This is a genomic window from Geomesophilobacter sediminis (assembly GCF_016458275.1).
Taxonomy (GTDB): domain Bacteria; phylum Desulfobacterota; class Desulfuromonadia; order Geobacterales; family Geobacteraceae; genus Geomesophilobacter; species Geomesophilobacter sediminis.
The window spans coordinates 56222-112762 of the sequence record NZ_JAEMHM010000011.1 but is presented as its reverse complement, the minus strand read 5'-3'; the positions used below and the strand labels follow the sequence as shown (position 1 = coordinate 112762).

Annotated in this window: 49 protein-coding genes (2 of these 49 only partly in view); 26 read left to right on the top strand and 23 right to left on the bottom strand. The window is 62.3% G+C overall.

Annotation, left to right across the window (positions count from 1 at the left end):
* The 5 genes in view from hprK to ptsP are tightly spaced (at most 36 nt apart) and all read left to right on the top strand, a layout consistent with a single transcriptional unit that may run on beyond the window.
* On the top strand, positions 1–135 hold the 3' portion of the coding sequence (gene hprK, locus JFN93_RS14530) for an HPr(Ser) kinase/phosphatase (RefSeq protein ID WP_199384897.1). Its footprint begins 816 nt before the window's first position; the window shows 135 of its 951 coding nt (coding positions 817–951); its start codon lies beyond the left edge, outside the window; its stop codon occupies positions 133–135.
* A gap of 1 nt (position 136) precedes the next feature.
* Positions 137–1000 carry an RNase adapter RapZ gene (gene rapZ, locus JFN93_RS14525; RefSeq protein WP_199384818.1) on the top strand — a complete coding sequence of 288 codons (864 nt, stop codon included), beginning with the start codon at positions 137–139 and terminating at the stop codon, positions 998–1000.
* The gene (locus JFN93_RS14520) at positions 997–1392 is read left to right on the top strand and encodes a PTS sugar transporter subunit IIA (RefSeq protein WP_199384817.1); all 396 of its coding nucleotides are present in this window, start codon (positions 997–999) and stop codon (positions 1390–1392) included. Before rapZ ends, JFN93_RS14520 begins: the two co-directional genes overlap by 4 nt.
* Positions 1393–1428: 36 nt before the next feature.
* A complete protein-coding gene (locus tag JFN93_RS14515) occupies positions 1429–1695 on the top strand; it encodes an HPr family phosphocarrier protein (RefSeq protein ID WP_199384816.1) in 267 nt (88 codons plus the stop codon).
* Positions 1676–3436, top strand: coding sequence for a phosphoenolpyruvate--protein phosphotransferase (ptsP, locus tag JFN93_RS14510; RefSeq protein WP_199384815.1), 1761 nt, complete (start codon positions 1676–1678; stop codon positions 3434–3436). Before JFN93_RS14515 ends, ptsP begins: the two co-directional genes overlap by 20 nt.
* On the opposite strand, the gene JFN93_RS14505 is transcribed toward ptsP, so the two are convergent.
* A complete protein-coding gene (locus JFN93_RS14505) occupies positions 3433–4188 on the bottom strand; it encodes a phosphorylase family protein (protein WP_199384814.1) in 756 nt (251 codons plus the stop codon). The genes ptsP and JFN93_RS14505 overlap by 4 nt on opposite strands.
* A gap of 205 nt (positions 4189–4393) precedes the next feature.
* Between JFN93_RS14505 and hpnJ the strand changes: the two genes are divergently transcribed.
* The 3 genes from hpnJ to JFN93_RS14490 all read left to right on the top strand — a co-directional run bounded on the left by hpnJ (position 4394) and on the right by JFN93_RS14490 (position 7159).
* Positions 4394–5812, top strand: coding sequence for a hopanoid biosynthesis associated radical SAM protein HpnJ (hpnJ, locus tag JFN93_RS14500; RefSeq protein ID WP_199384813.1), 1419 nt, complete (start codon positions 4394–4396; stop codon positions 5810–5812).
* Between the two features lie 104 nt (positions 5813–5916).
* Positions 5917–6783, top strand: a complete 867-nt coding sequence (gene hpnK / locus JFN93_RS14495) for a hopanoid biosynthesis-associated protein HpnK (RefSeq protein WP_199384812.1) — start codon at positions 5917–5919, stop codon at positions 6781–6783.
* Positions 6776–7159 carry an EamA family transporter gene (locus tag JFN93_RS14490; protein WP_199384811.1) on the top strand — a complete coding sequence of 128 codons (384 nt, stop codon included), beginning with the start codon at positions 6776–6778 and terminating at the stop codon, positions 7157–7159. Before hpnK ends, JFN93_RS14490 begins: the two co-directional genes overlap by 8 nt.
* On the opposite strand, the gene JFN93_RS14485 is transcribed toward JFN93_RS14490, so the two are convergent.
* Entirely contained in the window at positions 7156–7773 is a 618-nt protein-coding gene (locus JFN93_RS14485; protein WP_199384810.1) for a chemotaxis protein CheD, read from the bottom strand. The two genes, JFN93_RS14490 and JFN93_RS14485, sit on opposite strands and share 4 nt — an antisense overlap.
* 117 nt (positions 7774–7890) lie before the next feature.
* Between JFN93_RS14485 and JFN93_RS14480 the strand changes: the two genes are divergently transcribed.
* A complete protein-coding gene (locus JFN93_RS14480) occupies positions 7891–8646 on the top strand; it encodes a DUF3108 domain-containing protein (protein ID WP_199384809.1) in 756 nt (251 codons plus the stop codon).
* A 92-nt stretch (positions 8647–8738) separates the two neighbouring features.
* On the opposite strand, the gene JFN93_RS14475 is transcribed toward JFN93_RS14480, so the two are convergent.
* Both JFN93_RS14475 and asnS read right to left on the bottom strand, forming a co-directional pair.
* The gene (locus JFN93_RS14475) at positions 8739–9227 is read right to left on the bottom strand and encodes a cupin domain-containing protein (RefSeq protein WP_199384808.1); all 489 of its coding nucleotides are present in this window, start codon (positions 9225–9227) and stop codon (positions 8739–8741) included.
* 124 nt (positions 9228–9351) lie between these two features.
* Positions 9352–10737 carry an asparagine--tRNA ligase gene (gene asnS, locus JFN93_RS14470; RefSeq protein WP_199384807.1) on the bottom strand — a complete coding sequence of 462 codons (1386 nt, stop codon included), beginning with the start codon at positions 10735–10737 and terminating at the stop codon, positions 9352–9354.
* 122 nt (positions 10738–10859) lie between these two features.
* Between asnS and JFN93_RS14465 the strand changes: the two genes are divergently transcribed.
* Together JFN93_RS14465 and JFN93_RS14460 are read left to right on the top strand one after the other, a co-directional pair.
* Positions 10860–11249, top strand: a complete 390-nt coding sequence (locus JFN93_RS14465) for a S41 family peptidase (protein ID WP_199384806.1) — start codon at positions 10860–10862, stop codon at positions 11247–11249.
* Positions 11250–11618 carry a glutaredoxin domain-containing protein gene (locus JFN93_RS14460; RefSeq protein ID WP_199384805.1) on the top strand — a complete coding sequence of 123 codons (369 nt, stop codon included), beginning with the start codon at positions 11250–11252 and terminating at the stop codon, positions 11616–11618. It begins immediately after the preceding gene.
* Between the two features lie 71 nt (positions 11619–11689).
* Here JFN93_RS14460 and JFN93_RS14455 read toward each other — a convergent pair whose 3' ends face one another.
* A complete protein-coding gene (locus JFN93_RS14455) occupies positions 11690–12670 on the bottom strand; it encodes an HD domain-containing phosphohydrolase (protein WP_199384804.1) in 981 nt (326 codons plus the stop codon).
* 313 nt (positions 12671–12983) lie between these two features.
* On the opposite strand from JFN93_RS14455, the gene JFN93_RS14450 reads away from it, so the two are divergent.
* The 4 genes from JFN93_RS14450 (at position 12984) to JFN93_RS14435 (ending at position 17220) form a co-directional block, all read left to right on the top strand.
* Positions 12984–13163: a MerR family transcriptional regulator gene (locus JFN93_RS14450; RefSeq protein WP_199384803.1), complete on the top strand. Its 180-nt coding sequence runs from the start codon at positions 12984–12986 to the stop codon at positions 13161–13163.
* 170 nt (positions 13164–13333) lie between these two features.
* Complete coding sequence (locus JFN93_RS14445; protein ID WP_199384802.1) at positions 13334–13834, top strand: chemotaxis protein CheX; 501 nt, start codon at positions 13334–13336, stop codon at positions 13832–13834.
* 307 nt (positions 13835–14141) lie between these two features.
* Entirely contained in the window at positions 14142–16046 is a 1905-nt protein-coding gene (locus JFN93_RS14440) for a hypothetical protein (protein ID WP_199384801.1), read from the top strand.
* Between the two features lie 19 nt (positions 16047–16065).
* On the top strand, positions 16066–17220 hold the full coding sequence (locus tag JFN93_RS14435; protein ID WP_236021737.1) for a tetratricopeptide repeat protein: 1155 nt from the start codon (positions 16066–16068) through the stop codon (positions 17218–17220).
* 213 nt (positions 17221–17433) lie between these two features.
* Here the strand turns inward: JFN93_RS14435 and JFN93_RS14430 are convergent, their stop codons facing one another.
* Complete coding sequence (locus JFN93_RS14430; RefSeq protein ID WP_199384799.1) at positions 17434–18306, bottom strand: LysR family transcriptional regulator; 873 nt, start codon at positions 18304–18306, stop codon at positions 17434–17436.
* A gap of 106 nt (positions 18307–18412) precedes the next feature.
* On the opposite strand from JFN93_RS14430, the gene JFN93_RS14425 reads away from it, so the two are divergent.
* Together JFN93_RS14425 and JFN93_RS14420 are read left to right on the top strand one after the other, a co-directional pair.
* Positions 18413–18835: a CidA/LrgA family protein gene (locus JFN93_RS14425; protein WP_199384798.1), complete on the top strand. Its 423-nt coding sequence runs from the start codon at positions 18413–18415 to the stop codon at positions 18833–18835.
* Entirely contained in the window at positions 18816–19520 is a 705-nt protein-coding gene (locus tag JFN93_RS14420) for an LrgB family protein (protein ID WP_199384797.1), read from the top strand. Before JFN93_RS14425 ends, JFN93_RS14420 begins: the two co-directional genes overlap by 20 nt.
* 250 nt (positions 19521–19770) lie before the next feature.
* Here the strand turns inward: JFN93_RS14420 and JFN93_RS14415 are convergent, their stop codons facing one another.
* Both JFN93_RS14415 and JFN93_RS14410 read right to left on the bottom strand, forming a co-directional pair.
* Positions 19771–21396 carry a fumarate hydratase gene (locus JFN93_RS14415; RefSeq protein ID WP_199384796.1) on the bottom strand — a complete coding sequence of 542 codons (1626 nt, stop codon included), beginning with the start codon at positions 21394–21396 and terminating at the stop codon, positions 19771–19773.
* Positions 21397–21827: 431 nt separating this feature from the next.
* On the bottom strand, positions 21828–22595 hold the full coding sequence (locus tag JFN93_RS14410) for a class I SAM-dependent methyltransferase (protein WP_199384795.1): 768 nt from the start codon (positions 22593–22595) through the stop codon (positions 21828–21830).
* Positions 22596–22835: 240 nt separating this feature from the next.
* On the opposite strand from JFN93_RS14410, the gene JFN93_RS14405 reads away from it, so the two are divergent.
* Complete coding sequence (locus JFN93_RS14405; RefSeq protein WP_199384794.1) at positions 22836–23663, top strand: AraC family transcriptional regulator; 828 nt, start codon at positions 22836–22838, stop codon at positions 23661–23663.
* Here JFN93_RS14405 and JFN93_RS14400 read toward each other — a convergent pair.
* The 5 genes from JFN93_RS14400 to hcp form a co-directional block, all read right to left on the bottom strand.
* Entirely contained in the window at positions 23630–24253 is a 624-nt protein-coding gene (locus JFN93_RS14400) for a hypothetical protein (protein WP_199384793.1), read from the bottom strand. The two genes, JFN93_RS14405 and JFN93_RS14400, sit on opposite strands and share 34 nt — an antisense overlap.
* A gap of 28 nt (positions 24254–24281) precedes the next feature.
* Positions 24282–26642, bottom strand: coding sequence for an Ig-like domain-containing protein (locus tag JFN93_RS14395; RefSeq protein ID WP_199384792.1), 2361 nt, complete (start codon positions 26640–26642; stop codon positions 24282–24284).
* Between the two features lie 152 nt (positions 26643–26794).
* A complete protein-coding gene (locus JFN93_RS14390) occupies positions 26795–28156 on the bottom strand; it encodes an OmpP1/FadL family transporter (RefSeq protein WP_199384791.1) in 1362 nt (453 codons plus the stop codon).
* A gap of 388 nt (positions 28157–28544) precedes the next feature.
* Entirely contained in the window at positions 28545–30395 is a 1851-nt protein-coding gene (locus tag JFN93_RS14385) for an AMP-dependent synthetase/ligase (protein WP_199384790.1), read from the bottom strand.
* A gap of 267 nt (positions 30396–30662) precedes the next feature.
* A complete protein-coding gene (gene hcp, locus JFN93_RS14380; RefSeq protein ID WP_328754029.1) occupies positions 30663–32312 on the bottom strand; it encodes a hydroxylamine reductase in 1650 nt (549 codons plus the stop codon).
* A gap of 346 nt (positions 32313–32658) precedes the next feature.
* Between hcp and JFN93_RS14375 the strand changes: the two genes are divergently transcribed.
* Positions 32659–33234 (top strand): class I SAM-dependent methyltransferase, encoded by a 576-nt coding sequence (locus JFN93_RS14375; protein WP_199384789.1) that lies wholly within the window; start codon positions 32659–32661, stop codon positions 33232–33234.
* A gap of 182 nt (positions 33235–33416) precedes the next feature.
* On the opposite strand, the gene ubiE is transcribed toward JFN93_RS14375, so the two are convergent.
* Positions 33417–34127 (bottom strand): bifunctional demethylmenaquinone methyltransferase/2-methoxy-6-polyprenyl-1,4-benzoquinol methylase UbiE, encoded by a 711-nt coding sequence (gene ubiE / locus JFN93_RS14370; RefSeq protein WP_199384788.1) that lies wholly within the window; start codon positions 34125–34127, stop codon positions 33417–33419.
* Positions 34128–34286: 159 nt separating this feature from the next.
* Between ubiE and cdaA the strand changes: the two genes are divergently transcribed.
* The 3 genes from cdaA to JFN93_RS14355 all read left to right on the top strand — a co-directional run bounded on the left by cdaA (position 34287) and on the right by JFN93_RS14355 (position 38695).
* Positions 34287–35459, top strand: a complete 1173-nt coding sequence (gene cdaA, locus JFN93_RS14365) for a diadenylate cyclase CdaA (RefSeq protein WP_199384787.1) — start codon at positions 34287–34289, stop codon at positions 35457–35459.
* A gap of 332 nt (positions 35460–35791) precedes the next feature.
* A complete protein-coding gene (locus tag JFN93_RS14360; protein WP_199384786.1) occupies positions 35792–36823 on the top strand; it encodes a C40 family peptidase in 1032 nt (343 codons plus the stop codon).
* A gap of 177 nt (positions 36824–37000) precedes the next feature.
* Positions 37001–38695: a B12-binding domain-containing radical SAM protein gene (locus tag JFN93_RS14355; RefSeq protein ID WP_199384785.1), complete on the top strand. Its 1695-nt coding sequence runs from the start codon at positions 37001–37003 to the stop codon at positions 38693–38695.
* Between the two features lie 67 nt (positions 38696–38762).
* Here the strand turns inward: JFN93_RS14355 and JFN93_RS14350 are convergent, their stop codons facing one another.
* The 3 genes from JFN93_RS14350 to JFN93_RS14340 all read right to left on the bottom strand — a co-directional run bounded on the left by JFN93_RS14350 (position 38763) and on the right by JFN93_RS14340 (position 45008).
* Positions 38763–39176, bottom strand: coding sequence for a hypothetical protein (locus JFN93_RS14350; RefSeq protein ID WP_199384784.1), 414 nt, complete (start codon positions 39174–39176; stop codon positions 38763–38765).
* A 92-nt stretch (positions 39177–39268) separates the two neighbouring features.
* Positions 39269–42463 carry a YhdP family protein gene (locus JFN93_RS14345; protein ID WP_199384783.1) on the bottom strand — a complete coding sequence of 1065 codons (3195 nt, stop codon included), beginning with the start codon at positions 42461–42463 and terminating at the stop codon, positions 39269–39271.
* A gap of 310 nt (positions 42464–42773) precedes the next feature.
* A complete protein-coding gene (locus JFN93_RS14340) occupies positions 42774–45008 on the bottom strand; it encodes a sensor histidine kinase (RefSeq protein WP_199384782.1) in 2235 nt (744 codons plus the stop codon).
* Between the two features lie 272 nt (positions 45009–45280).
* Between JFN93_RS14340 and JFN93_RS14335 the strand changes: the two genes are divergently transcribed.
* Positions 45281–46135, top strand: coding sequence for a TraB/GumN family protein (locus JFN93_RS14335; protein ID WP_199384781.1), 855 nt, complete (start codon positions 45281–45283; stop codon positions 46133–46135).
* A 71-nt stretch (positions 46136–46206) separates the two neighbouring features.
* Positions 46207–47460 carry a serpin family protein gene (locus tag JFN93_RS14330; RefSeq protein ID WP_199384780.1) on the top strand — a complete coding sequence of 418 codons (1254 nt, stop codon included), beginning with the start codon at positions 46207–46209 and terminating at the stop codon, positions 47458–47460.
* Between the two features lie 203 nt (positions 47461–47663).
* Here JFN93_RS14330 and lpxC read toward each other — a convergent pair whose 3' ends face one another.
* The 3 genes from lpxC to JFN93_RS14315 all read right to left on the bottom strand — a co-directional run bounded on the left by lpxC (position 47664) and on the right by JFN93_RS14315 (position 50746).
* Positions 47664–48572 (bottom strand): UDP-3-O-acyl-N-acetylglucosamine deacetylase, encoded by a 909-nt coding sequence (lpxC, locus tag JFN93_RS14325; RefSeq protein WP_199384779.1) that lies wholly within the window; start codon positions 48570–48572, stop codon positions 47664–47666.
* 180 nt (positions 48573–48752) lie between these two features.
* On the bottom strand, positions 48753–50429 hold the full coding sequence (locus tag JFN93_RS14320) for an ABC1 kinase family protein (RefSeq protein WP_199384778.1): 1677 nt from the start codon (positions 50427–50429) through the stop codon (positions 48753–48755).
* Positions 50423–50746: a phasin family protein gene (locus JFN93_RS14315; RefSeq protein ID WP_199384777.1), complete on the bottom strand. Its 324-nt coding sequence runs from the start codon at positions 50744–50746 to the stop codon at positions 50423–50425. The genes JFN93_RS14320 and JFN93_RS14315 overlap by 7 nt, the downstream gene beginning before the upstream one ends.
* A gap of 155 nt (positions 50747–50901) precedes the next feature.
* Between JFN93_RS14315 and JFN93_RS14310 the strand changes: the two genes are divergently transcribed.
* Both JFN93_RS14310 and msrA read left to right on the top strand, forming a co-directional pair.
* A complete protein-coding gene (locus JFN93_RS14310; protein WP_215907762.1) occupies positions 50902–52683 on the top strand; it encodes a GspE/PulE family protein in 1782 nt (593 codons plus the stop codon).
* Positions 52684–52806: 123 nt separating this feature from the next.
* Positions 52807–53343: a peptide-methionine (S)-S-oxide reductase MsrA gene (msrA, locus tag JFN93_RS14305; RefSeq protein WP_199384776.1), complete on the top strand. Its 537-nt coding sequence runs from the start codon at positions 52807–52809 to the stop codon at positions 53341–53343.
* A gap of 355 nt (positions 53344–53698) precedes the next feature.
* On the opposite strand, the gene glgC is transcribed toward msrA, so the two are convergent.
* The 3 genes from glgC to JFN93_RS14290 all read right to left on the bottom strand — a co-directional run.
* Positions 53699–54949 (bottom strand): glucose-1-phosphate adenylyltransferase, encoded by a 1251-nt coding sequence (gene glgC / locus JFN93_RS14300; protein ID WP_199384775.1) that lies wholly within the window; start codon positions 54947–54949, stop codon positions 53699–53701.
* A gap of 122 nt (positions 54950–55071) precedes the next feature.
* The gene (locus tag JFN93_RS14295; protein ID WP_328754018.1) at positions 55072–55386 is read right to left on the bottom strand and encodes a HigA family addiction module antitoxin; all 315 of its coding nucleotides are present in this window, start codon (positions 55384–55386) and stop codon (positions 55072–55074) included.
* Between the two features lie 522 nt (positions 55387–55908).
* Positions 55909–56541, bottom strand: the end of a protein-coding gene (locus JFN93_RS14290; RefSeq protein WP_199384774.1) for a B12-binding domain-containing radical SAM protein. 885 nt of this gene lie beyond the right edge of the window; only the last 633 of its 1518 coding nucleotides appear in the window; its start codon lies off the right edge, out of view; its stop codon occupies positions 55909–55911.

Below are 56541 nucleotides of genomic sequence, written 5' to 3'. Positions count from 1 at the left end.
AACCTCACCTCCATCATCGAGGTCGCGGCGCGTAACTTCCTCCTGAAGGGTATGGGTTACCATTCGGCCAAGGAATTTCACGAAAAGCTCCTGGCGCGGATGGAGATCCGCGCCATCGGAAACGAGGTGGAATAGCGTGCGCATCGTCATCATCACCGGCCTTTCCGGTTCGGGCAAATCGACCGCGGTCCGCGCCCTCGAAGACGAGGGGTTCTTCTGCCTGGACAACCTTCCGGTCTCCCTGGTCACCACCTTCATCGAGCTCGTCGAGCACTCCCGCGAGGACGTGAAGGACGTCGCCCTGGTCATGGACATCCGCAGCCGCGATTTCATGAAGGGGTACGACCAGGTCTTCGCCGCCATCGAGAAGGCGGGGCACAACGTCAAGATCCTCTACTTCGACGCGACCGACGAGGTCCTGATCCGCCGCTTTTCCGAGACCCGCCGGCGCCATCCCGCGCTGGAGGGGGCCTCGGTCCCGGAGGGGATCCGCTTCGAGCGGGACCAGCTCGCCGGGCTGCGCCGCATCGCGACCGCCATCATCGACACCTCCGAGATGAACGTGCACCAGCTGCGCGAGCTGGTGATCTCCACCGTGAAGGGGAACGAGGGGGCGCTGGAGATGCAGGTGAACCTGCAGTCCTTCGGCTACCGCTACGGGATTCCGCTGGAGAGCGACCTGGTGATGGACGTCCGCTTCCTCCCCAACCCCTACTTCGTGCCGGAGCTCCGCCCGTTCACCGGGCTGAACGAAGGGGTGCGCGATTTCGTGCTGCGCCACGAGGAGACCCGGGTCTTCTTGGAGCGCTTCCGCGACATGCTGGAGTACCTCCTTCCCGGCTACCGGCGCGAGGGGAAATCGTACCTTTCCGTCTCCATCGGCTGCACCGGCGGCAAGCACCGCTCCGTTGCCATCGCCGACGAGCTGTACCGCTATTTCAAGGCTAAGAACGTCAACATCAAAATTACCCACAGGGACATCGAGAAGGGGCTGGGATGATAGGACTACTTTTGGTCGCCCACGCGAAGGTGGCGGACGAGCTTTTGGCGGCCGCGGAAATGATCGTCGGTCCGGTGCAACTGGCCGAGACGGTCGGGATCACCCCCGACACCTCGGCAACGGACGTCATGGACGCCATCAAGGGCGCGGTGGAGCGGGTCTCCGCCGACGGCGCGATCATCATGACCGACATGTTCGGCGGCACCCCGTCCAACATGAGTCTTTCCTTCCTGGAGGAGGGAAAGGTGGAGGTCTTAACCGGGGTCAACCTCCCCATGCTGATCCGTTTCACTCAGGAACGGGAGAAGTGCGGGGTGAGCGAGCTCGCCTACCGGCTCAAGGACAGCGGCCGGGAGGGGATCTCGGTGGCCGGAGACTACCTCAGGAAGTAAGCCACAGGAGGACGGGTCGCCGACCCGTGACACTACATGCTGGAGCAGGAATTCGTCATACCTAACAAACTCGGACTGCACGCCCGGGCCTCGGCGCTTCTGGTAAAGACCGCCAGCCGGTTCGCTTCCGAGATCAAGATCGAGCGGGAAGGGGTCGAGGTGAACGGCAAGAGCATCATGGGGATCATGATGCTCGCCGCCGCCAAGGGGAGCAGCATCATGGTGCGGGTGGCCGGGGCCGACGAGGCCGAGGCTTTCGCCGCGGTGGGGGATCTGATCCGCAATGGGTTCGGAGAGGAGTGAAATAAGGACGCTGCAGGGGGTCGGAGCCTCGGCCGGGATCGCCATCGGCCGGGTCCGCATCACGGACCGGCGCCGGGTGAACGTGACCGAGTACGAGCTTTCCCCCGAGGAGATCCCTGCCGAGGTCTCCCGCTTCGCCAAGGCGGTGGAGCGGGCCAAGGCGGAGCTCTCCTTTTTGCGCGACCAGCTCATGACCACCCGCGGCCCGGAGCATCTCTGCGTGATCGACGCGCACCTGATGCTTCTGGACGACACGATGCTGATCGGGGAGACCGCCGAGTCGATCCGCAGCCTCGGGATCAACGCGGAAGGCGCCCTCAAAAGGACCCTGGAAAAGATCAAGACGTTCTTCGACGGGATCGAAGACGAGTACCTGCGCGAACGCGCCGGCGACGTCGAAACCGTCGTGGAGCGGGTTTTGCGCAACATGGTGGGGGAGAAGCAGGAGTCGCTCGCCCAGATCGAGGGTAAGGTGATCGTGGTCGCCCACGAGCTCTCCCCGGCCGACATCCTGCAGATCGACAAGAGCAAGGTGATCGGGTTCATCACCGACCTGGGGGGGAAAACCTCGCACTCGGCGATCCTCGCCCGCGCCCTCGAGGTGCCGGCGGTGGTCGGGATGGAGCGGGTCACCCGGGAGGTCGCCAACGGCGACATGGTGATCATCGACGGGGCCTCCGGGGTGGTGATCGTGAACCCGGGGCCGGAGGAGTTCCGCGATTACCTGCAGCGCAAGCAGCGCTTCGAGTATCTGGAACGGGAGCTGTTCAAGCTGCGCGACCTCCCTGCCGAGACCCCGGACGGCCACCGGATCCTCCTCAAGGGGAACGCCGAATTTCTCGAGGAGATCGACTCCATCCGCCGCCACGGTGGGGATGGGATCGGCCTGTACCGCACCGAGATGCTTTTCTTCAACCGGACCGTGCTCCCCGACGAAGAGGAGCAGTTCCGCCTCTATGCCGCCGCGGTCCGCGCCATGTCCCCCCAGCCGGTCACCATCCGCACCCTGGATGTCGGCGGCGACAAGTTCCTTCCCGATTTGGACCTGGACGACGAGATGAACCCCGCCCTGGGGATGCGCGCGATCCGCCTGTCGCTGCGCCACCCGGAGGCGTTCAAGGCCCAGCTCCGCGCCATCCTGCGGGCGAGCGCCCTGGGGAAGGTGCGGGTCTTCTTTCCCATGGTTTCCGGCGTCGCCGAGGTCCGCGCCGCCAAGGCCCTTTTGGAGGAGGCCAAGCTCGAGTTGGGCGGAAAGCACCCCTTCGACGAGAACCTGGAGGTGGGGATCATGATCGAGATTCCCTCCGCGGTGGTGATCGCCGATCTTTTGGCCGCCGAGGTCGATTTCTTCAGCGTCGGGACCAACGATCTCATCCAGTACTCGCTGGCGATTGACCGGACCAACGAGCACCTGGTCTCGCTCTACGAGCCGCTGCACCCGGCGGTCTTGCGGTCGCTCAAGATGGTGGTGAACGCCGCCCACGCGGCGGGGATCCAGGCCTGCATCTGCGGGGAGATGGCGGGGGAGCCGATGTACCTACCGATCCTCCTGGGGCTCGGCTTCGACGAGCTTTCCATGAACGCGATCTCGATCCCGCGGGTGAAGAAGATCCTGCGCCGCTGCACCAAGGCGGAGGCCACCCAGGTGGCCGCCAAGGCGCTGACCTTCGCCACCGCGGCCGAGGTGGAGTCGTACCTGAAGTCGGAGATTTCGGCGCGCTTTTCGGAGAGTTTCGACTAGAGCGCGGGGAGGGCGGTTTCCAGAAGCCGCGCGAGGTTTTCCGCGGCACGGCGCGAGTTACCCGCCAGGCGGATCAGCTGCGGGATGATCCGGGGCCTTTGGGCGACCGTGGCGAGGACCCGGGAGATCTTGATGTTGAACTCGGCGTCGGTGAACTCGTCCAGCGAGAAGCCGAGCTCCTCGTCCCCGGCATCGCTGATCCCCCGCAGCGCAATTACCGGCACCCCGGCCTCGGCCGCGACCTCAAGGATCGCGGCCGTTTCCATTTCCAAGACCGGATGCGGCTCGGCTGGCGGGAGCAGCGCCGAGACGCGCTCCTTGCTGGTGATCGCCGCGGCGGTGACGAAGGTGCCGCGGGCCATCGGCTGGCCCGCCGCCGCGGCATGGCCGGCCAGGCGGTCGGAGATTTCCCGGTCGGGTGCGGCGGCTTGCCGGAAGGCGTTCCCCTCCAGCCACACGACCCGCTGGGCCAGCACCAGGTCGCCTACGCTGATCCCCGGGCGTACCCCGCCTCCCAATCCGTAGTTCACCACCAGCCGGGGCGTCGCCTCCTGCAGCAGGACCCGCGCGGCCGCCGCGGCGCGGGCCGGTCCCATGCCCGACTCGACGAGGACGATCCGGGTCTCCCCCAGCGAAAAACGGTAGAGTTTGCACCCGCCGCAGCTTTCCTTGCGGTAGGTTCCGACCCTTTTCAAAAACGGTGCGATCTCCTCCGGCATCGCGGCGATCACGCCGATGGTTTGGTTCTTCATGTCGGTTCCTTTGCTGGTAATCATCGGACCGATCGGACCGATCCGTCGGATCTGATCGGTCCGATCCGAGTGCCGCACTGTACCAGATACCGCCTGTGCCGGGCAACGGCTAAGCGCCATCCCGCGGTTTCTCTTGACAAAATTCCGGCTCGACATTATTGTCGGGGTTTGCTTTTTTTCCAACCCTTTGCCTAAGAGGAATGCTATGAAACCGCTCTTTCTCAACCCCCCCACCTTCGAGGATTTTGACGGCGGGGCGGGGGCACGCTACCAGGCCTCGCGCGAGGTAACCTCCTTCTGGTTCCCGACCTGGCTCACCTATCCCGCCGGGATGATCGAAGGCTCCCGCGTGGTGGATGCCCCGGTGCAGCGGCTCGACCTGGACGGCTGCCTGAAGATAGCGCTCGATTTCGACCTGGTGGTCATGTACACCTCGACTCCGACCCTGGCCATCGACGTCGAAACCGCCCGCCGGATCAAAGCCCAGAAACCTGCCACGATCACCGTGTTGACCGGTCCCCACGTCACCGTACTTCCCGAGGAAAGCCTCCGTTTCGCCAAAGGCGCGGTCGACATCGTCTGCCGCGGCGAATTCGACTACGCGGTCAAAGAGATCTGCGAAGGGCGCTCCTGGGAGGAGGTCGACGGGATCGCCTTTTTGAAGGACGGCGTCTTCCACCAGACCAAGGACCGTCCGCCGCTGACCGACCTGGACAGCCTCCCGTTCTCCAGCCAGATCTACGCCCGGGACCTCCCCATCGAGGAGTACATCATCCCGCACATCAAGCATCCGTACGTCTCGATCTACACGAGCCGCGGCTGCCCGGCGCGCTGCACCTTCTGCCTCTGGCCCCAGACCTACTCGGGCCGGATCATGCGGACCCGCAGCCCGGAAAACGTCTATGAAGAGGTGAAGTGGATCAAGGAGAACCTCCCGCAGGTGAAGGAGATTTCCTTCGACGACGACACCTTCTCCGCCGACAAGAAGCACGCCGTTGCCGTCTCCCGGCTGATCAAGCCGCTCAACGTCTCCTGGGTCATCAACGCACGGGCCAACTGCGACTACGAGACCCTCAAGGAGATGCGCGAGGCTGGCCTGCATCATGTGATCGTCGGCTTCGAGTCCGGTGACGAACAGATCCTCAAGAACATCAAGAAGGGGGTCACCAAGGCGCAGGCGATCGAGTTCGTCAAGAACTGCAAAAAGCTCGGGATCACCATCCACGGCGCCTTTATCATGGGGCTTCCCGGCGAGACCCACGAGACGATCCAGAAGACCATCAAGTACGCGATCGACCTCGACCTCGAGTCCATCCAGGTCTCGCTCGCCTCGCCGTATCCGGGTACCGACTTTTACGCCCTGGCCAAGCAGGAAGGGTGGATCGCGTCCGACACCTTCCTGGACGCGGACGGCCACCAGCAGTGCGTGATCAACTATCCGGGGCTCTCCAACAAGGAGATCTTCGCCGCCGTCGAGCTCTTCTACAAGAAGTTCTACTTCCGTCCCAAGTACATCGCCCGGAGCATCTGGAAGATGATCGTCGACTCCAAGGAACGCAAGAAGCTGCTCAAGGAAGGCAAGCAGTACCTGGAGTACATGCAGAAGAGAAAGCAGGGACAGTAGTTAATGAGCAATGAGCAATGAACAATGAGCAGTGACGTCGCAGACTCTGGCGTTACTGCTCATTGCCACGTTGCTCTTTGCTGTTTTGCTACCTGAGGTTTTACATGAAGCAGCTGATCATCAACGCCGACGACTTCGGGCTCTCCTCCGGTGCCAACCGCGGGATCATCAGGGCCTGGCAGGAGGGTATCCTCACCAGCGCCTCGCTGATGCCGGGGGGAGAGGCGTTCGATGAGGCGGTGGCGCTGGCCAAGGAAAACCCGGGACTCCAGGTGGGGCTGCATCTTACCCTGGTCCAGGGGCGCGGCGTCCTGCCGCGGGAAGGGATTCCGCACCTGGTGGACGAGTCGGGCAATTTCGACAACGACCCGGTCCACTGCGGGATGCGTTATTTCTTCCTGAAGCCTTTACGCAAAAGGCTCGCCCGCGAGATCGAGGCGCAGATCGTGAAGGTCCGGGAAACCGGTCTTCCCATCAGCCACGTCGACGGCCACCTCAACATCCACATGCACCCGGTGGTCTTCGACATCCTCTCCCGGCTCATGCCGCGCTACGGCATCTCGAGCTTTCGCCTCTCCTGCGAGGACCTGAAGGCGAACCTCTCGGTGGACCGCCAGCGGGTCGTCGGGAAGGTTGCGGAATCGTTCATCTTCGGGCGGCTCGCCGACGCCTGCCGCGGGCGGCTCGACACGCTCGGCATCACCTACAGCGACGAGGTGAAGGGACTCTACAACTCGGGGCGGATGACCGAGGATTACCTGTTGGCGACGCTGGACACGGTGCGCGACGGCATGACGGAGATCTATTTTCACCCCGGCTGCCGCCCCTGCGCGACGCTGGACCGCTGGATGCCGGAGTACCGGCACGACGATGAGCTCGCGGCCCTGACCAGCCCGAAGGTCCGCGAAAAAATGGCCCGGCTCGGTATCCGGTTGAGAAACTACCGCGGAGAGGAAAAGAAATATGCTTAAGACGGTGGTGGTGATGCTGATCGCGGTGACGGCGGGGACCTTCGGGGACGTGCTCCTGGCGCGGGGGATGAAGGAACTGGGGGATCTTTCGACGATGAACCTGAAAGGGATTCTCTCGGTGGCGCTGCAGGCGCTCTCTTCCCCGAAGCTGATCTTCGGCACCTGCCTGCTGGCGGTCTTCTTCTTCCTGTGGCTGGCGGTCCTTTCCTGGGAGGACCTCTCGGTGGCGCTGCCGATGCAGGCCATCAACTACATCCTGGTCGCCTTTTTGGCCCAGTACGTCCTCGGCGAGGCGGTGAGCCCGCTGCGCTGGGCCGGGACGGTACTGGTGGCAATCGGCGTCGGCCTGATCACCAAAAGCGGGGGAGGGGCCTAGCCGTACTCCCCCTCGTCGAGCCAGAGCTCCTGCGACGGCAGGGCCAGCTCCTGGACCTCGATGCTCTTGAGCCAGCAGTTGCGGTCACGCAGCGCGAGCCTTTCGCTGGACCCCCGCTCCACTTTGCGCACGTAGACGGTGAAGTCGCCGTTTGAGAAATGGATCACCCGCCCTTTCTCCCCCCCCAATTCCTTGGCCACGATCGGAATCCGCTCCTCGGCCAGAAACTCCTCGATGAACCGGCAGTTGACCTCACCCACGCAGAAGAAGTTGCCGATGTTTCCGGTCTGCTTCAGGATGGTTGCCCCGCCGAAGACCTTGGCCATCAGCCGCTTGCGGCGCGCCCCCAAGTGGAGCATCTCGTTGATCAGAAGCTCCATCGCGTGCACGCCGTAGCGTCCCGCTTCCGAGGCGATGGTGGGGAGGTTGCGCGCGTAGCGCCGGTTACTGAGAAGGAAATGGTTCATCCCGACGATCTTCTCGACCGGGTCGTAGAGGCAGGCGGAGACGCAGGAGCCGAGCAGGGTGGAGATCGTCACCGGGCGCGGGGAGGCGTAGAACTCGCCCGGTTCCAGGGTAACGTGCTGAAATCTCCCTTTTGTTTCAATTCTCATGATTCGGTTCCGGTGGCCGGGTGCGGCAGCATTCAAGCATAGTGCCCGAGGCGAGGCCGGCGGACAAGCTTTTTTTTGGTCTTGTCATTGGTGCGGGAAAAGGGGTAATCTGTCGCCATGAAAAAAATCATACTTTCCGCCATATTACTGCTCTTGTTTGCGATCCCCGGATACGCGGTCAGCCTTCCGGAGCGCCTGGTCTACGACGTGAGCTGGACCGGGATTTCCGCCGGCAGGACCGTTCAGGAGGCGAAGGTCGTGGGGGACGAGATCCGCATCGTTTCCACCACGAAATCCCTGCCGTGGCTCAAGGTGTTCTTTCCGGTCGACGACCGGATCGAGTCGTACGTGATGCGCTCCGGGGCCGGAGGGAAGATGGGACTGCCGCGGATCTACCGCGAGCGGATGAACGAGGGGAGAACCCATACCGACAAGCAGGTCTTCTTCGATCACCGGAAGCAGACCGCGCTCACCAAAGACTACCGGGGGAAATCCGAGAAAGAGGACCCGATCGGCAACAACACCTACGACACTCTTTCCGCCATCTATTTCATGCGAGGGATCGAGATGATACCGGGGAAATCCGTTTTCATCGAGATCTTCGATTGCAAGCGGCTTTGGAGGACCGAGGTGCAGGTGCTGCGGCGCGAGGAGATCACGACTCCTCTGGGCACCTTCAAGACGGTGGTGGTGAAGCCGCTGCTCAAGTCTCCGGGGATTTTCGCCCGGACCGGTGACATCCATATCTGGGTGACCGACGACGTTCTGAGACTTCCGGTCAAGATGACCAGCAAGGTGAAGATCGGAAGCATTACCGCCACCCTGATCGGCGGCACGTACTGGCAGAACGAACAGTCGGCACTGAAACAGTGAAGCTCTGAGACAATTAAACAATACTAGTCGTTGGGGAAGAAACAACGAGCCAGGGGAAAATAGTCTTTTGTTTCACTGCTGCTGTCTTTGCGTTATCCCCTCGTAAAGCGAGTAATCACCTCTTCCGCTTCCGGACGCCCGGCTATGAGTTCGGCCCGCGGCGGGATGCGGAAATCGTCGAAGTCAAAGCCCGGTGCCACCAGGCAGCTCACCAGCGTGTATTCCCCCAGCGAACGAGCCCCTTGCAGTACCTCGGGGGGCACTACCGTCAGCGGCTCACCATCCTCCCCCGGGGCGGAAAGCGTGCGCCGCTCCAGTTCCGGCCCCAGGAGCACCAGCTCCAGCGGGGCCCCCGCCAAATGGACCCAGACCTCCTCGCTCCGCACCGTATGCAAAGCGGAGAAATCCCCCTCTTCCAAGAGAAAGTAGATCGCCGTAAGCGCCACCCGCTCGCCGGGGTATCCAGCCGGAGTCGCGAGACTGTGTTCGGAGCGGTGTACCTCCCGGTAGTACCCCCCCTCGGGATGCGGCAGCAATCGGTAGCGCTCGATCAGCGCTTGGGCGGTCAGTATCGTTTCCACGTCACTTGCTCCGTTTTTTCTGGCAGTACCAGGCGATTGAACAGCAGGGGCGCAGCATGCTGCGCCCGTTAACCCGACTTCTCTTCCAATGTTACCGGCAACCGCGGTGCCGGTTCCAGGCGCGCTAGAACTCCGCGTGCCGCGGCGTCCTGGGGAAGGGGATGACGTCCCGGATGTTCTCCATCCCGGTAAGGTACATGATCGCCCGCTCGAACCCCAGGCCGAAACCGGCGTGCGGAGTGGAGCCCCATCTGCGGGTGTCGAGATACCACCAGAGCGAGGCAGGATCAATCCCGCTCTGCTCCATCTTCGCGGTCAAAACGTCGAGGCGTTCCTCGCGCTGGCTGCCGCCGATGATCTCGCCCACCTTCGGGACCAGAAGGTCCATGGCCGCGACCGTCTTGCCATCGTCGTTTTGCCGCATGTAGAAGGCCTTGATCTCTTTGGGGTAATTGAGGATGAAGACGGGGCCCCCGACCACCTGTTCGGTCAGGTAGCGCTCGTGCTCGGACTGCAGGTCGAGCCCCCATTCCACCGGGAACTGGAAGGTCACCGGCGCCTTCTTGAGCCGCTCGATCGCCTCGGTGTACTCCATCCGGGCGAACTCCGCGTTGGCCACCGCTTCGATCCGCGCGATGAGCTCCTGGTCGATCTGGGTGTTGAAGAAGTTCATGTCCTCGGCGCAGTCGTCGAGCACGAAGCGGCAGAGCCGTTTCATGAAGGCTTCGGCAAGGTCGGCGTCGGCGGCGAGATCGGCAAAGGCCATCTCCGGTTCGATCATCCAGAACTCGGCGGCGTGGCGCGCGGTATTCGAGTTCTCGGCCCGGAAGGTGGGGCCGAAGGTGTAGATGTCGGAAAACGCCTGGGCGAAAAGTTCCCCCTCCAACTGTCCGCTCACGGTGAGCCCGGTGGCGCTGCCGAAGAAGTCCTCGGCGTAGTCGACGCATCCGTTCACCAGCGGTGGCCGGACCGGATCCAGCGTGGTTACCCGGAAAAGTTCCCCCGCACCCTCGCAGTCGTTGGCGGTGATGATCGGGGTGTGCACGTAGACGAATCCGCGCTCGGCAAAGAACCGGTGCACCTCCTGGGCGAGCGCCGAGCGGAGCCGGAAAACGGCGCCGAAGGTGTTGCTGCGCAAACGCAGGTGAGCGATGGTGCGCAGGTACTCGAAGCTGTGCCGCTTCTTCTGCATCGGGTAGCTTTCGTCGGCCGCGCCGACGATCTCGAATCCCCCTGCTTTGATTTCCAGCGCCTGCCCCGCCCCCGGCGACTCCTGGAGCACCCCGCTGATCGCCAGCGCGCTCCCGGTGCCGACCCTGGAAAACTCCTCGTAGTCCGGCAGGTCCGGCTCCGCAACGACCTGAATCCCGGAGAGGTTCGAGCCGTCGTTGAGCACAATGAAGGTGACCCCTTTACTGGATCTGACGCTTCGGACCCAACCTTTGAGGAGAAGTTCCTGTCCCGGCTTTCCCTGTGCCAGAGCCTCTTTTATCTTCACTCGTCCTGTCATGTGAGCACCCCGTTTTTGAGATCTCCCTATGTTAACACATAGTAAGAGGAGCTCAAAAGCATAGTTGACAGTGCCAATGCCTGCGTATACCTTTGCAGTTTATTAAAGGAGGTCCCGGTACTATGATGAAGTTGTGCATGGCCCTGTTGCTACTGCTGCTGTCGGTCAGCCCCGGTTTCGGTGGGAACTCCGAGATCAATTTCGGCGGGGTGGGGATTGACGGCACTCCGCGTGCCGACGGCACCATCGTGGTGAAACAGCTGGTCCTGGGTGGACCGGCGCAGCTCGCGGGGGTGCGGGTGGGGGACATCATCACCCACATCGACGGTAAACCGACCCTCGGCAGTGACTTCAATCAGATGGTGCAACGCCGCCTGCGCGGCCGGGCCGGGACGAAGGTCATGCTGAAAATCACCCGGGCCGGGGTGGCGAAGCCGATCACCCTCACCCTTACCCGCCGCCAACTTGCGTTGCCCGCCGGGCGGACCAAGGCCCGGACCAAGGAGGAATAGATGTCCTATCTTGCCACGTTTCTCGTCGCCCTTTTCCTGGCCCTGCCGGTGGCACCGGCTCTTGCCGACCAGCTCCCGCAGAGCCCGCTGAACGCTGCCCCCGAGGCGGCCATCGTCTATCCCAAGATCACTCTCTTCTCGACCTCCTGGTGCCCGCACTGCAAGCACGCCAAGGAGTACTTCACCAAAAAGAACATCCCGTTCATCAACCGGGATGTCGAGGTGGATACCGAGGCGATGCAGCTTCTGACCGGGAAGTACCAAAGCCAGGCGGTTCCGGTGATCGTAATCGGGGACGACGAGGTGATCTTGAGGGGGTTCAACGAGAAGAAATTCGAGGATGCCCTGGATAAGGTGAAGAAGAAGTAGGCGCCACCGGCTCGCACCGGGCGGCAGTCCCGGGTAGAGCGGCAGGACCGCCCTCTCCGGGGGAGGCTCCCCTAGTTCTGCGGGGGCCACCCCGTGGCGATGATGATGTCCAAAAGGGTATCGGCGATGCGTGGGGAGAGGTTCTTGCCCCGGTGGTCCTGCATGGTGATGATCAGTTCCTCGCGGGTGAGCCCGCGGCGGTAGGGGCGGTCCGTGGAAAGGGCGTCGCAGATGTCGGCGGCCGAGACGATCTGCGCCTCCAGCGAGATCTGGTCCCCCTCCAGGCCGTTGGGGTATCCCTTGCCATCATAGCGCTCATGGTGGCTGAGCACGATGTCCTGCACGATCCGGGAAAGGTTGGCCTTGCGCACCACGTCGCACCCCCACTCCGGGTGCTTCTTCACGATGGCGAACTCTTCCTCGGTGAGACGCCGCTCCGCGTTGAGGATCGCTTCGGGGACCCCGATCTTCCCGCAGTCGTGCAGCCAACTCCCGTACCGGATCTCCTGTTTTACCTCGTCGGCGATCCCCAGGCGGTCGGCAATCAGCAGGGCCAGGGTCGCCACCCGGTCACAGTGCCCCCGGGTGCAGGCGTCCTTGAGCTCGATGGTCTGCGCCAGCGAGTGCAGGATGAACTCGTCCTCCCGCTTGATCGACTGCAGGATGCGATAACGGCGAATCCCGTCTTTCACCGCCCGCAGCATCTCGGTATCCTTCCACGGCTTGAGCACGAAACGGAAGACCTCGCCGCTGTTGATCGCGGCCAGGGTGGTGTCGAGATCGGCGCGCCCGGTCATCATGATCTTCACGGTGTGCGGGGAGCGTTCCTTGAGCAGGGTAAGAAGCTCGATTCCCGACATTCCGGGCATCTGGTTGTCGGAGACGACCACCGCGACGTCATGCTCGTCGATCAGCTTGAGCGCCTCCTTCGCCGAAGAGGCGGTCATGATCTCTAGTCCGCGGTTTTCGAAGAGGCTTCTGGTGTAGCTGAGGATGCTTTTTTGGTCATCCACAAAAAGCACCGCTTCCTTGACCCTGCCCTGATCGTGCATCAGCCATCCTCCCACGAATTTCTCTTGCTGACTTATCGGCAGCTTTCTCTTTCTGCTTAGGAAAAATTTCCGCGGAATCGCCATATGTCACCGGGGCGTGAAGGGAAGTCCCCGGGGGATCCTTTCTTGACAAGGAAGTGATCAGCGGTACCATGCAACGGTGTGCCGGGGCGGCAGCCCGCCGAATGACGGAACTGCTGGAAAGGACAGGGGAAAGGGACATGGTCCCCTCCCGGTGGTACAAGGGGCTATTCCGCCCCCGGCGGAACGCTCCTATTTTTTTGCGCCGGATTTTCCGGAGAAAGGGGGGGCCATGTTACTGGAGAAGGTATGGTACACCATGGAAGAGGCGGCCAACAAATTCGGTGTGGAGCAGGAACGGCTGAAGACCTGGGTCGATGAAGGGGTGGTCCGTACCGAGCGGGAAGGCGAAGTGCTGCGTCTGAATGGCGACGACCTGGAACTCAAGCTTCAGGAGTTGACCGGGATCTGATGAGACTTGGCGTTCTCAAGAGCTTTAAGCAGGCGGAGGGAGGGTCGGGGATCTTCCGCAACGAAGATTTCCGGCCTTCTTTGCTGATTGAAGCTCAAGTTTTTGCAGCTGATGACGATGCTATAAAGGTAGTGGCAACAATTGATTCAGATATCAAGGAGGGTTTTCCTTTGGCAAGCATAACGTTTGAAGAGATCATGTTCACCATCATGTCCGCAACTCAGGACACCTTCAAGAGCTACATGGACATGGATATCTTCGCTGGGAAGGTGGAGAAGAAGATCAACCCGGTGGCAAGCGATATCGTCGGGATCATTGGGGTGGCCGGCGACCGCGTCGGGTACATTCTGTTCTCCACGGAGCGCAAATCGGCGGAAGAGATCGCCAAGTCCATGCTGATGCTGGACGAGCCGGACGACGAGTCCATCAACGATGCCATGGGCGAGGTTACCAATAACATCGCCGGGGTGTTCAAGAGCAAATACCATGAGCAGTACGGCAGCGTGGCTCTCGGGCTCCCGCTGGTCGTCTCCGGGCGGATCCGTCCGCTGCCGGAGCCTCCCGAAGAGAAAGCGGAAGCGAGCAGCATGAGCGTGCAGTGCAAAGGGGTCACCATCCCCTTTACCACCATGGACGGCAAGGTCAGCTTCCGGGTCATGGTCTACATGTAGTGTCCCGCTGTCTCAGGTAACAAAAGCCCCCGGCCGCTTCGGCATCCGGGGGCTTTTTCTTTGCTGTTGGGTACACTCGGGTTTCGGAACGGCCCGCTCTGGTAATAAAGCTTCTAAAAGGATGGCAAAACGGGTAAAACGAGAATATCTGCAGATTTTTTTCCCTTTGGGAAAAGAGGGAAAAATCTCCTGCTGCCGTTTTGAGGAAGAGTGCGCGGTGCCGAAGCACCGATATACGAGCTGATGCCTAAGGGGTCAGAGATTTGGAGTGGGTATGATCGGAAAGTGCAAAACCGGAGTTCTGTCAGTGCTGGCATTGTCTATGACGCTCATTTTCGCAACCTCTGCGGTAACCGCCGCGGAGAACCAGGAACAAAAAGAGAAGGAGCAGAAGGAGCATAAGGAGCACCCGAAAAAAGAAGATGGTGGCGCCGAGAAAAGAAAACCAAAAGAGCGCGCGCCGGAACCTAAAGACGTGCGACCTTTCCCCGGCCGCAGTCGTGAAAACCTGAAGGATCAGGGAGAGGTGCGGCCTGCCCCCGGGCGGGGCGGTGAAACCGGCGCGCCGGCGGAACAGGTACGTCCGACCCGGAGAGGTTGGGGAACCGGCCGTCCGTATGGGAATCAGGCTCCTGAGACGGGAGGCTCCGCCGCCCCGAAAGCGAAGGACGACCGGGGCACTCCGGCGGGTCCGCCGACGAACCAGAAAACATGGAATAAGTCGAGGCCGGAGCCCGATCAGAAGCGGACTCCTCCGGCATCGGCCCCGGCTGCTTCGGGCAAGGAGCCGCTGCGCAGCCGGCCGGTCTTCACCCTGCCGTCGGACGTCAAACGCGCTCCGGGCGGCACCGCGGTGCTGCCGAAGGGGCACGCCGACAACGTGCTGCGCCAGGTCAATTCCGCGCGTTCCAACCTGCGCGGCGTCAACGCACGGCCGGTGCCTGCGGGGCGCGTCTCAACCCGCCGCGATGGCGGACTGGTCGTCGAAGCGTCGAAGGGGAGGAAATTCCAGCTCCGTCCGGACGGTACCATTGCCTCCTTCTCGGCCCGGGGGCGCAGCGCCGAGTTCCGCCCCAACGGGAGGATTCGGCACCTCGAGACGGGAAACCTGCGCATCAACCGGGGAGCGCACGACGAGCGGAGGATCGTGACGGTGCGCCCGGACCGCGCGGTGCTCGTTTCCACCGGTCCGCACCGCGGTTATCTCGAGCGGCGGGTGGCCTACCACAACGTCACGCTGGTCCGCCGTACCTACGTCGTCAACCAAACCACCTACACCCAGGTCTATACTCCCCGTTACTACAACGGGGTGGAAATCCAGGTCTTCCTGCCGCGCGCCTACTATCCGCCGGCTTACTACGGCTGGGCGGTCGACCCTTGGGGAAGGCCGGTCCGCTATTCCTGGGGCTGGGTTCGTGATCCCTGGTATGGCTACTACGGCGGCTACTATCGCCCGGCCACCGTGTATCCCTCTGCCTCGGCCTGGCTCACCGACTATATCCTCGCCGAGACCCTGCGCAGCGCCTATTACGATCAAGGCGGGCAACCTCCGGTCGATCCGGACTTTTACGGCAATGACGAGGATTACCCGATCACCCCGGCGGTGAAGGGGATGCTGGTTCGCGAGGTCGCGCGGCAGCTGGCCGAAGAGAGAGAGGCGGCACGGTACGGCGGCTACGGCGCCTCGGGCCTTCCCTGGGCTCTTCGTGATCCGGACCGGATCTTCGTGGTGTCGACGCCTTTGGACGTCAACAACGATTACGGCGAGACCTGCAGCTTGTCCGCAGGAGACGTGCTGAAGGTATCGGCACCGATCGACGGAAGCGGAACCGCCGAATTGCGCGTGATGAGCCGCCGGATCGGCGACTGTGCCGTCCATTCCACCGTCACCATCGGTCTGAACGACCTGCAGGAAATGAACAACGCGATGCGGGTGCGGATGTACGCCGGACTGGACCAGTTGCACCGGCCGCAGGATGACTATGCGTCCTTGCCTCCCGCGCCGGTCGATGCCATGTCGGCGCCGCAGCCAAGCGAGGCGGCTTCTCTGCCTCCCTCCAACGAAAACGTCCTGGCGATGCTCAGAACCCAGGAAACCGAGGCGGACCAGGCCGAACGGCAACTGATGGATTCCGCCTTTGCCGAGGACTCGGCCGCACCTCCGCCGCCGGCCGCTGAAGAGGATGGTCCCGCCGATGACAGTTACCGTTAGAAAGAGGGCAGGGCTCGTGATGCAGGACAGGGAGGTACCAAAAAAAGCACCACTGGTGGCCAACAGCCGGCGCTACAGCAAGTACCGCTGCCTTCTCCTGGTTCTCATCGCGCTGGTGATGGGGATCGCACAGGCTGCCTGCGCCGACCCCGTCACCGTTGTCCGGGAATACACCTACCGCGCCGGTGACGCCGACAGCAAGCTGACCTGCCGGACGATCGCCTTGGAACAGGTAAAGCGCCTGCTCCTGGAGGAGCTGGGGAGTTACCTGGAGGCCCAGACCGAGATCAGGGAGGCCACCCTTACCAAGGACGAGATCGTCACCTACACGGCGGGGGCGGTGGCTACCGTGGTCATCGAAGAGCGCTGGAACGGCGAAGAGTACTACATGAAGGCGAAGATCACCGCCGATGCCGCCGACGTGGCGAAGTCCGTGGCCGCCCTTCATGAAGACCGCGAGAAGGCTGCGGAGCTGGAACAGCTGCGAGCCCAGGCAAACGAGTCGCTCAAGGAGATCGACCGGCTGCGCAAGGACCTCGCCGTTGCCAAGGCGACGGGTGGGGCGGAAGACCCGGCCAAGGTGGCGTCGGCGCAAAGCGATTACAACCGCGCCGTGGCACGGCTTTCGGCCAAGGAGTACCTGGAGCAGGGAATCCGGCTGAGGAAATCGGGGAGCTACCGCGAGGCGCTCACCGCCTTCGGCAAGGCGATCGAGGTGGCCCCCACCTGGTCGCGCCCCTATGCAACGCGTGGAGCGACGTTCGTCCTGGTGAACGACACCGGGAGAGCCCTGAAGGATCTGGATCGCGCCGTCGAGCTGAATCCCGCGGACATGACCGTGGTCGCCATCCACGGCGTCGTTCTTTTGAAGGCCGGCCGCAAAGACGAGGGGCTGGCGGAGCTGAGCCAGGTCGCCGACTCGGCGCCCAACGATGTGAGCCTCAACACCAACGTCGGCGGCATCCTGATCAAGAACAAGATGCCGGGGGAGGCGGTCTCGTTTCTGACCCGGGCGATCGACCTCGCGCCGAGAGACCGCGGCCGGGCCTGCTTCCTGCGCGCCCAGGCCTACAGCCAGCTGGGCAAAAATAACGAGGCCATGAATGACCTGAAAAGGGCCGCCCGGCAGGGGAACCGCAAGGCCCGGGAACTGCTTCGGACGTCAAGAGAATAGCCTCCCTGAATCACGTATATCCATCATGCGGGTATAACCAAAAAGCCTCCGGCGTCGTAAGCCGGAGGCTTTTCGTTGTGGATCCCCTCGATAGAAGGTTGATCTCGCGGCCAACGTCCCCTCCCCTTCAAGGGGAGGGACAGGGTGAGGATGGGGGGGGGATACTCCATAAGAAAGGTCAAAGGGGGGTGTCTAGGGGAATGGCGCCAGAACTCATACTTCGCTCGCCAGGGCCAGCCAAGCCTGGGCGGCGTGGGAGAGGTAGCTGCCCCGGCGCCAGACCAGGGCCATGTGCCAGAAGATCGCGGGCTGGTCCACCGGGATCCGCCTGGTCAACGGGTGAGGACGCTGTTCGGCGATCAGCCGTGGTACCAGTGCGATGCCGAGCTTGGCCGCGACCAATTCGATGATGAAATCGACCTGGATCGACTGGGTCGCCACCTTCGGGGTGAAGCCGTTTTCCCGGCAGGCCGCCAGGATGATCGGGTTCAGCGCGAAGCCTTCGCCGTAAAGGATGAAGGGCAGGTCGGCCAGGGCCTTGAAGGGAATGGAATCACTCTGGGCCAGGGGATGGTCGACGGGAAGGAGCGCGTCGATCGGCTCCCGCCGGAGTTCCTGCCACTCGAACTCTTTTCCCACCGGCAACAGCGAGGCGGCCAGGTCCACATCTCCGGCGAGCACCAGTTCCTCCAGGCGCTTGCTGCCATGCTCCACGAGCTGCAACGTCACGTCCGGGTACCTGCTGCGATAGGCGGCGAACCAGTGCGCGAAAAGGGTGTTGCTGCCGAGCATGGGCAGGCCCAGACGCAACGTACCTCCCCGCAGTCCCCGCATCTCCTCCAATTCCGACTTCAGGTCGTCCCCCTGGGCCAGGATCGCGGTCGCCCGCCGGAAAACGACCTCCCCCGCCTCAGTCAGCCTGCTCCGGTGCCCGGCCCGCTCCAGCAACTGGAATCCCAGTTCCTCCTCGAGCTGCTTCACCGCTTTACTCACCGTGGACTGGGTGGCAAAAACGGCTTCGGCGGCTCGCGAGAATCCTCCCTGGCGCACCACCTCGACGAACGCGCGTAATGCCCGTATTTCCATGAAATATTCCTTTTTGGAATTAGATGAAGTCGAAAAATTCATTTTACGAATAGCACGTCGCGGCCCTATACTTCAAATACATTTGTTAAGCAGGGGGAACAAGCCAATGAACCGGTACCGTACCGTCGCCACCTGGCGACGCCATTTTCGCGCAAGCGCCGTGCTGCAGATCTTGCTGTTGCTGGCGTTGTGGCAGGTGGGAGAGCTGGTCGTGCGCTTGACCCGGCTGCCCCTTCCCGGTGCCATCGCCGGGCTCTTCATCCTGCTGGCCCTGCTGGGGACCAAGCGGCTCAGCGTCTGCTCGGTGCGCCGCGGCGCCTCCTGGTTTTTGGCCGAGATGCTCCTTTTCTTCGTTCCCGCGGTGATGGCGGTGCTGGACCATCCGGAGCTTTTCGGCCTGCAGGGGGTGAAGATCCTGCTCGTGATCCTTACCAGCACCTGCCTGGTGATGATCGTCACCGCAGGCGTCATCGACGCCTTCTATCGAATCAAAGTTTCCGGGGAAGATCATGTACCTGCCATCGATTGATGTTGTGCTGCCGGCCCTGGCCTGGTCGGCGGTTACCATAGCCCTCTATTTCGCAGGGAAGATGGTCCACCGCCGCTTTCCGCGTTGGTGGTCCTCTCCTTTATTATTGGCGCCGCTGCTGCTCGTCGTGGTGGCACTCGCTTTTCGGGTGACCTACGGGGAGTACATCCGGGGAACGCACTGGCTGGTTGCCCTGCTTGCGCCCGCCACGGTGTCATTCGCCGTGCCGATCTTCGAGCAGTGGCCGTTGATCCGCCGCTACTGGTTGCTGCTGGTGGTCGGCATGCTGGTGGGAAGCGCCACCTCGATGCTTTCTTCCTGGGGACTGGCAACGCTGTTCGGCCTGGACGACAGCGTGCGCCTGAGTTTGCTCCCCCGCTCCCTGAGCACCCCTTTTGCCATGATCGTTTCCGGAGACATCGGCGGCACTCCGGCCCTCACTGCGGTATTCGTGGTGATCACCGGTGTCTTTGGGGCAATCATCGGCGAGATGGTCCTGACCATCCTGCCGCTTCGGTCCTCCCTGGCGCGTGGCGCCCTGCTCGGCATGGGGGCCCATGGTGCCGGCACTGCCAAGGCCTATCAGATCGACCGCGAGGTGGGCGCCATTGCCGGACTGGTCATGGTCCTGGTCGGCGTGCTGAACGTCCTGGCGGCCTCGTTGCTTCCCAACATTCTCAAGTGAATCTCAGACAGAAGCCATGGGGCGAAACCTAATGTGGGAGCACCTTTCTTGGTGTGAGGCACCGCAAATGCTGTCACCGCCTTCGGCGGATCGCGCCTGGAAAGGCGCTCCCACAGGGTGAACGCTCTCTTTCTGCGAGGAGCAGGGCTGACGGCGTGGGTCGATTAGGAGGGAATCACCGTGGAAACAAAAAAAGCCCCCGGCTGCCGAAGCGGCCGGGGGCTTTTGTCATTCTACCAGGCTCGGTTGATTAGATGCCGAGCTGTTTGAAGAAGTCGTTGCCTTTGTCGTCAACCAGGATGAAGGCGGGGAAGTTCTCGACTTCGATTTTCCAGACGGCTTCCATGCCGAGTTCGGGGTAGTCGATGCACTCGACCTTCTTGATGTTCTCCTCGGCAAGGATGGCGGCCGGGCCGCCGATGGAGCCGAGGTAGAAGCCTTTGTGCTTGGCGCAGGCGTCGGTGACCTGCTGGCTGCGGTTACCCTTGGCGATCATGACCATGGAGCCGCCGGCGGCCTGGAGCAGGTCGACGTAGGAGTCCATGCGGCCGGCCGTGGTCGGACCGAAGGAGCCGGACGGCTTCCCTTTCGGGGTCTTGGCCGGGCCCGCGTAGTAGATCGGGTGGTTCTTGAGGTAGTCGGGGAGCGGCTTGCCGGCGTCGAGGAGCTCCTTGAACTTCGCGTGAGCGATGTCGCGGCCGACCACGATGGTCCCGGTGAGGAGCAGCGGGGTGGCGACCGGGTACTTGGTCAGCTCGGCGAGGATCTCGGTCATCGGCTTGTTGAGGTCGATCTTCACGCCGTGCTCGTGCTTGCCGCGGAACTTCTCGGGGATCAGGCGGCCCGGGTTTTCGTCGAGCTGCTCGATCCAGATCCCTTCCTTGTTGATCTTGGCCTTGATGTTGCGGTCCGCGGAGCAGGAAACGCCCATGCCGACCGGGCAGGAAGCGCCGTGGCGGGGGAGACGGACGATGCGGACGTCGTGGGCGAAGTACTTGCCGCCGAACTGGGCGCCGATCCCGCTTTCCTGGGCTGCCTTGAGGAGCTTCTGCTCGAGCTCGACGTCACGGAACGCCTGGCCGCCTTCGTTGCCGGTGGTCGGCAGGTTGTCGTAGTACTTGGCGCTGGCGAGCTTGACGGTCTTGAGGCAGGTCTCGGCGCTGGTGCCGCCGATGGCGAAGGCCAGGTGATACGGCGGGCAGGCCGCGGTCCCCAGCGTCTTCATCTTGGCAACCAGGAACTTCACCAGGCTGTCCGGGTTGAGGAGCGCCTTGGTCTCCTGGTAGAGATAGGTCTTGTTGGCGGAGCCGCCCCCTTTGGCCATGAAGAGGAACTTGTACTCGGCCCCCTTGGTGGCGTAGAGGTCGATCTGCGCCGGGAGGTTGGTGCCGGTGTTGGCTTCTTTGTACATGTCCAGCGCGATGGTCTGGGAGTAGCGGAGGTTCTCCTCGGTGTAGGTCCGGTAGACCCCTTTGGAAAGGAACTCCTCGTCATTGGCGCCGGTCCAGACTGCCTGGCCCTTTTTGCCCATCACGATGGCGGTGCCGGTGTCCTGGCAGATCGGGAGCTCGAACTTCGCAGCGACCTCGGCGTTGCGTAAAAACGCGAGAGCGACCCCTTTGTCGTTCTGGGAGGCTTCCGGGTCGGAGAGGATCTTGGCGACCATTTCGTTGTGCTCCGGGCGCAGCATGAAGGAGAGGTCCCTCATCGCCTGGTTGGCGGCAACGGTCAGCGCCTCGGGATCCACCTTGAGCACTTCCTGACCTTCGAACTGGACCACGCTGACGTACTTCTGGGAGTCCGGGACGAGGCGGTACTTGGTGCTGTCCGGCCCTAAGGGATAAGTCTCCTGGTACTTGAATTCAGGGGTAGCCATCGGTTCTGTTCTCCTTTGCTGGTTTAGTTGTTACTAACTCTGAACCTCCGGACCGATCCCGGTTCGCAGCAACAAGTCCCATGGTTACGACCTGTTACGACGGGGGCCCGAATCCGGCGGGAGATTGTATACAGTATCCGGGAATATATTTTAAAAACTTCATTTTGTCGAGAGCTAAGTTCGGGAGGTTGTTTGGAAAAGGGAAGCGGGGAGAGCCCTTCACGGGGGATGTAAAAAGGCTCAGGTCTGATGCAGAGGGTAGATAAATCGCTGTACTGTGGGAGCGCCATTTCTGGCGCGATCCGCCGCAGGCGGTGACAGCGATTGCGGTTTTTCGCGCCTGGAAAGGCGCTCCCACAGGGTAGGCAGCTACCGTGCCGATTCTAAAGAGAGTGATCGCGACAAGAATGTCGCTCCTACATAGACGGACCTCACCTGGCTTTGTCCCCGGCCAAGACCGCAATCGGCACGGTGTAGACGACCTCTCCCTCCTCGCGCCGGGCGGCGATGCCGAGGGCGTCCGTGCCGATGTCAAAGCTCACCAGTTCCCGGACCTTTTCCTCGTCCCCTTCCTTGGGAAACGATGCCTTCAAGGTCGCCTCCAGTTTGAGTTCAACACCGTAGGCGGCTTGGCGGCAGTCGACGAGGCCAGAGCCGGCAAAGAGGGCCTCGAATTCCGGAACGGTAAGGGCGTGGGTATGCGACGGGTCGCGCAGGATCTCCAAGCGGTCGTAGGCCGCAGCCTTCTCCGGGGGGAGCGCCACGTCGGCAACCAACACTCGCCCGCCGGGGCGACAGACCCGGATCATTTCGGCAAGCGCCTGCGCGGGGTGCAAGAGGTGATGGAAACTGTAGCGGGTCACCACGATGGAAAAGGAGTCGTCGGCAAAGGGGAGCCGCCCGATGTCGCCCAACTCCCATGCGAGATTCGTCAGCCCCTGCTCCTGCTGGTGCCGTTTGGCCTGTTCGATCATCGCCGGGGTGAGGTCGATGCCGGTGACCGCCTTGCTCCGGCGGGCGAATTCGCTGGCCACGATGCCGGGTCCGCAGGCGACATCGAGCACCGTGTCGTCGGGACCCGCGCCGACCATTTCGATCAAGAGCTGCACCGAGTCGTGGTGCCCGGGGATCTTGGCAAACGGAATCGCCTGCCGGGAAAATTGGTCGATGATCAGGTCTTGATGTGCGCTGTTGGTCATGTTTCCTCCAAGGTAATTGGGAACCGCTTCCGGGGATTTCATAGGATCCGCCCATCCGATCCTGTGTGAGGGCCTTTTCAGGCGCGAACCGCCGAAGGCGGCGTCATCGGTTCTTATTCGCGCCGGGAAGGCACTCCCACCGTGAAAAGTCCGGTCGTCTCGGTGTCAGCTCACTTGCCGTTGTCTAAGTGCCGCGAATATACCTTGTCAGGGGGGTGGCCGTCTTGCTATATATGGCCAATGACTGTCGATAACCTGCCAAAGTTGGCGCCGATCGAGATCGGCTACCGGGTCGACCCGGCCTTGCCCATCATCCCGTTTGCCATGGAGGTCAGCCGCGCCGGCTGCGCCGCCCCCCACGCTCATCCGCGGGGACAGTTCATCTACGCGAGCTCCGGAGTGATGCGGGTCGTCTGCCGCCGTGACGTCTGGGTGGTCCCCCCCTCGCAGGGGGTGTGGGTGCCTCCCGAGGTCGATCATGAGGTCTATTTCCCCGGCGACGTCTCCCTGCGCAACCTCTTCGTCGATCCCTCGCGGACCGCGGCCTTGCCTGTGGAGTGCGCGGTGCTCAAGGTCTCACCGCTGCTGCGCGAACTCATCGTGCGGGCGGTCGAGGTTGGCGACGATTACCGACCGGAGACGCCGCCGTGGCGGCTTATGATGGTGGTCCTGGATGAGCTGGCTTGCGCCGAGAAGACGCCGCTGCATCTGCCGATGGGGCGCGACGAGCGGTTGCTGCGGGTGATGGAGGCCCTGTTGCGGGAGCCGGGGGATCGGCGGGAAATCGAGGCGTGGGCGGCGGTGGCCGGGGCGAGCGTGCGGACGCTCTCCCGCCTGTTCCAACGGGAGACGGGACTGAGTTACGGGGCCTGGAGGAAAAGGCTCTTGCTGCAGACGGCGCTCGACCGGCTCGATCGCGGCGAATCGGTCACCACGGTCGCCTTCGATCTTGGCTACCAGAGCCTGAGCGCGTTCATCGAGATGTTCCGGCAGGCGCTCGGGGCGCCGCCGGGCCAGTACGCGCGGCAAAGCGGTCAATCCACCTCGACCGGCCGCTGCCGCAAATAATAGTCGAAGCAGATGTCGCAGAAGGTATGGCTGGTATTCCCCGGCATCTTCTCCACCCAGGCCGGGACCCAATCCCATATTTCGGGATGCTGCACCCGCTGCACCCGGCGGCAGTTGCTGCACTGGGATATGTACCCGTTTTCCCCGGTGTACAGCGTCCCCTCTGGAAGGTTGGCATCGCGGAACACCGGGTCGTGGGGATGCTCTTCAACAAGGCTGTTGACGACGATGAGTCCCTGACGGTCATGCAGCGGATAGACCGATTGGTGGAAGATTCTCAGCCGCTGTGCGCTGGAGCACTCGTAGTCGTGGTGCCACACGAGCCCGGTGCGCAGCAGGGTGCCATACACGTCCAGGTAATATTCCTGCGCCTTCCCTGCCATGGCATTGCCGATCGGGCTGCCCAACGGGAAGCGCTGGCTGAGGCCGGGCTCCCCGCCGTTCTCACCGGCAAAGGCAAACCAGCCGGGGTTGAAATAGTTGAACCTGAGCTCACGGGAAAGCCCGAAGACGGCATTGGGTTCCTTCTCCAGGGTTTCCAGCTTGAGCCCATGCAAGAGTTCTGGGAAATCTTCCGTATAGCGCTGCATGGTTCTCTCCCTCCCCTCCGACCGCCCGTCACCGACCTCCCAGGATCTTCATCGTCCGCGGCACCCGGACCGCACCGATTGCCTCCTTCGGCAGGGCAACCGTCGTCTTCGGCAAGGTCTGTGAGACGACCGTCGGGTCGATCACCAACCCCGTCGTCAAGAAGTAGATCATCTGTCTCTGTCCCAACTGGATGCTCACCGGCGAGTGCACCGCATCGATCAGGAAGCTGTGGGTGACATCGGACTGGTTGAACTGGAAATAGCCCTCGGTCGGCCCGGTCGCCGCCGCACTTATAGCCGGGGCGGCGGTTTTCGGCGTACCGTTCGTGTTGAGCATGAAAAGCACCGGGAGGCTTCCGTTGGCATAGGTAACCTGGGCAAAACCGGGCGCCACGTCGAAACCTGCACCGAGCACGCCGCGCCCGCCAAGGGCGTTGCCGAAGTAGCGCGTGTAGAAATTGGGGATGACCTGGTCGCCGTTCAAGGCGGTGCCGGAGCTGCTGAAACTGGTCGTGGTGGCCTCCTGCATCAGGAGCCGCCCGGACAGCCGTGAAGGGAGCCCGAATGCAAGCGGCGTGGTCATCGTCGCCGGATCGACCGGATCGATCACCGACTGGGTAAGCAGGAAGAACTGCAGATAGGTTGGCGTCCCCGCGATGATGCCGCGCTGCGCCAAGCCCGCGTTGAGGCTCGCCCCGAAGGAGGGGCTGTCCTTGAACAGGTAGGCCAGCCGTCCCCCCGGCACGCTCAGGAGCCCTTTCATGTCCGCGTTAAGGGTGGTTTGGGAATAGAGGGGGCTGCTCCCGATGGTGGTGTTCCCGGCCAGGTAGTAGGCCCCGACGATGCTTCCCAGGCTGACCCCGACGTACTTGAACTGGCTGTTCTGGCTGGGCGGGGCTCCGGCGAAGGCCGCGAAGCCGCCGGTGCGGATGGTGAATTCCAGTCGGTCCAGGTTGAAGGCCGCCTGCTGGACGTTGGTTCGGGTGGCGAGCGGTGCCCCCGGGGCGGCGAAGTCGACCCCCCACTGGTCGGAGGAGGTGTGGATGGCCAGGGCACCATGCAGCGGCAGGTCGATGGCGACGACCCCGAATCCCGCTGCGGTAAGGGCGCCGGCGACGGCGACGACGTCCTCTTTCTGCCGGGTGATGCCGTGCTCGAAGATGACCACGCTGCCGTTAGGTGTGGTCGGCGCAAGGTAGACGAAGGGAATGTTGCGCGGCACATGGTAAAAGCCGGTCAGCTGCGTTCCGGTACGAAACGGTTGCAGTACTCCGGCTTCCGGATTGTCCGCGCCGGTGATGCCGGTGAGATCCATCGAGCCGGGATTCGCGTTGACGATTACCGGATCCATCGAAAGATCGGCACTTTCGATATTACCGGTGGTGACCGATGTGATGCTGGCCGGTGCCGTCGTTGCGGTTCCCAAAACCGCCGAGTAGTAAGCGTCGGGGGTGGGGTGGGCGACACCGGTGACGGCGTTGGTCCAGGTCTTGCCGGGGAGCCCGCCGAGACTGGCACCCGCGGCAAAGGAGCGGAGCGCGCTTTCGACGGGGATGGCGGTGGAGGTATCGGAGGCGTCGGTCGGGATGAATCCCGCGGCGGTGGTGATGAAGCGCCCGATGAGGGCGATGTCGTTGCGGCTGGTGACGGTGGTGACCGAGGCAGCGGCAATCAGGTCGTCCATGGTCTTTGCGTAGCCGGAGAGCGCGACCTGGGTGTGGGTGGCGTCGCTGTAGACGTTGGCGCGGATCGGTTCCAGCGCGGCGAAGGCGCCTCCCAGCGGGAGGGTCGACTTCAGCGCCTCGAAATAAACGCTGCCGATGACGTTGCCGCCGGTTGCCGCGTCTTTGACGCGCTCGGTGACGACGTAGACGTAGCGGGTCGCCGGCTCGAGCGGGAATTTGGGGAAGAGCTGGAGGTCGGTGCTTCCGGCGGTGTAGCTGTAATCGAAGGCAGCGGAGACGTCGGTGAAGGAAAGGGGCGCGGTCTCCAGGCCGCCGGCCCCGGGGGTGATGCGGAACACCTTCACCGTCGAGCTGTTCACCGTGGAGGGAAGGACGGCCCGGCTGAACCGGATGTAGATGGGTGCGTTGAGGCCGGATACCGCATTGGTCCCGCCGACCTCCCGCTGGTTTACATACGCCATCGCCTCCTGCGGGTTCATTGGTCGCCCCGCCGGGCGGAGCTGAACCAGACCGGAAAAGTTGAGGAAGGGGTTCGCTGCGTTGGCGGTCAGCAAAATGTTGGGGAGCGGCACGGTGCCCGTCGTGGGGGCGAAGAGAACCGCATTAGGGCTGGCCGTGTCGTTCACCCCGGTGCTCGTGCTGCATCCGGCGGCTAATGCCAGCGAAACACCTATGAGAATTCGCAGAAGGAAGTTGTTCATCATGAGCCTCCTGAGGCAATCAATGGACAATGGACAATTGACACTGGACCACGAAAACCGGTCTCCATACACCCGCCAGGGGGGGGGAGGCTGCCAGATCTTTTCCCCGACCCCCGACCCCCGACCCCAGACCCCAGACCCCAGACCCCTGCCTTTTAGAACCTGATCGTCGCGTTGGCGGCGAGGAGATAGGCGTCGCTCTTGAAGGTCCCGTTCTCTCCGATCAAGGTCGTCATGTCCTGGGTGTTCACGGTCCGGTTTACGAAGTGAACCCACATGTAAGCAAGGTCCAGCGACATGTTCCCTTGGTGAATGCCGGTGCCGAAGGAGAAGCTGTGCCGGTCGGCGTCGGGGAGGAGCGGGTCGAGGGTTCCATCGGGGACCGGCGTCTGGTCGTAGAAGTACCCGAGCCTGAGATCGAGGTGTTCGTTCACCGAGTATTGCCCGCCGAACTTGTATCCCCACACGTCGCGCCAGTTCCTGGGGCTGGGCTGGTTGTTGAACGCCGCGAACTGGGGCGAATCGAAATGGATCTCCAGCTTGTCAAAGGAACTCCACCCGGTCCGGGTCGCGTCGAATTCCAGGGTCAGCTTGTCGGTGGGGCGCACCGCCACGGCGAGGTCGAGGGTGTCGGGAAGCGTTATGTTGGTGGAAGCGGAACTGGTGGCCCGGGCGCGGGAATAGGGAAACGGCGCCGTGCCGGTGAGCCCGATGGCTCCGAAACCGGTCGGTGTCGTGGCCAGGAAGTTGGCATCGCCCGAGACGTCGAGACGGATGCTGCTCCGGTAGGCGACCCCGAAAGAGAAGTCGTCGCGGGGCTGCCACTTCACCCCGAAGTTGTATCCAAAGCCGGTTGCCGTGCCGTCCAGACCCAGCGAGCCGAGTTCGTAGGCCCCGAAAGGGGGGGCGGGATTGAGCGGGTCGGCGACCGGACTGTAGGCCATCTTCTGCAGCGTTACCTGGGCATAGGTCACGTCCAGACCTGCGGCGACCGCGAGCTTCAGCGCATCGATGCGTCCGGCGATGGTCGGCTGGAAGTTGATCGGCTTGATGGCGACGTTTTGGACCTGGTTTCGGAAGACGCTGCTGTCGTCCCAGCTTTTGGCCAGCGGGAAAATGGCATTGACGCCGAGGCCAAAGGAGAGGGGAAGGTTTTCCATGCTGTAGGTGGCGTACACGGTCGGGGCGACGAAGATGTCTTGTTTCGCCTTTTCGGTCGAGCTCGATACCCCGGTGCCGAACGGCGCTGTGCCGCTCAGCGGTGTCGTACCGCTGAACTCGGTCTGGGGGACCAGGATTCCGATCGCTCCCACGCTGACCTGGGTTCCTTTCAAAAAGGCGATGCCGGCAGGGTTGTAATAGAGGGCAGAAGGATCGTCGGCCTGGGCCGCGAAGGCGTTCCCCATCGCCATCGCCTTGGCACTCTGCTCGCTAACCTTGAAACCCGCGCCGAAGGAGGAGGATGCCACCCCCAGCATTCCAGTCACGACCATTGTCATCAGCACCAGCGCTCTCATCGGAGACTCCTTGCCCTCGTTTCACATTAAAAGTACATGCTCAGCGGCATTGCGAAATATTATCCGGGGGCAGAATGGTGTCAAGCGAGGGCGATGGCAATGAGTAATGAGCGGTGGGACTTAAGGCGGGGTCCCCTGTAGGAGCGACATTCTTGTCGCGATCAAAGACCGCAGCTATTCTCCGGTGGGAAATGCAGCCCGTGAACGTGTTAGGCTCCGGTGCCACTGCGGTGGGAGCGCCTTCCCAGGCGAGAATACCGCACGGGAAATCACCGCCTGCGGCGGTTCGCGCCAGGAATGGCGCTCCCACAGAAAAAGGTCGTTCGCGTCGGGGAAGTGGGACTTGCAGGAAGGGAATGAGGTCGTGCTGCGGGGGATGCGGCTTTGATCAATGGTTCGTGGCGATGCCGGCGTTGACGATGTAGCGCTTGATCTTGCGGGTGGCGGTCTTGGGGAACTCCTCCTCGCGGATGGTAAACCGCTTCACCCGCTTGTAGTCGGCGAGCCCCTTCCCGGCCGTCTGCACCTCGCCTTTCAAAAGCTCCTCGACGTCCTTCAAGGTCAGCCGCCCTTTGCCGTGCTTCTGGGCGTAGGCGTCCAACTCGTCCTGGTTCGGGAAGATCTCGGCGCGCACCTCCTCGGCCATCGGCTCGATCTTGTGGCCGTAGACCATGACCTCGGCGATGAACGGGCTCTTGAGCAGTTCGTTCTCCACTTCCTCGGGATAGACGTTCTTTCCGTTGGGGGTGACGATGAGGTTCTTCACCCGGCCGCAAATGCGCAGGTAGCCGTCGGCATCGATCGCGCCCAGGTCGCCGGTGTGGTACCAGCCGTCGCGGAGCACGTCGTTAGTCGCATCCCGGTTGTTGAAGTAGCCGAGCATCACGTTCGGTCCCCGGACCAGGATCTCGCCGATCTCTTCTTCATTGGGGGCGTCGATCTTTACCTCAACCTCGGAGATCACCCGTCCTACCGTGCCCAGCCGCATTCTCCCCGGCTGTTCCGCCGAGATGACCGGGGAGGTCTCGGTGATGCCGTATCCCTGGTAGATGGGAATGCCGAATTCCATGAGCCCGGCGGCAATCGCCGGATCCAGGGCGGCGCCTCCGCTGACGAAGATGGTGCCGGCGCCAAAGGCCTGCTGCACCTTGCGCTTTACCAGCCTTCTGCCGAGGGGAACCGCGAACATGAGCCGGGAAACCGCCTTTGCCTGAACGTTTTTCCGGATCCGCTCCAGGATCATCTTGTAGACCGCCGGGACCCCCAGCAGGAAGGTTGGCTGCACCTCGGCCAGGTTGTCGCCCAGCTTCTTGATCGATTCGGCAAAGGAGACCCGGCCCCCCATGTAGAGCGGCAGGAGCACCCCGGCTACCAGCTCGAAGACATGGTTGATCGGAAGGTAGGAGAGGGTGTGGATGGTCTGGTCCAGGCCGAAATGGGCCGAAACCGCCTCGATGTTGGAAATGATGTTGCCGTGGGAAAGCATCGCTCCCTTGGAGCGGCCGGTGGTGCCGGAGGTGTAAAGAATAACCGCGGTGTCGCTGTCGGTACGGGGGGCGGTGGTGACGGGCGTGTTGCGCAAAAGCGACCGGAGCGGAAGGAGCTTCCCCTCCTTGGCGAGCTTCTCGTTGAAACCACCGCTGGCGAGGAAGGGATGGGCCGGGGTTGCCTCGGATGCCTTCCCCAACTCGTCTTGGAGCAGGGCTTCCTGGAATTGGGTTTCCAGCCCTTCGATCCGCTCCGCTTCAGCCGGGGGCACGGTCCCGTTGTGGAGAACGCGGTCCCACTCCTCGCGCAAGCTGGCCCAGAGCATGCCGAGCGGGGAGGATTCTTCCGGCTCCTCCAGCAGGACGACCGAATCCAGGTCGGTGAGGCTTTCCAGGCAGTCGAGCAGGGTATCCAGGGACGAGCCGGCGGTAAAGATGACCCGGGCTCCGCAATCGGCGAGGATATGGCGCAGCTCCGCGGCTTTCAGGTCCTTGTCGATGGGAACGACGACGCAGCCGGCGCGGACGATGCCGAAGAAGGTGGCAACCCAGCGCATGGAAGAGGGGGCGAGGAGGGCGACCCGCTCGCCGGGAGCGAGCTTGCGCGCGACGAGACCCGCGGCGATGCAGCCCGATTTCTCCCAAAGTTCGCGATAGCTGAGCTCCTGCCAGGCTCCGCCGACCTTTTGGCGCAGCGCAGTTCCGGCAAAAGTCTGGAAACGGGCGTCGAACAGCGAGTCGATGGTCGGCACGGGAGCTCCTCCTGCAGCTTAAGGTTATTTTCCTTATATATCATGTAAACAGCATAGAACTCTACCTTAATGAAAAGGTTAACCTAAAAGTTACCGCACTGTTTCCTGGGTGGGACGAAAAAGAGGGCGCGGCACCCATCGGTGTCGCGCCCTCTTTTCTTGGTTTTCGTGGGAGCGCCCTTCCGGGCGCGATTTCGTGGCCGATCGCGCCCGGAAGGGCGCTCCCACAGGGATGGCGGCTTCACCAGATGCGAGCTGCCCCGCCGTTTACCGGGTCAGGCACTGTTTCAGGTCCTCGTCCACGTTGCCGATCGGCCCGATGTTGAAGTTCTCCACCAGGAAGTTGAGCACGTTCGGCGAGATGAACGCCGGCAGGCTCGGCCCGAGCTTGATGTTCTTGATCCCCAGGTGCAGCAGGGTGAGCAGGATGACCACCGCCTTTTGCTCGTACCAGGAAAGGATCAGGGAGAGGGGGAGATCGTTGACCGAGCAGTTGAACGCCTCCGCCAGGGCAACGGCGATCCGGATCGCGGAATAGGCGTCGTTGCACTGGCCGACGTCGAGGAGCCGGGGGATGCCGCCGATGTCACCGAACTCCAGCTTGTTGAACCGGTACTTGCCGCAGGCCAGGGTCAGGATCACGGTGTCGGCCGGGGCCTTCTCGGCGAATTCGGTGTAGTAGTTGCGCCCCGACTTCGCGCCGTCGCAGCCGCCGATCAGGAAGAAGTGGCGGATCGCCCCCTGCTTGACCGCATCGATCACCTTGTCGGCGACGCCGAGCACCGCGTGATGGCCGAAACCGACCAGGATCTCCTGCCCCGGGTTCTCTGGGAAGCCGGGGAGCTCCTGTGCCTTGGCGATCACCGCGGAGAAGTCCCACCCGTCGATGTGCTTGACGTCCGGCCAGGCCACCAGCCCCCAGGTGAAGAGGCGGTCCTTGTAATTGTCGGCGGGGCGCTGGATGCAGTTGGTGTTGAAGATGATGGCGCCGGGGAAGTTGACGAACTCCTTGGCCTGGTCCTGCCAGGCGCCGCCGAAGTTGCCGGCGAGGTGGTGGTACTTCTTCAGGCCGGGGTAGGCGTGGGCCGGGATCATCTCGCCGTGGGTGTAGATGTTGATCCCTTTCCCTTCGGTCTGCTTGAGTAGCTCTTCCAGCATCCTCAGGTCGTGACCGGAGACCAGGATCGCCTTGCCCGCCTTGGTGCCGAGCTGGACCGGGGTCGGGACGGGGGCGCCGTAGAGCTCGACGTGCCCTTCGTTGAGGATCTCCATGGTCCTCATGTTGACCTTGCCGCATTCCATGCAGAGACCGACGAAATCCATCAGGCCGAGGGTCGGGTCGGTCGTCGCGGCAAGAGCGCGGTGCATGAACTCGAAGATGGTTTCGTCGGTCTTGCCGACGATGTGGGCGTGATCGGCGTAGGCCGCCATACCTTTCAGCCCGTAGATGAGGATCTCGACCGCGGAACGGATGTCCTCGTTGACGTGCTGGGTGTTGATCCCCTGCGCCTCTCCCTGGGCGACCAGACCGGCAAGGTCCGCCGCCGGGGTCCACTGCGCCGGCGCCACGGCAATCGGGGGGGCCTGCGCACCTTTTGCCTTCTGGAACGCCGATTCATAGAGCGCCTTGGCCTTTTCCTTCATGAGTGCCGTCCTGCGGATTTCCTTCTCCATCCGGGCCGGATCGAAGTCGACGTTGGTAACGGTGGTGAAGAGCCCTTCGAGCAGCATCAGATCGAGTTCCGGATCGCTGGCGCCGCACTCGCGGGCTTTGGCAGCATAGAGGGACATCCCTTTCAGTGCGTAAAGGAGGAGGTCCTGGAGGGCGGCGACGTCAGGCTTTTTACCGCAGACCCCGGAGATGTTACAACCGACACCGTTAGCGGTCTGTTCGCACTGGTTGCAAAGCATGGACATACTCAGATCTCCTTCTTTTGTCATGTGATGGTCATCGCTTTTGATGACAGAGCGGGAGAAAATATAGATGAAAAACGCGATGCTACAAGCAGTGGAGGGAGAGTTACTGGTATAAAAGCAAATTTTATTATCTTAATTCGATTTTTCTGCAGCCCTTTTGTAGGGAAACTCTGACAACTCCGGCGTAGATCGCGGTCCTGATCGTTCGCAGCGATAGGTTCTGCTTCGAGAACCTATAACGGATACATCTTGGGGATAAGAGGAAGGAACACGGACCCTGGCGGGGCGGCCGCTAATCTGCCATAATGCTCCGTGCTGTGACCTGACGATGAAGAGTGGGGGGGCGATGGACGAAGACCGGATCAAGTGGGATCAGAAGTACCAGGGGGAACGCTATTTCTTCTCGCTCGCCCCTTCGAGGTTTCTCAGCGACAGTCTGAAACAGGTGCGGCCGCTGCTGCCCGGACTGCGGGCGTTGGATATTGCCTGCGGCGAGGGGCGCAACAGCATCTACTTGGCCCAGGAAGGTTTTGCCGTGACCGGCATCGACATCTCCGGGGCAGGGCTGGCGCGCGGGATCGAACGGGCCCAGCGGGAAGGGGTGACGATTGATTTCATCGAGGCGGACCTGGACCATTACCAGTTGTCCGGACCCTACGATCTGATCGTGAACTTCAATTTCCTGCTGCGGCAGCTCATCGACCAGGAGATCGCGGCGCTGACGCCGGGGGGCGTGCTGATTCTGGAGACGATCATGGACGGCCCCAATCTGGACGGGCAGCACAAGAAGGAGTTCCTGCTCCAGCCCGGAGAGTTGCGCCGGATTTTCTCCGGCTTCGCGGGGGAGATCCTGATGATCGAGGAGCTGCCGAACGAGCTGATGCCGGTGGCGCGGGGGATCTTTCGGAAAGGCAGGGGGTAGGGGAAGGCAACCACCAAGTGTTCGGTAGGAGCGACATTCTTGTCGCGATCAGCGATGCCAGTCGCGACAGGAATGTCGCTCCTACAAATAAATTCAGAGCCGATGAAGAAAAAAGGGCCGGAAAAACTGAATTCTCCGGCCCTCTGTCTTTATCGGTTTTTACTAACCCCAAGGCCCTGGGGCTACTTCGTCCCCACATACACGGTGGCAATGCCGCCGGTCAGGTCGAAATGCTGCACGTCCTTAAACCCCACCTCGCGCATCATCCCTTTGAAGGTATCGCGGCTCGGGAATTCGAGGACGGAGTCGGGGAGATACTGGTAGGCGCTGAAACGGGAGAACATCCCCCCGATTTTCGGCAGCACCTTCAGGAAATAGAAATGATAGATGTTGCGGAAGATCGGCAGGGTCGGCGTCGAGAACTCCAGGATCACCACCTTGCCGCCGTCCCTGAGTACCCGCCGCATCTCCGCGAGTCCCTTGGCCCGGTCCACCACGTTGCGGATGCCGAAGGCGATGGTCGCGGCATCGAAGGTGCCGGTTTCGAACGGCATCTCCTCGCAGGGGGCCACCTGAAAGCTGATCCGCCCGCGGAAACGGGAGTTTTCCACCTTCACCTTGCCCAGTTCCACCATCTCGGGGCAGAAATCGGCGCCGACGATGGTGACGCCGTCCTTGGTCTGCGCCGCGATTTCCAGGGCGACGTCGCCGGTGCCGGTCGCCACGTCGAGAACCCGGCCGGTTGCGCCGGTCACCCCGATTTTGGCCACCGCAAAACGGCGCCAACGCTGGTCGATGCCGAGGGAGAGCAGCCGGTTCAAAAGATCGTAACGGGGGGCGATGCTCCCGAACATGGCGCGGATGCGTTCGCCTTTTTCCGAAAGTGCGTACATTTTTTCCCTACCTTTTTCCTGCCCGAAATGCTATAAAATTTAACCCTTTCCCGGGAGCCCGGGGGCGCAAAGGTTGACTTTTAGCATAAAAGCCGGCAGTTGTGCCAGTAAAAACTCGGAAGCTGTACCCACGGGATCGGGATTCAGGAGGGATTCCCGTTGTTACCGCATTTTCGGCCTCAGGACATAGCGGACATCCTGATCATGACCGTCCTGGTCTACCAGCTCTACATCTGGTTCAAAAACACCAGGGCGCTGCAGGTCATGATGGGGCTGCTCCTCCTGGGGCTTGTCTATATCGTCACCAAAAACCTCGGTCTTTTCATGACCAGCTGGATCCTGCAGGAACTCGGGACCGTGCTCCTGGTCCTGCTCATCGTGGTATTCCAGACCGAGATCCGCCAAGCCCTCTACCGGCTGAGCCTTCTGCGCAACTTCTTCGACCGCGAGGACGGAGGGGTGCGCGTCGACCTCCTCGAATTCTCCTCGACCATCTTCTCCCTGGCCTCAACCCGCACCGGTGCCCTGGTTGCCTTTCAGCGCGAGGAGGTGCTCGACGAATACGTGCTGCACGGCGTCCCGGTCGATGCGGTGGTGAGCGGGGAACTGCTCAAGTCGATCTTCCACGTCAATTCGCCGCTGCACGACGGGGCGGTCCTGATCCGGGACGGGCGCGTCTCCCTCGCCTCGGGGCATCTCCCCCTCTCGGTGAACCCGGATGTGCCGCAGCAGTTCGGCACCCGGCACCGTGCCGGCCTGGGGCTCACCGAGCGTTCCGACGCCGCGGTGGTCATCGTTTCCGAGGAGCGGGGCGAGGTCTCGCTTTCGGTCGGAGGCGAGCTGGAAAGGGTCGGTTCCCCGGCGGAGCTGCACGAAAAGCTCAACGCCCTGCTGGCTCCGCTGGAGCGGGAGGCCAACCGGCCGAGCCTCACCTCCCGTCTGCTCAGTAACTTCTGGCCCAAATTGGTGGTCTTCGTCCTGGTGGTCGCCTGCTGGCTGTTGGTGACGCTGCGTCAGGGCGAGATCCTGACCGTGACCGCGCCGATCAGGTTCCACAACCTCCCGGACAGCCTCCTGCTCACCCGGAGTTCACCCGACGAGATCGATCTGCAGCTCAAGACCTACTCGAACCTGGTCTCGTCTCCCAAAGACCTCGACGTGCTGGTCGATCTCGACCTTTCCAAGATCCACGAGGGGGCCAACAGTGTGGCCATCCGCAAGGAAGACGTCCGGCTTCCGCCGGGGGTCGTGGTGGCCGGGATGGACCATTGGACGGTCCGGGTGGTGGCGGAACGCAAGGCGCGTAAAACACCCGGACCGGCTGGGCGGTAAGTTTTTTCTCAAGTACTTGAAAAATCTGCCGATAAGCTGCTATTGTATACAACTTAACGTCTCTCATGAGACTTTTCGGCAGATTTTTCGGCGCAGGAGTGATGTTGATTTGCTAATGATCCTGCGTGGTTGTGCCGGCGCACCGGTGGCTTGTTTCACTTCTGCTGTCGGGGGAGATCAAGACTAAAACCGCCCCCCTTTCCCCTCCCCACCAGGCGCCAAACGCAGCCGATCCGGTCTCCCCGGTGTCGATATTCCGGCATTTGGGTTGACGAAACGAGGAATCTGTTATATAAAACAACCTCGTTTTTTTCTAAAACATAGGAGGGCTCATGGTAAAACGCCTAAGGCTGTTCACATTATGCGTATTCATCTTGATCGTCCCTTCTCTTGCCCACGCAGCTAAGACCCATCGCGTCAAAAAGAACGAAACTCTTTATAGCCTCGCCAAGAAGTACCACGTCACCCCGGAGGAGCTGAAATCAGCAAACAACCTCGTCGGGGACAAGATCAAGCCCAAAGACGTTCTCGTTATCCCGCCCCGTACCGTTGCTGCCGGCTCCAGCGCCGCCAATGCATCGGTCTACAAGGTGAAGAAAACCGAGTCGCTGGCGAAGATCGCGAAGAAGACCGGCGTGTCCATCGCAGAACTCAAGAGGCTGAACGGGCTGCATTCGGGTAAGGTGAAGGCAGGGAAGGTCCTGGCACTCAGGGAAGAGAAACAAGCTCCCGCCGAGGAGGCGAAGCCGCGTTACGCCAAGGCGAAACTGCAGCTGCGTCATGGCGATCTTTACAACGAGAAGGATTACGAGCAGAGCCTGCAGGAGCTCACCGAGAACGAGCCCCAGCAGAATGTCGACCTGAAAAAGAGCGGCGAGCTCAAAGTCGACGGCATCAAGGAGCTCAAGAAATCGGCCTACGGTTTCCTGGGAACCCGCTACCGCTTCGGTGGCACCTCCAAGAGCGGCGGCATCGACTGCTCCGGCTTCGTCCAGAAGGTATTCCGCGAACTGGAAGTTTCCCTGCCGCGGACCGCGCGCGAGCAGTTCGAAGTGGGGCGGAGCGTAGCGCCGGGTGACCTGCAGAAGGGGGACCTGATCTTCTTCAGCACCTACGCATCGTACGCTTCCCACGTCGGGATCTACCTCGGCAACAACAAGATGATCCACGCCTCGTCCCGCGACCACCGCGTGGTGATTTCGCCGATGAACACTGCCTACTACCGCTCCCGCTACCTGGGGGCGAAACGGATCACCAAGGTGAACCCTGAAGTCTTCAAGCTCGACGACCTGATCATCGGCGTCGACGAGGAGCTTGCCGACGACACCTTCGCCAACGACACCCTCGGGTTGACGAGCAACTGATCCGCTTTAAGGTACCGAACCAACCGATCCGGCCCCAACCAGGGGCCGGATTTTTTTGTGTGCTCGAACGGCCGGTGACCGCGAGCCAACGCGGAGGGTTTGCGTCCCGTACCGTTTGACCTCAACGTCCTTCTCCTTCCAGGAGAGGGGAAGTTGAGGATGGGGTTCATAACTGCCATGAACATACTATTGGCCTACCGATCGCACCCGGAAGGGGCGCGCGATCCCTTCACCTCGCTTTTGCCGGTGGGGCTTCTCTACCTGAACGCGGTGCTTGCGAACCTCGGTCATCGGGTCACCCTGGCGAACCTCTCCGGCGTCCCCTGGAAGCGGGTCCGCACCCTCCTCAAGGAACTGCGCCCCCAGGTCCTCGGGATCTCCCAGTTCACCCACAACCGCGCCGATTCGCTGGAGCTGGCCCGGGTCGCCAAGGAGCTCGATGCCGGCTGTCGCGTGGTCCTGGGCGGCCCCCATGCCACCCACACCTGCAAGGAGACCCTCGCGGGGGCCCCGTTCGTCGATGCCATCGTGCTCGGCGAGGGGGAGGAGACCTTCGCGGAACTGCTGAAACCCCTGGTCTCAGGCGGCGACCTCTCCGGCATCGCCGGGATCGCCTACCGCTCCCGGGGCAAGATCGTGGCTACCGCCCACCGCCTCCCCATTCCCAAACTCGACCTCCTTCCGATGCCGGCACGGCACCTTGAGCGGAGCTTCAACGTCGATCCCCGGCGCCAGCTCGAATTCGTGATCACCTCGCGCGGCTGCCCGGCCTCCTGTCATTTCTGCTCGTCCCCGCTGTTCTGGGGGAGGAGCCTCCGTTTCCGGTCGCCCCGGGCCATCGTGGACGAGATCCGTTACCTGCGGGAGCGCTACGGCCTGGTCTACTTCTCGTTCCGGGACGATACCTTTACCGCCAACCGCGAGCGGGTGCTGGAGTTCTGCCGGCTCCTCGGTGAAGAGCGGGTCGGCATCTTCTGGAACTGCCAGTCCCGGGTCAACGCGGTCGACGAGGAGATGCTCATCGCCATGAAGCGCGCGGGGTGCGAATGCATCCAGTTCGGCGTCGAATCCGGCTCGCCGGAGCTGCTGAAGGCGCTCGGCAAGCGGATCACGGTCCCCCAGGTGGAAAAGGCCGCCGCCGCGGTGCGGCGGGTGGGGATCAATCTCTCGGTCTACCTGATCACCGGGATCGAGGGGGAAGGGGAGCCGCAGCTCAAGGAGACGCTTGCCCTGGTGGAAAAGATGCGGGCCCACGACGGCCAGGTTTCGCCGCTCGTCTACTATCCCGGGACCAGGCTGTTCGCCGATGCTGCCGGCCGGGGTGAGGTGGATGCGTCCCTTTTCGCCCGTGCCGATGGGGAAGGTTTCCTGGTCCGTCACGATCCCTTCGTGGAAAAGGCGCGCAAGTCCCTGTTGGCCGGGCTGCGCCGCGCCGGGGAACGGGGGCGCTACACCCGGGAGGATTTCCAGCGCCAGCGGGCCCTGGTCGGCTATGCCCCGGTGACCGAGATGCTCTGGGGCGAGACCCTGGAGGGCGAGGAGGCATACGAGGAGGCGCTCAAGGTGTACCGGGAGATGATGCGGCGGGAGCCGGACCACCCCTGGGGGCACCTGTTGTATGCGGGGCTCGCGGCGCGGCTTGGGATGGTGGGCCAGGCGAAGAAGGCATACCTGGAACTCGCGCGGCTGGTGCCGCAGCATCTGCCCGCCTGGCTCGCCCTGGGGGAGTTGGCCCTGATGAGCGGGGACCGCGCCGGGGCGCGCAGCTCCTACGAGAAGGCGCTGGAACTTGATCCCGCCGATGCGGCGGCGCAGGAAGGACTCGCGGCGCTCGGGCCGGGCAGTGGCCCGCCGCGGGGGCGGAGAACGTAGGGGAGAAAAGCAAAGAGGGGAGCCGCCGCTGGCTGCTCCCCTCTTTGTCGTTATACCGGAGTGCTGCTTATTTGTTCACTGCGAGGCCCGGAGCGAAGATGATCTTGTCGAAGGTACGCTTCAGGGTCTTGCTCTGGAAGTTGATCATCGGCGGGGAGTCCGGGAACTCGACGGTGTCGCCCTGCTTGACCTTGGTCTGCATGACGGCAACCCAGACTTTCTGCCCGTTTTCGTCAACCAGCACGTAGGTGTAACCGGCGGAATCCATGGTCTCGAGGACTTTGCCTTTGTGGCCGCTGCCCGGTTTGATTTCCTGGGCTTTCAGGCCAGCATGGGGATCCCCACCACCAGGTGCAGCTGCAGGCATCTGCCCTGCGGCGGGTGCCGCCTCCGGAGCTGCAGCCTTGGGTGCTTCTTCCTTCTTCTTGCAGCCGGCAGCTGCCACAGCAACAATTGCCAACATTACCAGTACTTTCTTCACAGTATTCCTCCAGTTAGGTGAATTCCGAACAACAGTCGGCAAAATAGCACAATCGTCGATAACAGCACAACAAAAAAAATTCCTAACTTTCCTCATTTGCCGATCACTACCTCGCCCGTGTCGGTGATCAGTCGGGCCGGGAGCTCGAACACCCGTTTGAAGATGTTGAAGACCCCCTTCGCCAGCGACTTTACCGGCACGGCGGTGACCTTGGGATCTTCCACCGGCCCCTTCGCCTCGAAATAGGTGGTCACCAGCGACTTGTCCTTCCCGGTGAGGATCCATCCCACGATCGGGATCTTGCTCACCACCTTGTCCACGGTCTGCAGCGGCTGCACCCCGATGGTCAGGTCGAGCTCGTTGCGCACCAGGTCGATCTTGCCGACGGTGGAGATGTTGATCGCTTCGGAGTCGACGAAGAGGTTGGTGGTCGAGGCGACGCCGTCGCGGATGGCAATGTCGCCGGTGATCTTCTTGTAGGGCATCCCGCCGGAGACCATGTCCGGGAGGTGAAACTTCAAAAGCTGCGACACGTTGAGGATGGAAAAGACCTTGGACAGGACCGAGAAGCGCCGCATCGTGCCGTGCTCGGCCCGGATCGAAATCGATCCCAGGGCGGTTTTGCGCAGCTCCGCCGAGCTTTCCCCTTTCGCGGTCAGTTCGCCGCTTACCGAGACCTTGCCGGTCAGCTCCTGCTTTTTCACCCCGAGCGCATGGAGCAGCTTCTCTGCCGAAGCTCGCTGCAGGGCAAAGGAGACCTGGTAGCGCGCCTGGCCGGCGGGGCCGGGATCGAGGCGGACCTTGCCGGTCAGCTCCCCGTCCAGCGTGCCCGCTTCCACCCCCTGCAGGTAGAGGATGCCGTCCTCCTGGAGCACGGTGCAGCGCAGCCGTTTGAACGGGATGTCGTGCCCCTTCCCCTCGACGGCCGCGACGCTCGCCTTGAGGACGATGGGCGCCCCCCCTTTGCCGGAAGAGATCCGGTTCAGCGCGCTCAGGTCTTCCAGTTCCAGGTGCGGTGCGTTGACCTGGAGGTCGAGACGCGGGTGGTCCAGGTCCTGGACCGATCCCTTCAGCGCGAGCAGGGAATGCCCGAGCTGGCACCCCAGGTAGGCGATCTGCAGGTTGTTGTCCCGGTAGGTCACGTTTCCGGAGACCCGTTCGGCCCGGACCGGCTGCTGGGGATTTCCCATCCCGAGGTCGGAGAGGTCGATCGACGGCGAGGTGAAGTTGAGTGCCAGCGCCGGTGCCTTGAATCCGGTGACGCTGCCCTTGCCGTGGAAGGTGGAGTTTCCGATCCGTCCGGAAAGCTGGGAGCTCTCCGCCGAATCGGGTCCGAACCGGAGGTTCCCGGTGAGGGCGGTCAAGGGCTTCATCTTCTCGCTCGGCTTGAGGGAAACCCCGGCCAGGGCCAGCTCGCCGTCCCACCCCAGGGTATCGAGGCCTTTCCCCCTGCCGTGCAGGGTCGCCTGAACCTTCCCGGCCGGGTGGTACTTGGCCAGTTGCGGGGCCAGCGGCGCGACTTCCCCGACGGCAAAGTTGTTGGTCCTGATCTCCAGAGCCAGGCCGCCGCCGTAGCGGTAGCGGGCCGAGGCGGCGAGGTCCAAGGGGGCCAGTCGGAAGTTCAGCGCGTTCAGGATGAACTCCTTCGCGGAGAAGCTCATCTGGAAGGTGGCGCTGTTGGCGCGGCCGGCGGGCTTGGCCAGCGCGCCGCGGAACTGGTAGGCGGCGGGGGTGAGGTCCCAATCCCCCTTGAGGTTGAAGAGCCGGGTGCTGCCGCTGCCGGTCAGTTTGAGCTGGGAGTTGTCGGTGATGGCGAGTCTCTCCCCCTTGCCGGCTCCCAAAAGCCAGGCGAGTTCCGGCTGGCGGGGATGGATGTTCATCACGAAGGGATAGAGGGTCGGCGTGTCGAGGGGGAAGTCGGCGAGGCTCCCGTTCAGGGTGAAGGGCGAACTGCCGAAACGGCCGCTCATCCCCTTCAGGTTGAAGTCCTTTCCGGCCAGCTCCAGCTCACCCTTGATCGCGTTGAAGGTGGGGATTCCGCCGCCGTAGGTGATGAGACCGTCCTGCACGTGGGCCAGGGCGGTAAGGACGTTGTAGTTCCGGCCCCGCTCCATGTGGAGGATCTGGCTCACCCTCCCGTCGAGGCGGGCGTCGTCAAGCTTGTAGATGCCGCCGCGCAGCTTCTGCTCGATGAAGTCGGCGGTGTCCTTGACGATGATGCCGTACGGGATGTACTGCCGGAACTCCTGGAGGTTGAAGCTGGTGGTGGAGGCCCGGGCAACGATCCGGATATCCCTGCTGTAGAGATCGACCAGCCGGCAGGTGCCGGCGACGCCGAGCCCGTCGACGTTCGCCTTGATGTTGGAGATGTTGAGCTGGCGCGGGGTGAGTTCCAGTTCGCACGACCCCTTGACCAGGCGCGGGGCGAGTACGGCGTGGAACACCTTCGGATAGTCGAGATAGAGCCGGGTGACCTGGAAGGACCCTTTGCTTTTGAAGTCGTTGAGCTTGCCCCGGAAAACGAAGTCGGTCGCGACGTCGCCGCCGAAGTAGCGGAAGGGGAGGTACTTCCCGTAGTAAGGAAGGAAGTGGGTGGCGTTCACCGCGCCGGTCTGGACCTTGCCGTTGAAGAAGCTTTCGGTGAACTTGACCCCCCGGGGCGCGATCTTGAACGTGGTGCCGATCGAGACGGGGGCCTGGCGCCCTCCGGCGTTGAGGGTGCCCTTGAGGTTGAGGTGGCACTCCTTGCCGCGCTGAAACTCGGTCATGGCGAGATCGGTGCCGGTAAGTCCGGTAATGACGGGAGTTTGCGCGACGGCCCGGTCGGTGAAATTCACCGTCGCCTGTTTCAGCTTGATCCCTTCGATCCGGGTCTCGCCCCCTTTTTGCTCCAGCAGGTCATTGACGTTCAGCACGCCGTGCTCGTCGCGGGAAAGGTTGAGAACCGGGTGGTCCAGCTCGACGTAGTTCAGGACGATCCTTTTCTGCAGCAGCGGCCAGAGGGCGACGCCGATGGTGAGGCGGTCGGCCCGGACAAATTCGCCGACGCCGTCCTTTTCCTTGATCCGGACCCCGGTGAAGGTGAACCCGGGGCCGGGGCGCAGCGAGAACTCGCCGCTTTCGTAGCGCAGCTCCCGGTTCAGGGAGGCACGCACCCCGGCGATGATCTGCTCCTTGTAGGTGTCGAGATCCAGGAGCTTGATGCCCAGGCTCACCCCGATGACCGCGAGCGAGACGGTGAGCATGATGACGGGCAATATCCAGGCGCGTAGCCGCTTGAAGGCCATAACTTATCTTCCGTATCCGAAAAACTACCCCATTGACGCAGGGGCAATCTCTGAACTCCCCCCCTTGCCAAAAGGGCAATCTTGAGTTCCCCCCCTTTGCCAAAGGGGCAATCTTGAGTTCCCCCCCTTTGCCAAAGGGGCAGTCCTTGAGTCCCCCCCTTTGGCAAAGGGGCAGTCCTTGAGTCCCCCCCTTTGGCAAAGGGGGGCTGGGGGGGATTTGATTTTAAGGTTTTTTTCTCGGGGTAAGGGAGGAAAACCTCAACGGCACCCCCCCATCAATCCCCCTTTTTCAAAGGGGGACTTCATACCCTTAGCTCTGCTCGGCGGGAAGCTCGATGATGAAGCGGCTCCCCTTGGGCATGTTCTCCTTGGCCCGGATGAACCCGTGGTGGTCGGCGATGATCGTGTTGACGATGGCGAGCCCCAGGCCGGTCCCGCTTTTCTTGCGCGAAAAGTACGGCTCGAAAAGCCGCGGCCGATCCTCGGGGGCGATGCCGTGCCCGTTGTCCGAGACGACGAAGGTCGCCATCTTGAGCTCCGCGTTGTAGGCGCTGGTAAGCACGATCTCGCCCTGCTCCTCGATGGCCGCGACGGCGTTGTCCAGAAGGTTGATCAGCACCCGTTTGATCTGGTCGCGGTCCAGCGGGATGAGCGGCAGGGTATCGTCGGTCTTCAGCGCGAAGTTGATGTCGCGGTGCGCCTCGACGTAGAGGGTGAGCGCTTCCTTGAGCAGGGCGTTCAGGTCGCACGGCTTGGGGTGCGCCGCCGGCATCCGCGCAAAGTTGGAGAACTCGTCCACCAGCGTCTTCAATTCGTCGACCGACTTGATGATCATTGCGGTGCAGTCGTCGAAGACCCGGTCGTCCTCGGCAAACCGGTCCAGGAACCGTTTGCGCAGGCGTTGCGCGGAGAGCCGGATCGGGGTGAGCGGGTTCTTGATCTCATGGGCGATGCGCCGCGCCACCTCGCGCCAGGCTGCCATCCGTTGCGCCTTGATCAGGTTGGTCAGGTCGTCGAGCACGACCACCATGCCGAGGAAGGCGTCCCGGTCGTCCTTCAAAACGGTCAGGTTGGTGAGCAGGGTGAGCTCCCCCTCCCGCATCGGGATGCTCACCTGCTTGGTGATGGAATCCTTCTTGGTGAGGACCATGTCGCGCAAAAGGCCCTTCACGATGTCGAGGTGGGCCGGCTGCAGCACCTCGCGGAAATTCCGGCCGGCGACCCGTTCGGTGTTGATCAGGAGGAGCTTCTCGGCGGACTTGTTCACCGTGGTCAGGACGCCGTCCTTGTCGACCGAGATGATCCCCGCGCTCACGTTGGCGAGCACCGTTTCCATGTAGAGGCGGCGCTGCTCGAGCTCCAGGTTGCTTTTCTTCAGCTCCTCGTTGGTCCGCTGCAGGGCGAGCTGGTTTTCCTTCAGGTCCTGGGTCATCCGGTTGAAGGAGGTGATCAGCATCCCGATCTCGTCGTGGCTGCTCTCCCCGAGATGGACCTCCAGGTTCCCCTCGGCGACCTGCCGGGTCGCTTCGGCGAGCTCCTGGATCGGGATGGTGAGGCTGCGGGCGAGGTAGACCCCGAACCAGACCGCGAGGAAGATGATGACCATGGTGATCAGGAACAGGGTGAGGATGTACCCGGTCCGGATCGGGTTCTTCATGATCTTGAGCTGCCGGAAGTCGTGGTAGGACGAGGAGATCTCCTTCATCTTGGAGACCAGAGAGTAGGGGACGTAGTAGTTGACGACGACGACCCCGACGACGTCCTTGTTGTTCCAGGTGGACCGGACCGGGACGATGCCCCGGATCAGGTCCGCCTTGCCCACGGAGTTGATCCGGGTCAGTTTCTCGCCGGCGAGCCCGACGTTGATGTCCTCCGAGGAGGGGTTGGTGAAATCCCCCTGGGGGACCTTCGGATTGCTGGCGCGGATCAACTCCTCGCGCTGCGCCGAGAACACCTCCACCACTCCGAGGTTGTATTCCTTCTGCTTGAGCCGGACCAGTTCCTTCAGGTCGGGAAGCTTCTGGTCGTTCAAAAGCTTCTGGTCCCGGATCAGGTCGGCGATCTGCTGCCCGTAGTACAAGGCGTTCGCGGCCGAACTCTTGTAATAGGTCTGGGCGACCTCCATCGACTCGTTGAGCGAATTCTCGACCTGTTTGTTGAACCAGTTCTGGATGCTGTTCGAGATGAAGCCGGCCGAGACGAAGAAAAGGAGCATGGTCGGGACCAGCGAGAGCGAAACGAAGGCGGCGACGAGCTTGGTGCGTAACTTGGCGCCGGGGGCGTTTTTCTTCCGTTCCAGGAGGAGTTTCGCGAGGTTGCGGAATACCAGGTAGACCAGCAGGATGATCAGGAGGATGATGATGTCGATGATCCCGAAGATGAGGATGTTGCTCCCCATGGGGACTTCGGAGCTCAAGCGGGAGAGGTGGATCTCGCCTGCCATCAAAAGCAGGATGAAGACCAGCGACAAGGCGACGATGAAGCCTTCGCGCTTTCTTTTCTTCAGCTCCGCGGGGGGGAGCTCGATGGTTTCTTTCTGCAGCATCCGGGCCCTTTTGCCGAATTTACCGAGGTTTTGGAAATCGACCCACTTTATACGAAAGGGGCGGGGAATACAAGGGCATCGGGGCTTCATACGGCGTTCCAGCGTCGGATGCTGTTGAGCCTTTCGGCATGGGACCTCTCCACGATCTTTCACCGAACCTCACGCACGGCAGCCAGGGCGAATCAGGTGTTGAATTCCCCTCTCCCGCCTCGTATTATCATCTGCATCCGGCAGCGCCCGGAACCAATGCCACATCTTCCGAAGAGGATCCCATGAAACGACTGCTCGCGAGCATCGCGCTCGTTTTGCTCCTCGCCACTTCCGCCCTGGCCGATGCGCTGGTCTGGAAGGCCCAGAAGGGAAACTCCGTCGTCTACCTGGGGGGGACCTTCCATATCCTGCGCGATTCCGACTTCCCCCTGCCGCCGGAGTACGAGAAGGCGTACCGGGCGGCCCAGGTGGTGGTGTTCGAGACCGACATCGGCCAACTGCAGGACCCGGCCGCCCAGCGGGCCATCATGGAAAAGGCCGTCTATCCCAATGGCGGCACCATCGACCAGCATCTGTCGCCGGCCGCCTATCGGGCCTTGAAGGAATACTGTGCGGCGAACGGTATTCCGCTGCAGGCGCTCAGCCGTTACAAGCCGTCCCTGGTGATGACCGCCCTGACCATGATGGAGCTGACGAAATTCGGGGTGACCCGGCACGGGGTGGACGATTACTACTACCGGCAGGCCAAGAAGGACAACAAGAAGGTGCTGGGGCTGGAAACGGTCGATCAGCAGATCGATTACCTGGTGACCATGGCCGACGGCGACGAGGACGACTTCGTCACCTATTCGCTCAAGGACCTCAAGACCGCGACCGCCTCGTTCGACGATCTGGAAAGGGCCTGGCGCAAGGGGGACGCGGCCAAGCTCGACGAGCTGATCAACCGGGACATGAAGACGGGACAACCGAAGCTGTACCAGAAACTCATCACCGACCGCAACAACAACTGGCTCCCCGAGATTGACGCCAAAAACCCGCAGGTCCGCTTCTACCTGGTCGGGGCGGGACACCTGGTCGGCCCGGACGGGATCATCGAGACCCTCAGGAAGAGGGGCTACCGCATCGAAAAGTACTGACCGCCTTCGGCGGTTCCGAAGCTGTCGTTTCGGCACCATCAACCGCATCTGAACGAGCAGGGGAGGATGGTATGGCCACGCGATTTCTGGGAATCCTCGTCGTAATGACGCTCCTTGCCGGGGGGACGGTTCCGGCTGCCTTCGCCCGCAACCCGGGCAACGGTAATTCCGGCACGGCTCCCCAGGCCGCGGCGAAAAACGGTGCTGCCGTCGCCGAGATGGCAGCCGGCAACACGGCCTTTGCCCTTGATCTCTACGCTGCACTGAAACCCCGCAAGGGAAACCTCTTCTTTTCTCCCTACAGCATCTCCTCCGTCATGGCGCTTCTCTACGGCGGTGCGCGCGGCAGCACCGCCCAGGAAATCGCCCGGACCCTGCACTTCGACCTCGGCCCGCAAAGGACCCACCCCGCCTTTGCCGAGCTCAACTCCCATCTCGATCAGCTCCAGCGCAAGGGGAACGTGCAACTGCGTACCGCGAACTCGCTCTGGCCCCGGCAGGGGTATGCTTTGCTCCCCGACTACCTTGCCCTCGCCAAGCGTGACTACCAGGCCGCCCTGTTCCCGGTGAAGTACGGCGGTCCGGACGCGCCGCACCGGATCAACAGCTGGGTCAGCCAGAAAACGGAAGGGAAGATCGACCGGATCGTCCCCCCGGACCTGGATGCCGCGACGGTCATGGTCGTGGTGAACGCCATCTACTTCAAAGGGAAGTGGGCTCGCCAGTTCGACCCGAAACATACCCGCCCGGCACCATTTGCCTTGCTGGACGGCGGGAAAAAGAGCGTGATGTTGATGAACCGGACCGGGCGCTACCGGTACCGGGAGTTTGCTGGCGGCAAGCTCCTGGAGTTGCCGTACCAGGGAAACGACCTTTCCATGATCGTGATCCTGCCCAACGATCCTGAGGAATTTGCCGCCGCCGAGAGCCAGCTGACCCGGAAGAACCTGGACCTGTGGCTGGGCAACATGATGGAGCAGCGGGTCGACGTCTACCTGCCGAAGTTCCAGATGGTATGGGGGACGCAGGATCTGCGCCGGCCGTTGGAGAGCCTGGGGCTGCGGCTTCTTTTTACCGGGGGAGCGGATCTTTCGGGCATGAACGGCCGGAGGGACCTCTACGTGAGCGAGCTGTACCACAAGGCTTTCGTCGAGGTGAACGAGGAGGGGACCGAGGCGGCCGCGGCAACCGCCGGAGCGTTACGGATGGCCGCCGTGGCGCCGTCGCGGACGGTGACCTTCCGGGCGGATCACCCCTTCCTCTTCCTGATCCGGGACCACCAGACCGGGAGCGTGCTCTTTATCGGGAGGGTGGTGGAGCCGTAACTCCGATACCTCCCTCTCCCGCCGGGAGAGGGCCGGGGTGAGGGCCGCGGCCCTGTGGGGATCACCGACCCTCTCCCGGCCTGCGGCCGCCCTCACCCGGAGGGCGAGGGCAGACCTGGGAAAAACAAAAAAGGCAGCCCGTTTCGGGACTGCCTTTTCCATTGTCTGCGTCGAGCGTCGCTGACGGCCGTATTGATGGTCGCTTACGCCTCCAGCCAGGCCAGTTCGGGGATGAACTGGGTGTTGGCCGCCGGACGGACGAGTTCGGTGATCTCGTAGCAGTCGGGGCGATTGAGAACCTCGCGCAGCAGCTTGTTGTTCATGTCGTGACCGCTCTTGAGCGCTTTCACGTGACCGATGAGCGGGAATCCGGCCAGGGAGAGGTCGCCGAGCGCATCCAGGATCTTGTGGCGCACGAACTCGTCGGAGAAGCGCAGGCCTTCCGGGTTGAGGATCCCTTCGTCGCTGATGCCGACCGCGTTCTCGAGGGAGGCGCCGCGGCCCAGCCCGTGGCTCTTGAGGAGCTCGAATTCCTTCTCGAACCCGAAGGTGCGGGCCGGCGCGATCTCGGCCCCGAAATGCTTCGGGTCGAACTGGAAGGTGTGGAACTGGTGCCCCACCACCGGGTGGTCGTACTGCAGGTCGAAGGAGATCTGGTAGCGGCGGGCCGGGTGGATGGAGATCTTCTTGTCCCCCTCGGTAAGGGTCACGGACTTTTTGATCACCAGAAAGCGACGCGCCTTGGAGAGTCCCTGGACCCCGACCTGGGCGAACTGTTCGGCGAAGATGCGGGCGCTGCCGTCCATGACCGGAACTTCGGGCCCGTCGATGTCGATGTGGGCGTTGTCGATCTCCGCGGCGAAAAGCGCCGCCATCAGGTGCTCGATGGTCGAGACGGTGCCGCCCGCGTTGCCGACCGTGGTGGAAAGCCGGGTGTCGACGACGTTGGTTGCTTTTGCCTCGATGGAAACCGCCGGAGAGAGGTCTACACGGTGAAAGACGATGCCGGTTCCAGCATCGGCGGGGCGCACGGTCATGGTGATGGTTTTGCCGGTGTGCAGCCCGATCCCACTGAAGGTCGTCTTGTTCCTGATCGTTTTTTGGAAAATCATGGTTCTCTCCGAATTAGTCAGTGTACCTACTATTCAGCAAGAACCGGGCCAATGAGAATTTGCCGCACCAGAGCGTGTATACCGGGAAAAGGGATGTGGATTTCTGTGTTTCTGAGGGGTTGAGTGTGGTGCAAAAGCAACGGAGGGTGTTGCGTTTTCGACACAGTCGCGGTCGGCGCGCTACAGTCTTCCCGAGCGGAGGATGGCGACGATCCACCATAGCCCGATGAGCGCCGCGATGAGATAGCCGAGGAAGGCGAAGGCGGGAACACCCATGATCGCCGGGCCGCGGGTGGTGTGCATGGCGATCGAGGAGCCGATGATGAGCGCCGCGATGATCATCGACAGGGAGAGCCGGTTCGCCGAGCGGTCCAGTTCCCGGGAGAAGCGGTCCAGGCCGCGGTGCTCCAGGTCGATGCGAAACTTGTTCCGGTTGATCTTGTTGAGGATCTCCCGGAAGTCGCGGGGCAGGTTCTTGGCCAACGAGAGGTAGGCGTCGATGGCGCCCCCCATTTCCCGGACCACGCGTCCCGGCGAATGCTTTTCATGGAAGGCCTGGGTCAGGAAGGGGCGGAGGTGCTCCACCATGTCGAACTCCGGGTCGAGCTGGCGCCCCATACCCTCGATGACCACGAGGACCTTCACCAGCATGGTCAGGTCCGGATCGATCTTGATCCGGTAGGTGGAGATGATGTCGATGAACTCCATGAGCATCCGGCCGACTTCGATCTCGCGGAGCGGGATTTCGTAGTAGCTGTCGATGAAGTCGGCGAGGGCCCGTTTGAGGCCGTTGACGTCGACGTTGTCGGTGTTGTCGCCGGCGGTGAGGATGGTGTGGACCAGCTCTTCCACGTCGCGGTTGATGACGGCGCCGAGGACGTCGGTGAGATAGGCCTTGAGGCTGCTGGTGAGCCTTCCCACCATGCCGAAATCGAGGAGACAGATGACGTTTTGGGGGAGGATCAGGACGTTGCCGGGATGGGGGTCGCCATGGAAGAAGCCGTGGTTGAGCACCATCTTCAAGAAGGCGTGGGCCCCGCGCCGCGCGATCTCGCGCCGGTTCAGGCCGGCGGCGTCGAGCGCGGCGTTGTCGTTCACCTTGATCCCCGCGACATACTCGATGGTGAGCACGCCGCGGGCGGTCGCCTCCCAGTAGACCTTCGGAAAGTACAGCGTCGCATCGCCCTGGAAGTTGTCCCGGATCTTCTCGATGGTATGCCCTTCGCGCGAGAGGTCCAGCTCCCTTCGGATGGTGTGGGCAAACTCCCGCACCACCCCGACCGGATCGTAGATGTCCGAACGGGGGATGTGGCGTTCCAGGAGCATCGCCATCCCGAGCATGATGTCGATGTCGGTCTCGACGAGCTTCTCCACGTCGGGGCGGCGCACCTTCACCACGACCTCTTCTCCCGAGTGGAGCCGCGCCCGGTGCACCTGCGCAATCGATGCCGCCGCGATCGCCTCCCGGTTCAGCTCGGCAAACCTGAGTTCCACCAGGACCCCGAGCTCGCGCTCGATCTGGGCGTGGATCTCCTCGTAGGGGATCGACGGGACCCGGTCCTGGAGCTGGGAGAGTTCCTTGATGTAGGAGGGGGGAATGATGTCGGCGCGGGTCGAGAGCAACTGCCCGAGCTTGATGAACGTCGGCCCCAGCTCCTCGAGGGCGAGCCTCACCCTTTCCTCGGTGGAGAGGTCGGCAATTCCGCCGCGGGCGAAGATGCCGCGCCGTTTGACGAACTGGGCCAGGTTCAGGTAGTCCAGCAGCTGGAACAGACCGTAGCTGGCCAATACGGCGATGATCTGACGGTACCGCTTGATGCTCCTGATGTTGCGGTTGAAGCGGAAAAGGCTCAGCATTCCGGTCCCGGCTCGTCATCCACCGGGCGCTGCCGCGCCTCAAGCCCGTCGACGCGCCGCTTCAGCAGGTCGAACTCCTCGCGGGTGATCACCCCGATCCGGTCCAGGACCCGTTTCACCTCGGTCTCGGCGAAATCGGTGCTCCGCTCCTTGCCGGCGCGGGCCATCTCCTGGATCCGTTCCATGAAGGCCCTGCCTTCCTCTTCGCTCATTTTGTAGCGGGCCTTCAGTTCCTCGACCATTTCCTCCGCCTTTTTCTGGGTCAGCGATGCGGCCCCCAGTGCGGTGAGCACGGCTTTTTCCAGTATCTCGATCATCACGGCCTCCTTGGGGAGCTGAACTCCCTTTCATTGGTGCCCGAACGGCTAATTAAATGTAGCCTTTTGGTCTTTAATGTCAACTCGCCACGTCCTTGACTTTATTGGGGTTCTCACAGATACTCCGAGATGTTTTCTTGCAAGGAGCCTTAATAATGAAAAAACAGACCCTTACCATAAAGAACGTCGGGCAGATCCTCCTGCAGCGTCAGGTGATCGACGAGGCCCAGTTCCGGGTGATCCTGGAGCAGGGGGAGCACCAGGCGGCCCGGCTGCAGCAAGCGCAGCAGGCCGGGTATTCGCGGCGGCTGCACCAGATCCCGGAGAAGGTCTCGCCGGCCGAGGTGATCGCCTCGTTGAACCTGGAGGCTGCCGGCAGCGGTCGCCTGCTTACCGAGGATGCCATCACCGAGGTGATCGCGTCCGTTTTGGGGATGCCGTACCTGAAGATCGACCCGATGAAGCTCAACCTCGACGTGGTCACCGCGCACATCCCGCGCCCGTTCGCCCTCAAGCACCTGATCGTGCCGATTTCGGTGACCAACGGCGTGGTAACCCTTGCCGTGGCCGACCCCTTCAACCAGGAGGTGGTGGACGAGCTCCGGCAGCTCAAGCGGCAGGAATTCAACCGCGTCCTCGCCTCGCGTAACGACATCCTGAAGATCCTGCGGGAGTTCTTCGGCTTCCGCGCCTCGGTGCAGGCGGCACAGGACGAAGTGAGGGAGAGCGTCGATCTCGGCAACCTGGAGCAGTTCGTCCGGCTGAAGCTGGGGCAGGAGATCGACGGGAGCGACCGACACATCGTTTCCGCCGTGGAATTCCTGCTGCAGTACGCCTTCGACCAGCGGGCGAGCGATATCCATATCGAGCCCAAGCGGGAGAAAACCCTGGTGCGCCTGCGGGTCGACGGGGTGCTGCACAACGTGCACGACGTGCCCAAGCCGCTGCACGCCCCGATCGTCTCCCGGATCAAGATGCTCTCGCGGATGGATCTCGCCGAGAAACGGCGTCCCCAGGACGGCCGGATCAAGACGAGCCACAAGAACAAGGAGATCGAGCTGCGCGTCTCGACCCTTCCGGTCGCCTTTGGCGAGAAGGTGGTGATCAGGATCTTCGACCCCGACGTCCTCATGCAGGAGCTCGACCAGATCGGGTTCTACCCGCGCGAGTACCAGCTCTACCAGTCCTTCATCCATCGCCCGAACGGGATCATCCTGGTCACCGGGCCGACCGGCAGCGGCAAGACGACGACCCTCTACTCCTCGCTGCGCACCCTCTCCTCGCCGGAGGTGAACATAGTAACGGTCGAGGATCCGATCGAGATGGTGATGGAGGAGTTCAACCAGGTCGGGGTGCAAAGCCAGATCGGAGTCACCTTCGACAAGGTGCTGCGCAACATCCTGCGCCAGGACCCGGACATCATCATGATCGGCGAGATCCGTGATCGGGAGACCGCGGAGAACGCGGTGCAGGCCGCCCTCACCGGGCACCTGGTCCTTTCCACGCTGCACACCAACGACGCCCCTTCTTCGGTCACCCGACTGCTCGACCTGGGGGTTCCTTCGTTTCTCATCTCCTCCACGGTGATCGGGATCATGGCGCAGCGGCTTTTGCGCAAGATCTGTCCCGCCTGTAAGAAGGAGCGGCACCTCTCGCACGAGGAGGCCGAATACCTGCAGCTCACCAAGAAAGAGCGGGTCTGGTTTGGAGAGGGGTGCGCCGAATGCCGGGGGACCGGGTACAAGGGGCGGACCGGGATCTTCGAAGTGCTCGACCTCAACGATTCCGTGAAGGAGATCGTGAGCGACCACCTGGTGCTGACCGACCTGCAGGCGGCGGCACGGCGGGACGGCCTGATCCCCCTGCGGGAGCTCGCCGTGCGCAAGATGCTGGAGGGGGTCACGACCTACGAAGAGGTCGTCGCGGTCACGGGATGACGGGGCAAAGAGCAAAGAGCATAGAGCATAGAGCAGTGAGCAGAAAGCAGAGAGCAGGAACCTCATTGCTCATGACAGTCACGAGAGGGATCAGTTAGAATGGCTGAAGGAGGCGCAACTACTATGACCAAAGAAAACCTGGAAACTGCGATCTTCGCCGGCGGGTGCTTCTGGTGCATGGAGCCGGTCTTCGACAAACTCGACGGCGTCGCCTCGGTGATGCCCGGTTACACCGGTGGTCACGTGAAGGACCCGACCTACGAGGAGGTCTGCGAGGGGGACACCGGACATGTCGAGGCGGTCCGGATCGAGTTCGATCCGTCGAAGGTAACGTATCGGCAGCTGATCGACATCTTCTGGCGCAACATCGATCCCACCGTCATCAACCGCCAGTTCTGCGACTACGGTACCCAGTACCAGACCGCCGTCTTCTATACCAATGAGGAGCAGAAGCGGGTCGCCGAGGAGTCCAGGAAGGAGCTGGAGGAAGGTCGCGTCGTGCCGAAACCGATCCGAACCGAGATCCGTCCCGCCTCGGAGTTTTACGTCGCCGAGGACTACCACCGCCAGTTCTATATCAAGAACCAGCTCCGCTACGAAAATTACCACCGCGCCTGCGGCAGAGACGGACAGCTCAAGGCACTTTGGAAGGGGAAGTAGTTAAAACCCCGAAGGTCGGACGGGCGCAGCATGCTGCGTCCCTACAGTGTGTGGTGCCGGTTTTCCCCATAAGGAAAGGCCCCGTCGATTATCTCGGCGGGGCCTTTTGCCTTGGTGCTCTTCGAAACGCGCTCCCACAGAGTTATCCCAACAAAGGAAGCTTTTCGTTGTCCTTTGTATGAGCGTCAATCTTCATACCAGACGAAGGTAATCTCCCTCTCCCTCCGGGAGAGGGGCGGGGTGAGGGAATTCGCCACGAAGAGCCTTCCCTCACCTGCCCTCCGGGCACCCTCCACCAGAGTGAGAGGGGGATATGAGGGTTTGATTCTAACCAGCTTGTCAATTGTCCATTGCCTTACATCTCATAGCGCGTCTGCGCCGACACGACCACGATCCCGGACTCGGTGACCCGAAAGCCGCGGCGGCGGTCCTCGTCGTGGTCGTAGCCGATCTCGGTGCCTTCCGGGATCACGATGTTCTTGTCCACGATGACCTTTTTGAGCTTGGCGTGCCGGCCCACGTTCACGTTTTCGAAGAGGATGCAGTCCTCAACCAGGCTGTAGCTGTTCACCTTGCAGCGCGGGCCAAGGATGGAACGCCGCACCGTGCCGCCGCTGGTGATGCAACCGGCACAAACGTAGGAGTCGATGTTCTGGCCCCGGCGGTCGTCTTCGTCAAAGACCGTCTTTGCCGGCGGCAGGTTCCCCTGGTTGGTGAGGATCGGCCACTTGTAATTGTAAAGATCCAACTGCGGGGAGACGTGGATCAGGTCCATGTTGGCCGCGTAGTAGGAGTCGATGGTCCCGACGTCTTTCCAGTAGCCGCGCTCTTCGGCCTTCATCCCGGGGATGATGTTGTCGTTGAAGTTGTAGGCGACGACCTTGTCCCCGCTTTCCAGCATCATCGGGATGACGTGCTTGCCGAAGTCCAGGTCCTCGTGTTTCTTTTTCCCGTTTTGCAGCACCTCGATGAGTTTCTTCGTGGAGAAGATGTAGTTCCCCATGGAGGCGAAGCAGGTGCTGCGCCCCGGAATCGGTTCCGGATTGGCCGGTTTTTCGGTGAAGCCGATGACCCGGCTGTCGTCGTCGACGGTGAAGACGCCGAAGCGTTTGGCTTCCTGCACGGGAACTTCGAGCGCGGCAATGGTGATGTCGGCCCGGTTCCTGCGGTGGACCTCAATCATCTGGCTGATGTCCATCTTATAAATGTGGTCGCCGCCGAAGATGGCCACGTAATCGGCATCGGTGGACTCCACGAACCTCAGGTACTGCAGGATCGCATCGGCCGTTCCCTTGAACCACTCCTCGCACTCGCTGTTCGTCTCCGGGGAGATCGCGACGAAGAACTCGCCGAGACCGGTCCATTTCCCCCACGACTCGCGGATGTGCTTGCTCAGCGAGTAGGCGCGGTACTGGGTCAGGATGTAGACCTTCTTGATACCGGAGTTGAAGAGGTTGCTCAGGACGAAGTCGATGATCTTGTACTTCCCGCCGAACATGACGCTCGGCTTGGCCCGGCGGATCGTGAGCGGGCTCAGCCGCTCTCCCTTTCCGCCCGCCAGGACCATTGCTATGGTGTTTTTCCCCAGGTTACTCATTGCATACATGGCAGCCTCCCTCGATCATCGTTTGCCAAAAAATCACACATAGCATGTGCTTAGTTACGGTTTCATCCCATCCTGCCGCTACCTCCCACCCCCATTGCGGGAGGGGAACCCTCTCTGCTGCCTCATTGCCCGACGAGCATGGAAATGGTTCGAATCTCCTGCTCCAGCCGCCCCTGGAGCACGTCCTCGGCGCGGGCCATATCGTAATGCGCCTGCAGGCTGAGCCAGAACTGCGGCTCGATCTCAAAGAAGCGGCCCAGGCGCAGTGCCGTGTCGGCGGTGATGGTGCGCCTGCCGCGCACGATCTCGTTCACCCGGCGCGGCGTCACGCCTATTTCCTTGGCCAGCCGATACTGGCTGATCCCCTTCGGTTCCAGAAACTTGGCTAACAATACCTTGCCCGGATGCACCGGTGCGTGTCCCTGCTCGTTCATCATGCCACCTCGCAGTTTTGGAATTTTTGCGGCTAGACGTCAGGTACTCACCTTCGACCGGGTAGGTTCTGCCCCGGCCCTGCAGTGCGACCAACAGCGCCCCAGGTCTTCCCTGGGCTTTTCCCCGGTCCGCTTCCACTGGGTTCGATCCGGTTCGCGCGGGCTCTAAATGCTATCGCGACAGGATATGACCGTCAAGCGAAGGAGGCGGTTTCTTTGCAGTTTTTACTTCCCGGACCGGATTGGGTGCTGAATCTGTAGCTGACTGCGGGGAATCCTGGATGCAACTGGTTGCTACGGGGAGTGTCGAATCACAAGGGATGAGGAGGTTCTAGCATAAACTTTCATGAAAATAAACTAAAAAGTTATCTTAAGGAGAAAAGGATTTGGCGGGAGGGAACTTTTCTTCAGATGGGTCCCCGGGGGCCTTCGAGCCCCTCAGGGCCCTGGGCCATTCCCGGCGGGAGCAGGTTTTGAGCCCGCCGGGAATGGTGCCGCGGGGGTGAGGTCTAGTAAGTGTAAGGTCTAGTGGGCCGAGGAGCATTGCTCCCCCTCGACGCTGACGCTCATCTTCTCCGCGACCTTGCGGAAATGGAAGCCGTAGATGGCATAGGTGATGGCCAGCGGGAAGAGGCGGGGGCGGCGAAGCAGCGACCAGGCAAAGAGCCGCCAGTACTGGAAGCGTTCCTTGCCCAGGATACCTAGAATGAACATCGACTTGACGAGAGCGCCCCAATAGCCGCGCTGGAAACGGTATCTCCCGAGCTGCAGGGGACGGTATTCCTTCAGAAGGCTCGTCACCCGCTGGTAGTAATTGCGCGGGGCGTACACCGTGCGCAGGATATTGAGATAGCCCGCGATGAGGGTGTCGGGGTCCATGCGCGGCACGAAGTTCAAGTCGATGGCGGTGTTGTTGCCGGAGGTGTCGCCGAGGAGCCGTCCTTCGCGGGAGAGCCGCTGGTACAGCTTGGTCCCCCTGAGCGCCGAGAGCGTTCCGACCATTGCGGTTGCGATCCCGCTTTGCTGGATGAAACCGATCTGCATGTCGAAGATGCCCGGTGGATCGCTGTCGAATCCCACGATGAAGCCGCCGTGCACCTGCAGCCCGGCTTGTTGGATCCGGTGCACCGATTCCAAAAGGTCCCGGTTGCCGTTTTG

What these genes read in the sequence shown, in the direction of transcription:
- JFN93_RS14360 (WP_199384786.1), top strand. Translation starts at nt 35,792, where the DNA reads ATGGTAAAACGCCTAAGGCTGTTCACATTATGCGTATTCATCTTGATC.
- JFN93_RS14435 (WP_236021737.1), top strand. Translation starts at nt 16,066, where the DNA reads ATGCAGGACAGGGAGGTACCAAAAAAAGCACCACTGGTGGCCAACAGC.
- JFN93_RS14330 (WP_199384780.1), top strand. Translation starts at nt 46,207, where the DNA reads ATGGCCACGCGATTTCTGGGAATCCTCGTCGTAATGACGCTCCTTGCC.
- JFN93_RS14450 (WP_199384803.1), top strand. Translation starts at nt 12,984, where the DNA reads ATGTTACTGGAGAAGGTATGGTACACCATGGAAGAGGCGGCCAACAAA.
- JFN93_RS14505 (WP_199384814.1), bottom strand. Translation starts at nt 4,188, where the DNA reads ATGAAGAACCAAACCATCGGCGTGATCGCCGCGATGCCGGAGGAGATC.
- JFN93_RS14405 (WP_199384794.1), top strand. Translation starts at nt 22,836, where the DNA reads ATGACTGTCGATAACCTGCCAAAGTTGGCGCCGATCGAGATCGGCTAC.
- asnS (WP_199384807.1), bottom strand. Translation starts at nt 10,737, where the DNA reads ATGACAGGACGAGTGAAGATAAAAGAGGCTCTGGCACAGGGAAAGCCG.
- hpnJ (WP_199384813.1), top strand. Translation starts at nt 4,394, where the DNA reads ATGAAACCGCTCTTTCTCAACCCCCCCACCTTCGAGGATTTTGACGGC.
- hpnK (WP_199384812.1), top strand. Translation starts at nt 5,917, where the DNA reads ATGAAGCAGCTGATCATCAACGCCGACGACTTCGGGCTCTCCTCCGGT.
- JFN93_RS14375 (WP_199384789.1), top strand. Translation starts at nt 32,659, where the DNA reads ATGGACGAAGACCGGATCAAGTGGGATCAGAAGTACCAGGGGGAACGC.
- JFN93_RS14520 (WP_199384817.1), top strand. Translation starts at nt 997, where the DNA reads ATGATAGGACTACTTTTGGTCGCCCACGCGAAGGTGGCGGACGAGCTT.
- JFN93_RS14460 (WP_199384805.1), top strand. Translation starts at nt 11,250, where the DNA reads ATGTCCTATCTTGCCACGTTTCTCGTCGCCCTTTTCCTGGCCCTGCCG.
- JFN93_RS14400 (WP_199384793.1), bottom strand. Translation starts at nt 24,253, where the DNA reads ATGCAGCGCTATACGGAAGATTTCCCAGAACTCTTGCATGGGCTCAAG.
- JFN93_RS14485 (WP_199384810.1), bottom strand. Translation starts at nt 7,773, where the DNA reads ATGAGAATTGAAACAAAAGGGAGATTTCAGCACGTTACCCTGGAACCG.
- JFN93_RS14315 (WP_199384777.1), bottom strand. Translation starts at nt 50,746, where the DNA reads ATGATCGAGATACTGGAAAAAGCCGTGCTCACCGCACTGGGGGCCGCA.
- JFN93_RS14310 (WP_215907762.1), top strand. Translation starts at nt 50,902, where the DNA reads ATGAAAAAACAGACCCTTACCATAAAGAACGTCGGGCAGATCCTCCTG.
- glgC (WP_199384775.1), bottom strand. Translation starts at nt 54,949, where the DNA reads ATGTATGCAATGAGTAACCTGGGGAAAAACACCATAGCAATGGTCCTG.
- JFN93_RS14490 (WP_199384811.1), top strand. Translation starts at nt 6,776, where the DNA reads ATGCTTAAGACGGTGGTGGTGATGCTGATCGCGGTGACGGCGGGGACC.
- JFN93_RS14410 (WP_199384795.1), bottom strand. Translation starts at nt 22,595, where the DNA reads ATGACCAACAGCGCACATCAAGACCTGATCATCGACCAATTTTCCCGG.
- JFN93_RS14455 (WP_199384804.1), bottom strand. Translation starts at nt 12,670, where the DNA reads ATGCACGATCAGGGCAGGGTCAAGGAAGCGGTGCTTTTTGTGGATGAC.
- JFN93_RS14465 (WP_199384806.1), top strand. Translation starts at nt 10,860, where the DNA reads ATGATGAAGTTGTGCATGGCCCTGTTGCTACTGCTGCTGTCGGTCAGC.
- ubiE (WP_199384788.1), bottom strand. Translation starts at nt 34,127, where the DNA reads ATGTACGCACTTTCGGAAAAAGGCGAACGCATCCGCGCCATGTTCGGG.
- JFN93_RS14425 (WP_199384798.1), top strand. Translation starts at nt 18,413, where the DNA reads ATGAACCGGTACCGTACCGTCGCCACCTGGCGACGCCATTTTCGCGCA.
- msrA (WP_199384776.1), top strand. Translation starts at nt 52,807, where the DNA reads ATGACCAAAGAAAACCTGGAAACTGCGATCTTCGCCGGCGGGTGCTTC.
- JFN93_RS14480 (WP_199384809.1), top strand. Translation starts at nt 7,891, where the DNA reads ATGAAAAAAATCATACTTTCCGCCATATTACTGCTCTTGTTTGCGATC.
- JFN93_RS14340 (WP_199384782.1), bottom strand. Translation starts at nt 45,008, where the DNA reads ATGCTGCAGAAAGAAACCATCGAGCTCCCCCCCGCGGAGCTGAAGAAA.
- JFN93_RS14415 (WP_199384796.1), bottom strand. Translation starts at nt 21,396, where the DNA reads ATGGCTACCCCTGAATTCAAGTACCAGGAGACTTATCCCTTAGGGCCG.
- JFN93_RS14295 (WP_328754018.1), bottom strand. Translation starts at nt 55,386, where the DNA reads ATGATGAACGAGCAGGGACACGCACCGGTGCATCCGGGCAAGGTATTG.
- JFN93_RS14320 (WP_199384778.1), bottom strand. Translation starts at nt 50,429, where the DNA reads ATGCTGAGCCTTTTCCGCTTCAACCGCAACATCAGGAGCATCAAGCGG.
- JFN93_RS14390 (WP_199384791.1), bottom strand. Translation starts at nt 28,156, where the DNA reads ATGAGAGCGCTGGTGCTGATGACAATGGTCGTGACTGGAATGCTGGGG.
- lpxC (WP_199384779.1), bottom strand. Translation starts at nt 48,572, where the DNA reads ATGATTTTCCAAAAAACGATCAGGAACAAGACGACCTTCAGTGGGATC.
- hcp (WP_328754029.1), bottom strand. Translation starts at nt 32,312, where the DNA reads ATGTCCATGCTTTGCAACCAGTGCGAACAGACCGCTAACGGTGTCGGT.
- JFN93_RS14355 (WP_199384785.1), top strand. Translation starts at nt 37,001, where the DNA reads ATGAACATACTATTGGCCTACCGATCGCACCCGGAAGGGGCGCGCGAT.
- JFN93_RS14430 (WP_199384799.1), bottom strand. Translation starts at nt 18,306, where the DNA reads ATGGAAATACGGGCATTACGCGCGTTCGTCGAGGTGGTGCGCCAGGGA.
- JFN93_RS14335 (WP_199384781.1), top strand. Translation starts at nt 45,281, where the DNA reads ATGAAACGACTGCTCGCGAGCATCGCGCTCGTTTTGCTCCTCGCCACT.
- JFN93_RS14345 (WP_199384783.1), bottom strand. Translation starts at nt 42,463, where the DNA reads ATGGCCTTCAAGCGGCTACGCGCCTGGATATTGCCCGTCATCATGCTC.
- ptsP (WP_199384815.1), top strand. Translation starts at nt 1,676, where the DNA reads ATGGGTTCGGAGAGGAGTGAAATAAGGACGCTGCAGGGGGTCGGAGCC.
- JFN93_RS14395 (WP_199384792.1), bottom strand. Translation starts at nt 26,642, where the DNA reads ATGATGAACAACTTCCTTCTGCGAATTCTCATAGGTGTTTCGCTGGCA.
- JFN93_RS14515 (WP_199384816.1), top strand. Translation starts at nt 1,429, where the DNA reads ATGCTGGAGCAGGAATTCGTCATACCTAACAAACTCGGACTGCACGCC.
- JFN93_RS14420 (WP_199384797.1), top strand. Translation starts at nt 18,816, where the DNA reads ATGTACCTGCCATCGATTGATGTTGTGCTGCCGGCCCTGGCCTGGTCG.